Origin of the sequence: Providencia sp. PROV141 (genome assembly GCF_028481645.1) — a bacterium.
Lineage (GTDB): Bacteria > Pseudomonadota > Gammaproteobacteria > Enterobacterales > Enterobacteriaceae > Providencia > Providencia rettgeri.
In genome coordinates this window covers 57,672-112,990 of record NZ_JAMPPR010000019.1, presented here as the reverse complement: position 1 = coordinate 112,990, position 55,319 = coordinate 57,672, and the positions used below count along the sequence as shown (strand labels likewise).

52 protein-coding genes and 1 tRNA gene (1 of these 53 only partly in view) are annotated in these 55,319 nt (G+C 38.6%); 22 read left to right on the top strand and 31 right to left on the bottom strand.

Annotation, left to right across the window (positions count from 1 at the left end; genetic code table 11):
• Positions 1-249: CdiA family toxin C-terminal domain-containing protein (locus PSF09_RS14165; protein ID WP_272684047.1), on the top strand; the 249-nt coding region annotated here is incomplete at its 5' end.
• Positions 250-260: 11 nt separating this feature from the next.
• On the top strand, positions 261-674 hold the full coding sequence (gene cdiI, locus PSF09_RS14160; protein WP_272684046.1) for a ribonuclease toxin immunity protein CdiI: 414 nt from the start codon (positions 261-263) through the stop codon (positions 672-674).
• Between the two features lie 103 nt (positions 675-777).
• Here the strand turns inward: cdiI and PSF09_RS14155 are convergent, their stop codons facing one another.
• From PSF09_RS14155 to PSF09_RS14140, 4 genes are all read right to left on the bottom strand, one after another.
• The gene (locus PSF09_RS14155; RefSeq protein WP_272665529.1) at positions 778-2,784 is read right to left on the bottom strand and encodes a BCCT family transporter; all 2,007 of its coding nucleotides are present in this window, start codon (positions 2,782-2,784) and stop codon (positions 778-780) included.
• A gap of 418 nt (positions 2,785-3,202) precedes the next feature.
• Positions 3,203-3,469 (bottom strand): DksA/TraR family C4-type zinc finger protein, encoded by a 267-nt coding sequence (locus PSF09_RS14150; protein ID WP_272665528.1) that lies wholly within the window; start codon positions 3,467-3,469, stop codon positions 3,203-3,205.
• A gap of 71 nt (positions 3,470-3,540) precedes the next feature.
• Positions 3,541-3,981, bottom strand: coding sequence for a GNAT family N-acetyltransferase (locus tag PSF09_RS14145; protein WP_272665527.1), 441 nt, complete (start codon positions 3,979-3,981; stop codon positions 3,541-3,543).
• Positions 3,982-4,126: 145 nt separating this feature from the next.
• Positions 4,127-4,450 (bottom strand): hypothetical protein, encoded by a 324-nt coding sequence (locus PSF09_RS14140; protein ID WP_272665526.1) that lies wholly within the window; start codon positions 4,448-4,450, stop codon positions 4,127-4,129.
• A gap of 304 nt (positions 4,451-4,754) precedes the next feature.
• Here PSF09_RS14140 and PSF09_RS14135 point away from each other — a divergent pair, with 304 nt between their 5' ends.
• Entirely contained in the window at positions 4,755-5,441 is a 687-nt protein-coding gene (locus PSF09_RS14135) for a DUF421 domain-containing protein (protein WP_210850402.1), read from the top strand.
• Between the two features lie 49 nt (positions 5,442-5,490).
• On the opposite strand, the gene cptA is transcribed toward PSF09_RS14135, so the two are convergent.
• On the bottom strand, positions 5,491-7,200 hold the full coding sequence (cptA, locus tag PSF09_RS14130; protein WP_272665525.1) for a phosphoethanolamine transferase CptA: 1,710 nt from the start codon (positions 7,198-7,200) through the stop codon (positions 5,491-5,493).
• A gap of 452 nt (positions 7,201-7,652) precedes the next feature.
• On the opposite strand from cptA, the gene PSF09_RS14125 reads away from it, so the two are divergent.
• From PSF09_RS14125 to PSF09_RS14110, 4 genes are all read left to right on the top strand, one after another.
• Positions 7,653-8,831, top strand: coding sequence for an ion channel (locus PSF09_RS14125; protein WP_210836916.1), 1,179 nt, complete (start codon positions 7,653-7,655; stop codon positions 8,829-8,831).
• A 32-nt stretch (positions 8,832-8,863) separates the two neighbouring features.
• Entirely contained in the window at positions 8,864-9,496 is a 633-nt protein-coding gene (gene ccmA, locus PSF09_RS14120; RefSeq protein WP_004914240.1) for a cytochrome c biogenesis heme-transporting ATPase CcmA, read from the top strand.
• The gene (gene ccmB, locus PSF09_RS14115; protein WP_004914238.1) at positions 9,481-10,146 is read left to right on the top strand and encodes a heme exporter protein CcmB; all 666 of its coding nucleotides are present in this window, start codon (positions 9,481-9,483) and stop codon (positions 10,144-10,146) included. The genes ccmA and ccmB overlap by 16 nt, the downstream gene beginning before the upstream one ends.
• Positions 10,147-10,714: 568 nt before the next feature.
• Entirely contained in the window at positions 10,715-12,352 is a 1,638-nt protein-coding gene (locus tag PSF09_RS14110; protein WP_272684045.1) for a ShlB/FhaC/HecB family hemolysin secretion/activation protein, read from the top strand.
• Here the strand turns inward: PSF09_RS14110 and PSF09_RS14105 are convergent.
• Positions 12,285-12,524, bottom strand: coding sequence for a SymE family type I addiction module toxin (locus PSF09_RS14105; RefSeq protein WP_272684044.1), 240 nt, complete (start codon positions 12,522-12,524; stop codon positions 12,285-12,287). The genes PSF09_RS14110 and PSF09_RS14105 overlap by 68 nt on opposite strands.
• A gap of 102 nt (positions 12,525-12,626) precedes the next feature.
• Here PSF09_RS14105 and PSF09_RS14100 point away from each other — a divergent pair, with 102 nt between their 5' ends.
• Positions 12,627-13,073, top strand: a complete 447-nt coding sequence (locus PSF09_RS14100; protein ID WP_272684043.1) for a hypothetical protein — start codon at positions 12,627-12,629, stop codon at positions 13,071-13,073.
• Positions 13,074-13,217: 144 nt separating this feature from the next.
• Here PSF09_RS14100 and PSF09_RS14095 read toward each other — a convergent pair whose 3' ends face one another.
• The gene (locus PSF09_RS14095; protein WP_272665520.1) at positions 13,218-14,249 is read right to left on the bottom strand and encodes a phosphatidylinositol-specific phospholipase C; all 1,032 of its coding nucleotides are present in this window, start codon (positions 14,247-14,249) and stop codon (positions 13,218-13,220) included.
• Between the two features lie 329 nt (positions 14,250-14,578).
• Between PSF09_RS14095 and PSF09_RS14090 the strand changes: the two genes are divergently transcribed.
• The 3 genes from PSF09_RS14090 to PSF09_RS14080 all read left to right on the top strand — a co-directional run bounded on the left by PSF09_RS14090 (position 14,579) and on the right by PSF09_RS14080 (position 16,998).
• Positions 14,579-14,926, top strand: a complete 348-nt coding sequence (locus PSF09_RS14090; protein ID WP_272684042.1) for a thioredoxin family protein — start codon at positions 14,579-14,581, stop codon at positions 14,924-14,926.
• A gap of 42 nt (positions 14,927-14,968) precedes the next feature.
• Positions 14,969-15,763 (top strand): sulfite exporter TauE/SafE family protein, encoded by a 795-nt coding sequence (locus tag PSF09_RS14085; RefSeq protein ID WP_210840188.1) that lies wholly within the window; start codon positions 14,969-14,971, stop codon positions 15,761-15,763.
• Positions 15,764-15,990: 227 nt separating this feature from the next.
• Complete coding sequence (locus PSF09_RS14080; RefSeq protein WP_210840189.1) at positions 15,991-16,998, top strand: LacI family DNA-binding transcriptional regulator; 1,008 nt, start codon at positions 15,991-15,993, stop codon at positions 16,996-16,998.
• 160 nt (positions 16,999-17,158) lie between these two features.
• Here the strand turns inward: PSF09_RS14080 and PSF09_RS14075 are convergent, their stop codons facing one another.
• The 6 genes from PSF09_RS14075 to PSF09_RS14050 all read right to left on the bottom strand — a co-directional run bounded on the left by PSF09_RS14075 (position 17,159) and on the right by PSF09_RS14050 (position 24,718).
• Complete coding sequence (locus PSF09_RS14075) at positions 17,159-18,130, bottom strand: ABC transporter permease (RefSeq protein ID WP_004905244.1); 972 nt, start codon at positions 18,128-18,130, stop codon at positions 17,159-17,161.
• A 10-nt stretch (positions 18,131-18,140) separates the two neighbouring features.
• A complete protein-coding gene (locus PSF09_RS14070; RefSeq protein WP_136134811.1) occupies positions 18,141-19,625 on the bottom strand; it encodes a sugar ABC transporter ATP-binding protein in 1,485 nt (494 codons plus the stop codon).
• A 156-nt stretch (positions 19,626-19,781) separates the two neighbouring features.
• Complete coding sequence (locus PSF09_RS14065; RefSeq protein WP_370661211.1) at positions 19,782-20,642, bottom strand: ABC transporter substrate-binding protein; 861 nt, start codon at positions 20,640-20,642, stop codon at positions 19,782-19,784.
• A 152-nt stretch (positions 20,643-20,794) separates the two neighbouring features.
• Positions 20,795-21,868, bottom strand: coding sequence for a zinc-binding dehydrogenase (locus tag PSF09_RS14060; protein WP_210840190.1), 1,074 nt, complete (start codon positions 21,866-21,868; stop codon positions 20,795-20,797).
• Between the two features lie 749 nt (positions 21,869-22,617).
• Positions 22,618-23,919 (bottom strand): anaerobic C4-dicarboxylate transporter, encoded by a 1,302-nt coding sequence (locus tag PSF09_RS14055; RefSeq protein ID WP_272665518.1) that lies wholly within the window; start codon positions 23,917-23,919, stop codon positions 22,618-22,620.
• A gap of 70 nt (positions 23,920-23,989) precedes the next feature.
• Entirely contained in the window at positions 23,990-24,718 is a 729-nt protein-coding gene (locus PSF09_RS14050) for an aspartate/glutamate racemase family protein (RefSeq protein ID WP_272665517.1), read from the bottom strand.
• A 459-nt stretch (positions 24,719-25,177) separates the two neighbouring features.
• Between PSF09_RS14050 and hypT the strand changes: the two genes are divergently transcribed.
• A complete protein-coding gene (gene hypT / locus PSF09_RS14045) occupies positions 25,178-26,086 on the top strand; it encodes a hypochlorite stress DNA-binding transcriptional regulator HypT (RefSeq protein WP_004914205.1) in 909 nt (302 codons plus the stop codon).
• 104 nt (positions 26,087-26,190) lie between these two features.
• On the opposite strand, the gene PSF09_RS14040 is transcribed toward hypT, so the two are convergent.
• Genes PSF09_RS14040 through PSF09_RS14030 form a run of 3 tightly spaced genes read right to left on the bottom strand, consistent with a single transcriptional unit; the run spans position 26,191 to position 29,026 of the window.
• Positions 26,191-26,904, bottom strand: coding sequence for an MgtC/SapB family protein (locus PSF09_RS14040; protein WP_210836947.1), 714 nt, complete (start codon positions 26,902-26,904; stop codon positions 26,191-26,193).
• 38 nt (positions 26,905-26,942) lie between these two features.
• Positions 26,943-28,190 carry an MFS transporter gene (locus tag PSF09_RS14035; RefSeq protein ID WP_210836949.1) on the bottom strand — a complete coding sequence of 416 codons (1,248 nt, stop codon included), beginning with the start codon at positions 28,188-28,190 and terminating at the stop codon, positions 26,943-26,945.
• A 14-nt stretch (positions 28,191-28,204) separates the two neighbouring features.
• Positions 28,205-29,026, bottom strand: a complete 822-nt coding sequence (locus tag PSF09_RS14030; protein WP_272684041.1) for an MBL fold metallo-hydrolase — start codon at positions 29,024-29,026, stop codon at positions 28,205-28,207.
• Between the two features lie 346 nt (positions 29,027-29,372).
• Between PSF09_RS14030 and PSF09_RS14025 the strand changes: the two genes are divergently transcribed.
• From PSF09_RS14025 to PSF09_RS14005, 5 genes are all read left to right on the top strand, one after another.
• On the top strand, positions 29,373-31,580 hold the full coding sequence (locus PSF09_RS14025) for an extracellular solute-binding protein (protein WP_272665514.1): 2,208 nt from the start codon (positions 29,373-29,375) through the stop codon (positions 31,578-31,580).
• A gap of 346 nt (positions 31,581-31,926) precedes the next feature.
• Positions 31,927-32,208, top strand: a complete 282-nt coding sequence (locus tag PSF09_RS14020) for a YtcA family lipoprotein (protein WP_210836952.1) — start codon at positions 31,927-31,929, stop codon at positions 32,206-32,208.
• Positions 32,209-32,211: 3 nt separating this feature from the next.
• Positions 32,212-33,252 (top strand): multidrug transporter subunit MdtN, encoded by a 1,041-nt coding sequence (gene mdtN, locus PSF09_RS14015; protein WP_272684040.1) that lies wholly within the window; start codon positions 32,212-32,214, stop codon positions 33,250-33,252.
• Positions 33,239-35,107: an FUSC family protein gene (locus PSF09_RS14010; protein WP_272684039.1), complete on the top strand. Its 1,869-nt coding sequence runs from the start codon at positions 33,239-33,241 to the stop codon at positions 35,105-35,107. The genes mdtN and PSF09_RS14010 overlap by 14 nt, the downstream gene beginning before the upstream one ends.
• Entirely contained in the window at positions 35,107-36,591 is a 1,485-nt protein-coding gene (locus PSF09_RS14005; RefSeq protein WP_285219573.1) for a TolC family protein, read from the top strand. The genes PSF09_RS14010 and PSF09_RS14005 overlap by 1 nt, the downstream gene beginning before the upstream one ends.
• Positions 36,592-36,642: 51 nt before the next feature.
• On the opposite strand, the gene PSF09_RS14000 is transcribed toward PSF09_RS14005, so the two are convergent.
• The 14 genes from PSF09_RS14000 to mutY form a co-directional block, all read right to left on the bottom strand.
• Positions 36,643-37,659 carry a linear amide C-N hydrolase gene (locus PSF09_RS14000; RefSeq protein WP_272684037.1) on the bottom strand — a complete coding sequence of 339 codons (1,017 nt, stop codon included), beginning with the start codon at positions 37,657-37,659 and terminating at the stop codon, positions 36,643-36,645.
• Between the two features lie 189 nt (positions 37,660-37,848).
• Complete coding sequence (gene citG / locus PSF09_RS13995; protein ID WP_272684036.1) at positions 37,849-38,814, bottom strand: triphosphoribosyl-dephospho-CoA synthase CitG; 966 nt, start codon at positions 38,812-38,814, stop codon at positions 37,849-37,851.
• Entirely contained in the window at positions 38,786-39,334 is a 549-nt protein-coding gene (gene citX / locus PSF09_RS13990; protein WP_272665509.1) for a citrate lyase holo-[acyl-carrier protein] synthase, read from the bottom strand. Before citX ends, citG begins: the two co-directional genes overlap by 29 nt.
• A gap of 27 nt (positions 39,335-39,361) precedes the next feature.
• Positions 39,362-40,378 carry a [citrate (pro-3S)-lyase] ligase gene (citC, locus tag PSF09_RS13985; protein WP_272684035.1) on the bottom strand — a complete coding sequence of 339 codons (1,017 nt, stop codon included), beginning with the start codon at positions 40,376-40,378 and terminating at the stop codon, positions 39,362-39,364.
• Between the two features lie 109 nt (positions 40,379-40,487).
• Complete coding sequence (gene citF, locus PSF09_RS13980) at positions 40,488-42,029, bottom strand: citrate lyase subunit alpha (RefSeq protein WP_272684034.1); 1,542 nt, start codon at positions 42,027-42,029, stop codon at positions 40,488-40,490.
• The gene (locus PSF09_RS13975) at positions 42,026-42,901 is read right to left on the bottom strand and encodes an HpcH/HpaI aldolase/citrate lyase family protein (protein WP_210836964.1); all 876 of its coding nucleotides are present in this window, start codon (positions 42,899-42,901) and stop codon (positions 42,026-42,028) included. The genes citF and PSF09_RS13975 overlap by 4 nt, the downstream gene beginning before the upstream one ends.
• Complete coding sequence (gene citD / locus PSF09_RS13970) at positions 42,901-43,188, bottom strand: citrate lyase acyl carrier protein (protein ID WP_210836965.1); 288 nt, start codon at positions 43,186-43,188, stop codon at positions 42,901-42,903. Before citD ends, PSF09_RS13975 begins: the two co-directional genes overlap by 1 nt.
• A 19-nt stretch (positions 43,189-43,207) precedes the next feature.
• Positions 43,208-44,515 (bottom strand): 2-hydroxycarboxylate transporter family protein, encoded by a 1,308-nt coding sequence (locus PSF09_RS13965; protein WP_272684033.1) that lies wholly within the window; start codon positions 44,513-44,515, stop codon positions 43,208-43,210.
• Positions 44,516-44,756: 241 nt separating this feature from the next.
• Complete coding sequence (locus tag PSF09_RS13960) at positions 44,757-45,425, bottom strand: response regulator (RefSeq protein ID WP_210836967.1); 669 nt, start codon at positions 45,423-45,425, stop codon at positions 44,757-44,759.
• The gene (gene dcuS / locus PSF09_RS13955; protein ID WP_272684032.1) at positions 45,418-47,043 is read right to left on the bottom strand and encodes a DcuS/MalK family sensor histidine kinase; all 1,626 of its coding nucleotides are present in this window, start codon (positions 47,041-47,043) and stop codon (positions 45,418-45,420) included. The genes PSF09_RS13960 and dcuS overlap by 8 nt, the downstream gene beginning before the upstream one ends.
• A 492-nt stretch (positions 47,044-47,535) precedes the next feature.
• Positions 47,536-47,611, bottom strand: a tRNA-Phe gene (locus tag PSF09_RS13950).
• 186 nt (positions 47,612-47,797) lie between these two features.
• The gene (gene mltC, locus PSF09_RS13945; protein ID WP_272684031.1) at positions 47,798-48,871 is read right to left on the bottom strand and encodes a membrane-bound lytic murein transglycosylase MltC; all 1,074 of its coding nucleotides are present in this window, start codon (positions 48,869-48,871) and stop codon (positions 47,798-47,800) included.
• Positions 48,872-48,925: 54 nt separating this feature from the next.
• A complete protein-coding gene (locus PSF09_RS13940) occupies positions 48,926-49,195 on the bottom strand; it encodes an oxidative damage protection protein (RefSeq protein ID WP_198641881.1) in 270 nt (89 codons plus the stop codon).
• 10 nt (positions 49,196-49,205) lie between these two features.
• A complete protein-coding gene (mutY, locus tag PSF09_RS13935; protein ID WP_272684030.1) occupies positions 49,206-50,258 on the bottom strand; it encodes an A/G-specific adenine glycosylase in 1,053 nt (350 codons plus the stop codon).
• Between the two features lie 289 nt (positions 50,259-50,547).
• Here mutY and trmB point away from each other — a divergent pair, with 289 nt between their 5' ends.
• From trmB to PSF09_RS13910, 5 genes are all read left to right on the top strand, one after another.
• Positions 50,548-51,267: a tRNA (guanosine(46)-N7)-methyltransferase TrmB gene (trmB, locus tag PSF09_RS13930; RefSeq protein ID WP_109911959.1), complete on the top strand. Its 720-nt coding sequence runs from the start codon at positions 50,548-50,550 to the stop codon at positions 51,265-51,267.
• Positions 51,267-51,599: a YggL family protein gene (locus tag PSF09_RS13925; protein WP_115166698.1), complete on the top strand. Its 333-nt coding sequence runs from the start codon at positions 51,267-51,269 to the stop codon at positions 51,597-51,599. The genes trmB and PSF09_RS13925 overlap by 1 nt, the downstream gene beginning before the upstream one ends.
• A gap of 110 nt (positions 51,600-51,709) precedes the next feature.
• Positions 51,710-52,636 carry a glutaminase B gene (gene glsB, locus PSF09_RS13920; protein ID WP_210836977.1) on the top strand — a complete coding sequence of 309 codons (927 nt, stop codon included), beginning with the start codon at positions 51,710-51,712 and terminating at the stop codon, positions 52,634-52,636.
• 23 nt (positions 52,637-52,659) lie between these two features.
• The gene (locus tag PSF09_RS13915) at positions 52,660-53,391 is read left to right on the top strand and encodes a DUF2884 domain-containing protein (protein WP_272684029.1); all 732 of its coding nucleotides are present in this window, start codon (positions 52,660-52,662) and stop codon (positions 53,389-53,391) included.
• Between the two features lie 211 nt (positions 53,392-53,602).
• Positions 53,603-54,553 (top strand): siderophore ABC transporter substrate-binding protein, encoded by a 951-nt coding sequence (locus PSF09_RS13910; protein WP_272665468.1) that lies wholly within the window; start codon positions 53,603-53,605, stop codon positions 54,551-54,553.
• A 160-nt stretch (positions 54,554-54,713) separates the two neighbouring features.
• Here the strand turns inward: PSF09_RS13910 and hemW are convergent, their stop codons facing one another.
• Positions 54,714-55,319: the 3' portion of a radical SAM family heme chaperone HemW gene (gene hemW, locus PSF09_RS13905; RefSeq protein WP_210836980.1), read on the bottom strand. Its footprint extends 534 nt past the window's final position; 606 of the gene's 1,140 nt are visible here — the last part of the coding sequence; its start codon lies beyond the right edge, outside the window — the gene reads right to left on this strand; it ends in the stop codon at positions 54,714-54,716.

Sequence of the window (55,319 nt, the reverse complement as noted above, 5' to 3'; positions counted from 1 at the left end):
TTTTTGTACCCATACCCGCTAAGGCAATATAAAGGTAATGGTGCGGAACCATTTAAAAAAACAGTTTATGACCCGAAGGTTTATTCAGACCAAAAAATATTAGATTTAGGGCAACAGGCAGCTGCTAATGGATATAGGGATGCTATAGTAAAAGGATTACAATCTTATAACGCTAAAGCAGGTGGAGTTACCTTTAGAGTTTATTTAGATCCCAAAACTAAAGGTGTTAGCAATTTTCATCCTCAATAGGAATAATTTATATGAATGAGTCTTTTGATGAATTAAATCATTTATTGTTTGGATTACCTTATAATTATGAGGATAAAAACAATTATGACCATCAAGATTGGGTCATCAAAACTTATTTTGACCGGATGTATAATGATCACCGTTTCTTAGATGTTGTAGACCACATAGTTCAAAAGATAGGCTATAGTACTGATGGTGCATATTGTCATTTTGCTTGTGAATATGATGGATTTTTAGATGATATGATTTTTAAAGAGGGTGTTTTTTTTGCAATAGGTTATCCTCCTGAAAAAGATGATGAAATAGTCGTCAGTGAAGAAACTTGCTTCCACTATGTCAGATTAGCTTGTGATAAATATTTAAAAGTTCATCCTGAAGACTTAGCTAGCGTAAGTAATTTATTATCAAAAATGCAAATGTTATAAAATAGGATTCTATTGTATTAATAGACAATTGAATAAAAACAGGCGGCTATAATTTTAGCCGCCTGTTTTTATCGATACATTTTAGGTAATATTTCTTTTAGAGCTACTTACCCAATAAGTGTAAAAAGTGAATATGTTTTTCGTACTGATCAAGAATATCGTGAATGATCTGCTCTTTTGCCCAGCCCATCACATCGTAGTCTTGCCCACCTTCTTTTAAGTGAATTTCAGCGCGGTAGTAGCGTTGTTCTTCACTCTTTTCATCATCACTTTCTGTGCCCATACCCGCTAAAGCAAATGACGGTTGAATATAGTAACGGAGGCGAACTTCGTATAAAAAGTTCATATCTTCGCCTAAGTCCACTTCAAAACCAATCCTATCGTCTCGATCCGTATGGATATGACACACCGTCCCTTGTTTAGCCAGTTCTTCAGAAACCATCTCCATGGAAGGTTTCACGGATTCTTCCATAAAGCGTTTAACATGCGCACGTTTAGGGAAATATACGATGTTACGTAAGCGTCGCTGCCATGGAATAGGGTTACGACTGGCGGTTGGGGCGATGGTCGCCAATTGCTGACTATCGCGTTTGTAAGCATCGACGCGTAAGGCTTTAAATAAGCCATAAATAGAGGCCAATAACACCATGGCAAACGGTAGCGCACTGGCTATTGTCAGTGTTTGCAAGGCTTGCAAGCCACCGGCTAACAACATGGTGATCGCAACGACACCCATTAAGCCAGCCCAGAAAATACGTTGCCAAATTGGGGTATTGGAATCACCGCCAGAAGCTAGGGTATCAACCACCATAGCGCCTGAATCTGCTGAAGTAACAAAGAATACAATTACCATCAACATAGCAAAAAAGGAGAGCACAGAAGAAAATGGGAAGTAATTAAGAAACTCAAATAAAGCGAGAGACACATCAGCTTGTACCGTATCTGCTAATAGTGTTGCGCCTTTATTTTTGATTAAATCTATCGCCGTGTTACCAAAGAACGTCATCCACATCAATGTGAACCCTGCAGGGACGAATAATACGCCCATGACAAATTCACGGATGGTGCGTCCGCGGGAGATACGTGCAATAAACATCCCGACAAATGGTGACCATGATAACCACCAACCCCAATACAGTAAGGTCCAACCCCCTAACCAGCCACTGGACTTAGGTTCATACGCATATAAATTAAAGGTTTTAGTGACGATCTCTGATAGATAACCCCCCGTATTTTCAACGAAAGATTTCAGCAGAAGCACTGTTGGCCCTAAAGCAACAATAAGTACCAGTAATAAGAAAGCAAGGCCAAGGTTGAGTTCAGATAAAATACGGATACCTTTATCAAGGCCTGAAACCACAGAAAGTGTCGCTAAACCCGTAAAGGTGATAATTAAGATCACCTGTACAGTTTCATTCACAGGCCAACCAAACAAATGGTTTAAACCTGCGTTTACTTGTAGCACACCGAACCCGAGAGAAGTGGCAACACCAAATACCGTACCTACCACAGCAAAGACATCAACCGCATGACCAATAGGGCCATAAATTCGCTCACCAATAATTGGGTAAAGGGCGGAGCGTAAGGTGAGAGGGAGGCCATGACGATAGCTAAAAAACGCTAAAATTAATGCAACAATGGCGTAAATCGCCCAAGCATGTAACCCCCAGTGGAAGAACGTTAAGCGCATAGCCTCTTTAGCGGCTTCAACCGTTTGTGCTTCACCGACCGGTGGGTTGAGGTAGTGCATGACAGGCTCAGCAACCCCAAAGAACATTAAGCCGATCCCCATACCCGCGGAGAACAACATCGCAAACCATGACAGATAGCTAAAATTTGGTAGGGCATGGTCTGGTCCCAATTTTATTTGCCCGTAACGGGAGAGTCCCAGATAAGTCACACTCAAAAGAATAATAGCGACAGCAAGAATGTAGAACCAGCTTGCGTTATTAAATAAATTTTGTTGAAGATGACTTAGATGAGATTCTGCGACTTCTGGCATCAAAGCGGCAAAGCCAACGATAACCAAAATAATAATGGCAGAGCTATAAAACACAGGGGGACTAATTTTAGAGCGAACTTTTTTAGAATCAGTAGCAATTTGACTCATAACAACCTTCTTTTGTTTTATTTTATTTTTGGCATACCGAAATTGACAAAGTATGCAACGCGCTGTCCTTCTTAATGAAACAATGGATAATTGCGAAAAGGTTTCCTAAGGAAACGAGGTAGAAAGAACAATAATATGGTGTTGTAGGCAGGTTAAACTGCCAAAAATAGCGATGATATTCGAGCCTTTACCACCTTCATAAGTTAAAAAATAGGCGGTTATACTGCCATGATACTGGAGAATGATCAACAATATCGGAAAATAACATTAACTGGAGGGGAAAAATATCATGTTAATTATCATTAAATTAATAATTAATAATGCAATATTTACATGTTTTACCAATAAGTTAATGCAAATAAGCGAAAGTAAGCATTAGATAAGTAAAAACCATAGGTAAATTGGAATGAAAATATGATTAGCGTAATTGGCTATCCTTACTGCCACGTCGATTATAACCACTAAATGCAGATTGTTTTTTATCTAATTCATTTTGGCAGTTAATACAGAATTTAACGCCGGGTAATGCTAAACGGCGGGCTTCAGGAATGGCTTCACCACACTCCTCACAAAACTCGGCGCTTTCACCGGAGTGTAATTGCCGTCGCGCTTTCGTTACCGCATCATCAAGAGTGGCATCAATTTGTTCTTGAACGGCATCTTCATTTGCCCAACCATTTGCCATTATCCACCTCTATTTGATTAAATATTGACCTTATAGCAATATAAGGGCGAGAAAATTTAATTCAAGGGCAATTATTGCTCTAAAGATAATGTCATGTAAATGTGGTCTATTCCGTCTTCATCATACATTTCGCCTTCAGTTTGATACCCAAGGGTATGGTAAAAGTCAATGGCCGTATGTTGTGCTGAAAGAGCAATCTTAGGGTAATGGTGGGAGCGACCATATTGTTCTACAAATTTCATTAGTTCACGTCCAAGCCCTTTGCCGCGGTGTGGCTTTTGTACTGCGACACGGCCAACTTTGATGAGATTACCTTCAAGTAGTATACAGCGTAATACAGCGGCTGGTTGCTCATTTAAATACAAAACCACATGTAATGCAGATTCATCATATTCATCGACATCGATATCAGCGGGGAACCCCTGCTCTTGAGTAAAAACTTGTTGGCGCAGGCTGAAAGCATCGGTAAGAAGTTCTGGGTTTGTGTACCCAATACTGTGTTTAATTTGCATTAGTGTTCCTAGTAGCTAACGAATAAGAAGCGTAATTATATCGTGGAATGACGAATTAGTTAGGAGGGTTTTGGTGCTTTTATGAGGGGCAAATAAGAATGTAGGCATTTAAAGCCTACATTCTTGAAGAAGGTTGAAAAAGTAGTTATTTTTTATCGTTTTCTGCATCATTTTCTGTTTTGAGCGATTCCGTTTTTTCTTTCATATCGGTTGCCACTTCATCGGCTTTATTAATCGCATCTGTTTTGACTTCTTGGCTCAGCTCTGACGCGTTTTGTTTCAACTCTTCAGCTTTATTTTTTGCATCTTCTGTCAGTTCATTGGCTTTTTTTTCACCATCTTCTTTTAACTGCTGTGCTTTTTCTTCTGCTTGTTTAACAGTATCACTCGGTTTGGGAGAGTCATCACAACCAGCGATAACAGTAACAAGACCCGCGAAAAGAAGTGAAGTGATGAGTTTTATATTCATAAACATATCCTTAGCACGATGTAGGTAAAAATGTTATTGAAGCTTGATATTGGCTTGAGTGCCAATGTGTATATTTAACTATAGTTGAAATTAAGTGGATTATAAAATAAATAGCTAATTGACTGAAATATTAAAGTATTTTGTTGTGTTGGATTCGAGTTGAAGACTATTTTTGGGGAAATAATCGTTTGTTCCATGCTATAGCGCTATAAAAGGTAGATAATCAAGCTAAACTGATCGAAACTTAATATTTAAATAAATAATGAAAACAAATGTATGTTTTAGATAACAAAGGAATAGCAATATGGCGTACTATTATTCGTTGATTATTTTAAAGTTTATTATCGGTTTTGCCATTGTTATCACTCATATGAATCTATCGGGAAAAACGCAGCTTTCCCAAATGACTCCTATTGATTTCATTGGTAATTTCGTCTTAGGGGGCATTATTGGCGGGGTGATTTACAGTGATACTATCCCATTGTACCAGTATGTGACTATTTTAATTATTGGTGTTTTGTTTATTAGCTTTTTAAACTTTTTAACGAAAAGATTTAATTTTTTTCGTAATGTGGCGATTGGTAATCCCATACCCATCATTAAAAAAGGCCAATTTATAATGGAAAACATTTTAGAGAAAGCCAATAAGATAGACCTCATCAATATTTCATCTCGAATTCATGCACAAGGAATTCACTCTTTTCAAGAAATTTATTATGCGCAAATAGAGCCCGATGGGCAGTTAACTATTATTTGCGATGAAAAAAACATGCCATCTGTGATCCTGATAAAAGAAGGGGTTATTAGAAGCTATGGTTTGGAATCCATCGAAAGAGATGAAAGCTGGTTAATGCAGCAAATTGAATTACAAGGAATTGAATCAATAAGTGATATTTTCTTGGCTGAATTTTGGCGCGGTGAAGTCACGTTTATTTTGCGAGATGGTAAAATAAACCGCAAAAATGCACAGCACCTGAAAGTTATTGCTTAAATGAATAGGTCGGTGAAATACAAAAAATATTTCACCGACAGAGGCTTAATTATTTTTTCAAATCATCATAGAGCATTAATGAGGATTTATTATCTGGGTCACCAATATAACGAGGTTGAGGCTTAAATGACTCATTAAATAGGCTTTTTTCAGGTTCAAATCCAGTATAGTTTAAACCTGCTAAATCAGACCATGCATAGATAAAGTCCATATTACTGAACGGTCGAGTTGTTTTATCATTCAAATCAAATTGATGTGTCGATAACCACTCAGGTGATTGCCAAACTAGGAAAGGCACATTATAAATGACTTTACTCGGCTTACCTTCACTACGCCCTAACATTTCATGAGGCGGGGTATCATAAACATCTTCACCGTGATCCGAGAAAAATACCAGAAAACCATTTTCTTTTGAAGAATCAAAGTCTTTGATTAATGACGAAACCACATAGTCATTATAATGTTGTGCATTATCATAAGCATTGTAATCTTTTACTTCGTCATTATTTAAATTAGCAGGAACTACGCTGTCCTTGTCTTTGAAAATAGCTTTATCTTCAGGATAGCGGAATTCATAGCGCATATGAGTCCCTAACAGATGAACAACGATAAATTTCTTTTCAGCAGGGTCTGCAAGTGCTTCTTTGAATGGAGAAAAAACCACGTCATCATAGATACGTGAGCTTTGAGCCATATCATTATTCAAATAATATTGCTTGTCTGTCTGGCGAGAGAACGCAGTTAATAAGGTATTACGCTCAGTCATTGTTTGCTGGTTGGTGATCCAAAACGTTTTAAAGCCCGCTTGCTTCATCATATTCATGATAGAAGGGCGCGAATTGAACAGTTCAGGTTCAGTTTGTGTCGCGAACGTCAGAATTTGCTGTAGTGCTTCAATGGTATAAGGCCGGGATGTCACCACATCATTGAATACTGATAAATTAGCAGGATAATCTTTAGCTAGCTCATCTAATTCAGGTGTGGTTGGGCGCGAATAGCCATATAGGCTCATTCTATCGCGGCTGGTGGACTCACCAATCACTAATACAAATGTACGAGGTGTATCACCGTTAGCATCAATGAAGTTTTCTAATGGTGGAATTTTACTGTTGTCACGGATTAACTCTTCCATGTTTGCCAGCTGGTTTTTATATAAGAAGTAACCACTGACAAACTGCCACGGCGCTGCATAGGCGAGTTTACTATTGACATAAGATGCAATACTCGACATCGGGCGGTCTTGTTTTATGCCTTTATTATAGTAAGGGACACCAAACAAAATCACTAAAATTAACAATGAGATACCGACTCGCCCTGTCTTTGGTAATGTGACTGGTTTTAGGCGTGTCCACAGGAATATCGCGACGACAGTATAGGCGAGTATGACGCCTAAGACTTTGAAGCTAAAATATTGCTTAAGGAATTCACCAGCTTCATTGGTATTGGTTTCAAACATGACGAACATGACACTTTGTGATATTTGATGACCATAAACCACAAAATAGGCGAGTGCGACAACAGAGGATAGCCAAAGAACAATACCTATCACCCCAGCAACTAATTTGATTCTTTTTGGGAACAATAAAGCGGGAATTAGCCAAAGGGAGCTATAAAGTAGTGAGTCTCTAAGGCCAATGGAATTACTTTGCCCTGTTACGAGCACATACAGCTGTAATAACGATGAAAAATACCAAAAGTAGATTAGTAACCAGAACAGAGAGGTCCAGCTAAACTTTTCCGAGTGTGTAGTGTTACTCATAGGTTTTTAAACTCTTGTTTTCTATTATTGTTAAGTCGAATTGAAAAATAATTGAGAAATCGATTTTTAGATATGAAGATGTAATTTAAGTTCCCCATACTCGTCATCTTTCAAGAGGCAGGGGTGTTAACTGCACTCCGCTCGCCAAGTCACATAGTTTACCTATGCTCCTTGTCTATCGTCGCTTGTTGCCTACCTGCCTCTCGAAATATTTAGAGTATGAATCGGCATTTTTCAAGATGCAGGGGGTTAACTGCACTCCTGAACCAAATCACAGCTCGAAACTGTTTCTGTGATATTGCATTATAGACAATGTTTTATACGTTGTTACTAAAACAGTAAAATATTGAACTATTGTTTAATAATATTTCATTCAGTTGATATTATCTTTTAACCTATTTATGGTGTATAAAAATTTGACCAACATTATCAATAAAGGGTGAGAGCAACTTATGTTAGACAACTCATTTGTGGCTTTTTTGAAATCATCCTTATCAATCAGGGTGCTGCTTTCATTATTAATTATTATTGATGGCACCATGATTTTAAAGCCTGTGTTAAGTGCTTATACTGACTATATTGATTGGCGTGAGTCTGGGCTGACACAGTGGTTGAAATCACTCGGTTTTATGAAGCTGCTGGATATTCCCCGTTTTTTATTGGGAATTTCGCTTATCTTCCTGTCGCTATTTATGGTTAATGGAGCCCGTATCGCCTGGGTATTCTCATTATTTTTGCTTGGAATTATTTCATTTGTTGATTTGAGGTTAGCGCAAGAAAATATCCACCAAGGTTATTTCTCACTCTTTTTATTAATTGCATTGTGTGTGTTTTGGAAGCTATATCATCATCATAGCTTGACCAGTGCAGGGTTTGTGGCGATCACGTGTATTATCGCATTGTTGCTTTACTCCATTTTTGGCACTTTATATATTGGTAATGAATTTTCGCCGGTGGTTAAAGATGGTACTACAGCTTTTTATTTCGCTTTAGTATGCATGACGACGGTCGGGTTTGGTGACATTGTACCGGTTACAGTGGATGCGCGTGTATTCACGGTGACAGTGATTATTTTAGGGATCACAATTTTTACCACTTCAGTGGTTTATATTGTTGGGGTGTTAGCAAAAGGCACGAAAGAAATTGTGCGTAAGAGGTTTGCTTATATGAAAAATCATTATGTGGTGATTGGTAGCACACCGATGGCCGTCAATGTCTATCAAGGGCTGAAAAAACGAGAGCTACCTGTAGCTGTGATTTGCCAAGAAAACCATCGTAGCCATTACCCAGAAAAAGATAACATTGTAACGGGCGACCCCACCAGTTCGGAATTGCTAGCAGCAGCAAACGTAAAACATGCGAAGTGCGTATTGGTGATGACGGATAGCGATTCGCTCAGCACTTTTGCCCTATTGGGCGTGAAAGAACAAGCGGGTGTTGAGGGAACGGTGAAAACCGTGGTGTTAATTAACCAAGAAAGTAATATGGATAAAGTTCGCTTACTTAAACCTGATATGTTGTTTTCATTATCGACCTTAGGTTCAGAGGTTTTGATGCAAGTGCTTTGCGGTGAAGCAATATCGAGTGACTCTATTAGTGATATGCTGTTGAACAAAGTTGCAAAAAGCTAACCTCAAAATAAAAACAACAGGAATTGTGCTTCATGCTAAGTGCTCAACAAGTGAGTTGCCATCGGCAAAATAGGGTGTTATTCCATCAACTTGATTTTATTGTACAGCCCAGTGAAATCTTACAAGTTGAAGGGCCTAATGGAGCGGGAAAAACAACCCTGCTACGTATGATGGCTGGGTTATTAAAACCCGATGAAGGTGCGGTCTGTTGGAATAATCAATCGATTGATAAGCTAAAAGAAGAATTCACTCGTCATTTACTTTATTTAGGCCACAAACCTGCAGTGAAATCATTACTGACACCTTATGAAAACCTCAAGTTTTATTATCAAATGCACCATAAAGGGCATGAAGGCGAGCGTATTTGGTCTGCTTTAGAGGAAGTTTCATTAATCGGTTATGAAGATATTCCTGTTAGTCAACTTTCTGCAGGGCAACAACGGCGAGTTAATTTAGCTAGGCTATGGCTAAGCGAAGCCCCTCTGTGGATACTTGATGAGCCTTTCACCGCAATTGATGTGGCGGGGGTCGCTCGTTTAACAGAACGTTTTCATCAGCATGCAGAGCAGGGGGGGATTATCTTGTTTACCTCTCACCAAGCGATGTCAGGGCAATTTGGTTCACTAAAACTGACGGGTGGGGTTGAATCATGTTTTGGTTATTAATTAAACGGGAACTTAAAATTGCTTTCCGAGGTTTTTCTGAGCTCGTTAACCCGTTGTGGTTTTTCTTAATTGTTATCACATTATTTCCGCTTAGTATTGGTCCCGAGCCTCAGTTATTAGCGCGTATTGCCGTTGGGGTATTTTGGGTCGCGGCTATTTTGTCTTCACTATTATCACTAGAGCGTTTATTTAAGGATGACTACCTTGATGGCTCTCTTGAACAACTATTACTCGCGCCACATCCTTTATTTATAACCGTATTTGCTAAAGTGATTGCCCACTGGCTAGTGACTGGGTTGCCATTAATCTTGTTATCTCCGGTTGCGGCATTAATGTTGTCTTTTAGCGCGGACACGCTATTGGTGTTGGCGGGTACCTTACTGCTGGGGACACCGGTATTAAGTTTTATTGGTGCGATTGGTGCGGCATTAACAGTTTCCTTAAAAAAGGGCGGGGTTTTAGTTAGTCTGCTCGTTTTACCGCTTTATATTCCAGTGCTTATTTATGCAACAGGTACGATGGAGGCACATAGTTTTAAAATGCCTCTCGATGGCTATTTTGCCATTCTTGCCGCGTTATTTGCTGCGAGTATTACCTTTTCTCCTCTCGCTATCGCCGCTGCATTGAAACTGAATATAAGTAATAGTTAGATATTTTTCCTTTCACAGAATATAAGGGCAAAGTAAAACTGCCCTTGAGGTTGTTGACAAAGCGGGATAAAGCGTAGTTTTTCCCGCTTTGTGTTATCAGCCGAAAATCAATAAATTGTTTTTCTCCGTTTATTTTCAAAACTTATTCGACTTGCAGCCAAACATTACATGTTTGTCAGTAGTCTAGAAGAATAAAGCAAAATTACCCTTATTTTTATCATCGATAAATTACGGCTTAAAAAGCAAAATTAATAAGAAAAACTTACTCATTTAACGGGTGGTTTATCTTAACATTTCATTTTATTCAATCAGTTAAATGATTTTTCATCATTTTATATGACCTATAGTTAAATTTTTGATGGGGAGGATCAAATAAAATCACCTAAATTTAAATTGTTACGGCTTTATACTTTTTATTACAAAAAACATTTATAAATAAAATCAGTTAAATAGCATGATGATTCAACTTGATTATAAAAAGAATAAAAAAGCACAATTGTAATTTGACTTAAAGTATGTAAAGTTCCGTATATTACTTCATTTCAAACCAATACAATTAATAATTCTAATGATTTTAAAACGTAATTTTAGCTATAGATCGATTTTACTTACCTTTTGTCTCCCTGCGGTAGCCAATGCATCACTTTTGAAACCCGATAACACAGACAACTTGTTTAATCGTCAAATTCAGCATCAACAAGCTCAACAGCAACAGTTTGACGCGAAAGCTCCAGATGTCAGCTTATTGCCTCCTGTGGTTAAAACTCAGCTTAAATTTCCAACGGAAACGCCGTGTTTCACCATTGAACATGTTTCTATAACAGGACAGGAAAGTTTGCCACATTGGGTTCCCATTAAACGATTAGCCAATCAAGCGGTAGGTCATTGTATTGGCGTTGAGGGGATTAATTTATTAGTTACTGATGTACAAAACCGTTTAATTAGCCACGGTTGGATCACCAGCCGTGTATTGGTTCCTGAACAAGATTTATCAACGGGTGTTCTTCAGTTAGTTGTCATGCCAGGTAAAGTACAAAAAGTCATTTTTACCGATGACTCATCACAATACAGTACGCTGTATACCGCAATACCTGCCCATTCAGGTAATTTATTGGATCTGCGAGATATTGAGCAAGGCTTAGAAAACCTACAACGTTTGCCAACCGTGCAAGCGTCGATGGAAATGGTACCCGGAGATGGCCCCGGTGAAACTCAGATTGTGATCAAGCGCGAACAGTCACGTTATTGGCATGCAGGAGCTTGGGTTGACAACACAGGCTCAAAAAGTACGGGAAAAAACCAAGCGGGTGTAATGCTAGCATTGGATAACCCAACGTCGCTTAGCGATCTTTTTTACCTTACCGCGACTCGCGATTTAAGCTTTTCCAGTGATAAAGACACCACCAACTACAGTGCCCATTATTCAGTACCGTTTGGTTATTGGCAGTTTGCCACCACAGCGAGTGATTATGAGTATACGCAAACTATCGCTGGTGCCAATAATGACATTGAATACCGAGGTAAAAGTAAAAGCCTGAATTTGCAACTGAGCAATACGCAAACGGTGGATGGCAAAAATGAAAGTAAAGGTAGCTCAATCGGTGCAGGGCTAAGCACGGGCGGTTGGAATGTCAATGCGAGTGTGAATAAAGGCAGCGGTTTTGAAAAGGGTGACAGCCAGTTCTACACCGATACGGAAGTGACCGCGGGCAAACAATTGACCCTCAACAGCGGCAAAGACACCACGCTGATAGGTGCACACGCGAGTGGGGAAACCGTTAAAGCCAATGTGGGCGGGGATTTAACTTTATCGAGCCAACAAGTTACTGATAAGTACGACTCAAAGCAACAGAGTGGCAGTGTGTCTGGCAGTATTGGAAGCGGGTTGAATACCAGCGCTTCGGTGAATGCCAATAAAACCGAGATGCACAGCGATTATCAATCGGTAGATAAACAAACGGGTATCAATGCAGGTAAAGGCGGATTTGATATTACGGTGGGTAATCATACACAACTTGATGGGGCGGTGATAAGCAGTACCGCAGAGGCGGATAAAAACACACTGGATACGGGCACGCTGGGCTTTGGAGATATCAAAAACAAGGCCGAGTACAAGGTGGACAGCCAAAGTGGCGGCTTTAGTACAGGGGGCTCGCCATTTGCGGATCAGCTCGCCGGTAAATCAACTGTCCGGCTTGGCGAGTGAGGGTAAAGCGACTACCTACCTCAAACCCCATCTCTTTCAGCCACTTACCGCTTAACGTGAGTTGTGGGTTGGGGTTACCGCGGTTCAGGGCGTAACCCACTGTAACCTGTCTGGTTTTGACCACTTCTTCTTTAGTCGTCGGTGTTTTTACACGACAATCGCGCTTAGCCATAGTGATGACTTTCCCTCCCACCAATTCACCTCTAGTCTTCTCTTGGTTGGTCGTCATATCTAAACAATAACCAATTATATCTTGGCCTTAGGGCTTTAAATATTGATGTGCTTATACGGTTTTTTATCTCCCAGTGAGAAAAATTCTCCCGTTCCAATGACTGACAAGTATGACTCGAAGCAAACCAGTAGCTGCGCAGGTAAAGGCGGCTTTAGTACAGGGGGCTCGCCATTTGCGGACCAGCTCACCGGTAATACGGCGGGCTCCTTGCTGACCAATGTGAACAACAAAGGTAAAGACAGCAATACGACCCACTCAGCGGTATCGGAAGGTGAAATTGTTATCCGCGATAAGGATAATCAAAAACAAGATATCAACGACTTAAGCCGTGATACAGACAATGCCCATGAGAAGCTGAATACGATTTTTGATAAAGAGAAAGAGCAAAAACGGATTGAGAAAACGCAGTTAGTGGGTGAATTAAGTAAGCAGATTACTGATATCGCGGTGACGGATGCAAGTCTTAGAAAATACTGGGACTTGCATTAATAAACTTATCTCCCACCAGCCAAATAGTAAATTAGATATTTTGATGTTAAGTGATTTTGTAATAAATTTTCAGCTAAAATAGAATCTATTGGATGCTATTAAAAACAAAGGAAGAAATCTATTTTTTAATTTATTTTAAAATAATTATTTTCGGAGATTTTTATTATTGTCTATCACATGGGTTATTAAAGACTCACCTGGAAAATCAGCCATAATTATTCCAACAGTACGCTTAGTATTTAGGTCATTATAATATTTTAACTTATCTCGAGTTAGGATATTTGTTCCCTCAAACGAAATAGTACAAATGCCAGCACAAGATGTTCTTGGAAAATCTGGATAGCTGTCTTTCCATCCAGGCGTAGTTAAGCCAGTAGAAAGACGGGGGGCTGATGTTCCAGGAGATGAATGCCCGCTTGCAACAAAATAAGGAAATGAACCACCGGAGCCACTTAAATAATTAATATATATTTTATTTTTATTTCCATTGGTTGCTCGTTCTAATTGGTTCTTTATTATTTCCCATTTTGAGTATAGATCCCAATTTGTTGTTAAATGAAACTCATCCTGTGTATCCGTAAGTCCATAGTACAAACCATAATTATGAAAGGCATCACTATTGCTGAGGATCATGTATCTCCCTCTAATATCACCTAATTTTGTACTCATAGATTGCAAGTCAAAATATTTATCTTTATGTAGTTCAATATAATATTCTAATGTTTTACTTATTGCGCGGGTGTTGCTGTCGTCAGATTCTATTTCTTTTTTTAATCTAAATAGAACTGTCTCAGAAGGGTTTTTCGATAAAAAAGTGTCAATAGAATTCATAAAATCACCAAACATAACATCAAGAAAAACGTTACCATGATGTAGAGCAAACGCATTATTTGTATGTCTAATTCGGATATCAAAGACTCTAATGCCATATTCTAATTGCTGATCAAAATTGAGTGTTTGTGTTGATACGCTATCAACAAAATTTTTATATGCGGCACTATCATGAGTCCCTGGTAATGCTATCTCAGAAAGCATGACATCATCTCTGAGAGTATCCATCCATTTGGATTTTGTGGTAAATCCATCAGTTGCATTTCTGTAATAAGCAGAATCTAAATGGGCTAAAATTGAAGGGCTAAATATTAATAAGAGTAAAAGATATAGTCTATTTTTCATTATGAACACCTTTAAGTATATTAAACAACGTCGTTACTATAACGACAAGAATATTCACAAATAAAAAATTAATGCATAATAAAAAATAAAAGTAGCGTATATATATTATATGGTTGTTTTTTTGTTAAATGAATACAGATTTTATTTTAACTACTTATTATTTTTCATACGTGTACTTTTTTATGATTAAGTTTAACTCAACCAATTGATTTTAAGGTAATATTTTAGTTATCAATAATATTGAACAACTAATGGATAAGAGGTGATATATTATCTGAAGAATCACTTCAGTATGTTAGTTCAAAAAATGTATAAAAAGGTAGCGTATAATGCCTCATATCTTGCAGTTAAATAGTGATAATTTCTCAAGCACACTTTACCCTCTAGGGCAGGAGGAGCGTCAAACGGTAGTTGCTTATTTTTCGGCATCTTGGTGTTTGCCTTGTAAAAATATGTATCCTATTTTCACTAAACTTTCTGAGCATTTTCAACAAAATAATATTGTTTTTGGTCTTGTGGATATTGCTCAGTCACCCACTTTAGCGCCTAAATATGGTATAAAATCAGTACCGACAATTGCGATTTTTCAAGATACTCGTTTAATCGATATTATTGCTGGAGAAGTGTCATTTAATTGTGCATTAATGGTATTGAATAAAACACTTGGGAAGCGTTAATGCTCAGCGAATATATTTGAAAATAATGATAAGGCATTCACAATGCTAATACTGATATTGGAAGGGTTATTGATAGGTTGCCTACTTGGTTTAACGGGAGCTGGTGGTGGAATTCTTGCTGTTCCTGCTTTAATGGCAAGCCAAAATTGGAGTGTGGCATTAGCGGCACCAGTTGGTCTTTTAGCTGTTACAATTTCTGCATTTATTGGTGTAATTCAAGGTCTTATAAAAAAGAATATTCGCTATAAAGCGGCTATTTGGATAGCATTATTGAGTATTCCTTCTGCTAAGTATGGTGTTTATCTTGCCCATATTACCCCACCAGTTTGGTTAACACTTACCTTTAGCCTCGTTATGCTTTATGTTGGATGCCGTATATTTTTCAATCGAGCAGATGTGCAGAATGATGCACATTGTCTAATTAATAAAGAAACTGGAAAGTTTATTTGGAATACTAAAACGGCTTTAATCTTGGGATGCATTGGTGTTGTTACTGGGTTACTTACTGGGCTGTTAGGTGTTGGAGGTGGTTTTATTATTGTTCCTGCATTGCGAAAATTCACTAATTTAAATATGAAGAGTATTATCGCAACATCATTAATGGTCATTTTTTGTATTGGTAGTATTAGTATTTTTATTAATGTTTGGAATGGGTTCCAGTACCCTAAAGAAATTAGTCTTGTTTTCATTGCTTCTTGTGTTATTGGTTTATTAATTGGTCGATTAATAACTCATTATATTTCCAATAAGACTACCCAAATATTATTTTCAAGTGTTGTTATCTTTGTTGCTCTATGGTTGATTTCATCAGTATTGATTGAATTAAATATTATTTAAAAATAGATTTTAAATATCAAACAATTAAGTGGTTTTTTATAATTCATGCGGCATGTGTCACTATTTTGAGTTATCAGTCATTTATTCTCCTTAATGAAAGTGAAATTGATTTATCTTCAAGCTCAAAGAGGTATAATGAATAATCGCATTTTTTCTACTCGGATAATAGCAAAATGAATTGCTAATATATTCTTCCGGGTAATCATTAAAGGTTGACTAGTATAATTATGACAAAACAAGATAGCTCAACAACGATAATTGATATAGCCAAACGTGCTAATGTAACTGATATTACAGTCTCTAGAGCATTTAACCATCCTGAGATGGTAAAGAAAGAAACTCGAGATAAAATATTAGCTATTGCACAAGAACTCAATTATGTTCCAAATCTTTTTGCGCGTAATCTGAAAAATAAAAATAGCCGTATAATAGGTGTGGTCACTGACAGTACATTTAACCCATTTTATGTGGTACTTATTCAAACAGTTTCACGCTTAGCGAAAGAAAAAGGCTATCAAGTCATGATTTTTGATTCAGATAGCGATGAAAAAGCAGAAAAAACAGCAATTGAAACGTTAGTCAGTTACAAGGCGAGTGGCATTCTACTATCGCCAGTTCGTGACGATAAAGACTATCAACCAAGTTACTTATCATTAATTGACCAACATAATGTACCTTTGGTTTTTGTTGACCGTTCAATTTATGGTTATCAAAATAAGTATTCGGGTTTATTCTTGAAAAACTTTGAAATAGGCGCCTTAACAGGGAAGTTTCTTAACCAACAAAATAGTGAGAATACACTTATTGTTTCAGGGCCAGAAGGTTCAGAAATTAGTTTATCTCGTTTAGCGGGTATATATGAAAATTTTCCAAATAGAAAAAATATTAACGTTTTATACAGTAGTTATATGTTTAATAAGAATGATGAAGATTATCTAAGGAAAAAAGTCCAAGAGCTGTACACACCTAATATGTATATCGTTGGGTTGAATGGAATTATTACAGCAGGAATGTATAAAATTATTTTAGAATTAGGCCTTTCATGCCGCTATTTTTCTGTTGATTTACCACCCTATGCAGATACTTACCATTTATCTATTTCTGGTGTACATCATGATTCGGTATATCTTGGGGAATTAACTACAGATTTATTGTTTTCTGAGATAGAGCGAGATTCACATAAAGATTATAAGACTAAACAAATATTTGTTGATGGGAAACTTGTTGTTTATTAATAAGAATCAGAAATAAAGTACACTATGATTTTTATGTGTACTTTAAAAAATTCGAGTTGTATTTGAGTGCAGTCAACACCTATACAACTTGAAGTATGATAAATATAAATAGGCAGGTAACAATACCTGCCTATTTTAATGGTTATGAAGAACTATTTATTTAGCGTTTCATTGAACTAATTAAGGTCGCTCCCCAAATAATTAAGCCTTTTACAATATATTGAACATAAGGTGAAATACCTAATAAATTTAAACCATTATTGAGTACACCTAAGATCATTGCGCCAATGAGTGTGCCAATGATCATACCACGGCCCCCTGCGATTGAAGCGCCGCCGAGTACGACCGCAGCAATAGCATCTAACTCAAAGCCTACCCCTGCGTTGGGTTGCCCGCTCATTACTCGAGAGGTAAATATTAACCCAGCGAAAGCCGCAGTAAAACCGCTAATGACGTAAACTAACATTTTATAACGTTCAACGCGGATACCACTGAGACGAGCGGCTTCTTCATTACCGCCTATCGCGTAAATATAGCGGCCAAAAGAGACATGATTTAGTACAACATAGAAAATAAGATAAAGGCCAAGCATTAATAAAATAGGAACTTGGATCCCCATTAATTCTTCACGTCCCCAAAAAGCAAACTCTTGAGGTAATCCTGAAACTGGATAGCCACCGGTATAAATTAAGGCAAGGCCTTTAGCAATAATCATGGCACCTAAGGTGACAATGATGGGCGGCATTTTACCATAAGCCGCTAAAATTCCATTAATAAAGCCAAAAGCAACACCGGATAATAACCCCAGAGCAATGGCAGCATAGGGATCCATTCCATAATATTTCATTAAGCCAGCCATCAAGGTTCCAGAAAGTGCCATAACAGCACCAACGGATAAGTCAATTCCACCGGTTAAGATAGCAAATGTCATACCGATAGCGATAATGGCATTAATAGACACCTGACGAGCAATAGTCGAAAGGTTATTTACAGTTAAAAAATGTTCATTAAAAATGGACATGCAGACAAATAAAAGAATTAAACCAACAAGTGGTAAAAATGCAGGTATTTTAGTTAACTTAGAAAAACTAAATTTATTTTTAGTTAATGGAATTGCACTTTGATTAGACATAGTCGTTATCCTATATAATATTGCCGGCCGCATGTACCATAATCTGAGTTGAGTTTATTTCGTCTCCAGTTAACTCAGCGGCAATTTCGCCATCTCGAAAAACCAAAACCCTATCACTGACACCAATAACTTCTGGTAGCTCCGATGAAATCATAATAATGGAAATTCCTTTTTCAGTTAGAGAGCGCATTAACTGATAAATTTCTGATTTTGCCCCAACATCAATTCCTCGAGTGGGTTCGTCGAAAATAAGAATTTTGGCTTGTTTATTTAGCCAGCGAGCAATAACAACCTTTTGCTGATTTCCACCACTTAAAGTAGAAACTGCAGTGTGAGGCTCTGGTGTTTTAACTTTTACTTGGGAAATTAGATCAATAGATAAAGTGAGTTCTTTTTTATTTTGAATTAAAAATAATTTTTGAGCATGATTGTTTAACCATATATTCTCTTTAACAGAGAAGGGCAATACAAGACCTTGGGTTTTTCGGCTTTCGGGTAATAAACCGATACCTAATTGCAGCGCAGCCGCAGCCGATTTAACTTTAACTTCTTTGCCTTCTAAAATAACTTTTTTCTTGTATGCTTTATCAGCACCAATCATGGCAAGAATAGTCTCTGTACGGCCGGAACCGACCAACCCCGCAAGCCCTAGAATTTCACCTTTTTTTAATTGAAGGTGGTTAGTTGGGCTATATGAAAAACGCTGAACTTCAGCATCTAAGATAACTTCTTGTTCATTAAACTGACGTTTATGAGGATAAATATTTTCAACTTCACGGCCAACCATCATTTCGATAATAACGTCTAAATCTGTTTCATCAACCTTACGTGACCCAATATATTGTCCGTCACGCAGTACACTGATGGTGTCACAGATTTCATAAATTTCTTCTAAATGATGTGAAATAAAAAACATTCCAACCCCTTTAGCTTTTAAATCACGCATTACATCGAATAAATGATTTGCCTCATTGGGTGTTAATGTTGCAGTTGGTTCATCTAATACTAAAATTTTAGCGTCTAAAGACAATGCCTTTGCGATTTCAACAAACTGCTGTTCCGCGATACTTAAATGGCTAATAGGTTCATCAATATTAATGTTGACACCCAGCTCAGCTAAGATTTCCTGTGATTTTTTTCGCATTAATTTTCTATCTAATAAACCAAACTTATTTTTTAACTCTCGATTTAAAAATATATTTTCAAAAGCATTTAAATAAGGAATAAGAGAAAATTCTTGGAAAATAATACCTACGCCAGCTTTGATTGCATCTCTGTAGTTATGAAAGGTGTGCTCTTTGCCTTCAATCAGGATTTGTCCGCTGTCAGGTTTATGTATTCCACATAACACTTTCATTAGCGTTGATTTACCTGCGCCGTTTTCACCTAATAATGCGTGAACCTCTCCTTTTTCGAGGGAAAGATTAATATTATCTAACGCCTTAACCCCAGGGAAAGTTTTGCTGACATCTTTTAATGCTAATAATTGCATCATATTGCTTCCCTATATTTCTCAACTGCCTAAAAATGGGTAACAAAGCCATTGGGAATTTTTATTCCAATATGCATTTAATAATTAATATTTATGAAAATGTATTGCACCGAACATCAGAAATATAGGTGCAATACATCAGTTATTGATAACTAGCGATTACCAGTGGAAATCTTTTGCATTGGTTTTGTCGATCAATTTAACATCAATTGGGACTTCTTTAGGAACATTGGCACCCCAGTATTTTGCTAAGCCCATTGCTAAACCAATACGCACTTGGTCACGAGGGAATTGCGCTGAAGTTGCAATAAATGGAGAGTTGCCTTTGGCAATTTCAGCAACGGCTTCAGGAGAACCGTCAACACTCACTAATTTGACATCACGACCAGAAGATTCAATCGCTGCTAGTGCACCTAAAGAACCGACATCGTTAACACTGAAGATCCCATTGAGAGTTGGGTTCGCTTGCAGCATATTTTCGGTAACGTTCATCGCGGTATCACGTTCTTGTTTACCGTTCAATTTAGTTACAATTTTAATATTTGGGTATTCTTTCATCGCTGCTTCAAAGCCGCGAACTCGCTCAAGAATTGGCACAACAGGGATACCATCTAAAATAGCCACTTCACCTTTGCCGCCTAATGCTTCACCTAAACGTTTACCCGCCATTAAGCCAGCATCATAGTTTTTAGAACCGACGAAAGAGTCAATCGGGCCATTTGCTTGGGCATCAATAGCGATAACCACAACGCCCGCTTTTTTCGCAGCCAGTACAGCCGTTTCTGCACCAACGCTATCGGCCGGGTTAATTAGCAGAATATCGATTTTTTTCTGTAACATGTCTTCGATATCACTGGTTTGTTTTGATACATCATGAGCCGCATCAGAGATGTATAGTTGTGCACCCATATCACCCGTTGCGCTCTCTAAGGCTTCCTTCATGGTAACAAAATATTCATTGTTTAATTCTTGAAATGACATACCCACTGAAACTGGCTTAGCGGTAGCGTTAAAAGCCATACCTAAAGTCAGTACACTTGCAGCTACAGCCAACTTTTTAAATTTACTCAGCATAAGATGTTCTCCTAAAAGAGCGTTTAATTATATGTAGGGTTTTTACTTGTTTAGTGTTTATTTGAATTATCAATTATTACTACCAGTTAAAAATATGTTTATGGCTTGATGACGACTTTAATTGAGTCTGCCGATTTCGCCATGACAAAGGCTTCTTCCCAATCATCGATGGAGTAGAAGTGGGTAACGATATCATCAGCGCTAACTAAGCCACGGCTAAATAGGTCAATAGCGACTTCATAACTATATGGGCCTAAGTGAGCTCCGCGGATATCAAGTTCTTTGCGGTCACCAATGATTGACCAGTCAACGGTTGTTTCTTTACCAAACACGCTAAACTCAACGAAACGACCAAGCTTACGGATCATTTCTAGTCCTTGAGTAACACCAATTGGGGCGCCAGTTGCTTCAATATAAACATCACAGCCATAGCCTTCCGTCATATCTTTGACTAATTTGATGGCATCTTCTTTTAGTGGATTGATAACAACATCAGCACCAAATTTTTTCGCTAATTCAAGACGTTCATCAATCGCATCAATAACCACCAATTTTTTCGGTGTTTTTAATTTGGCGACTTGGATCATGCATAGCCCAAGTGGGCCTGCACCAGCAATGACGACGACGTCATTTAAATCGATATCACCACGGCGTACGGTGTGGATAGCACAAGCCATCGGTTCAATTAATGCGGCATCTTTATCAGACAGTTCATCAGGGATTTTGTGGATAATGGCACGCTCTGAAAAACGCATATATTCAGCCATACCGCCATCGGCAACTTCTTTTTGGAAACCGTAAATATCATGGGTTTCACACATCCAGTATTTGCCTGATTTACAGAAACGGCATTCCCAACATGGAACAATTTGCTCAGCTAAGATGCGGTCGCCTACCTTTAATTTGAATTTTTCAGCAGAACCCTCACCGAGTTCAGCAACGCGTCCGTAAAATTCATGGCCAGGAACAACAGGTGCTTTGATCCATGGGTCATCACCCCAGAACATTTGAGCGCCATCATTGGCTTTACAGTCGCCAGCGCAGATCCCACATCCATCAACTTTGATGACAACTTCTCTAAATCCTGGTGCCGGTCTTTTAATGTTTTCAAAGCGATAATCATGTGGCCCATGACAAACAACAGCTTTCATTTTTTCAGGTAGGTTACTCATGTTCTAAAACCTCTTTCTAGTTGTTAACCCTAATGTTGACGTCAACATTAAGCGTTTTTTTATAACGCATTTGCTTTAGTTTTTTTAACGCTTAACTATCAATAATGATATGTATGTAAGAAAAATGGTTGTTTAATGTTATAGAGAAAATAAATTCTTTTTAATATGACGACGTCGTCATTTTTGAAAGTATGCATTTAAAAAACTAAAATTTGTGATTTAACCCCTAATTTTAGTCACCTGATTGAGTACTTTCATTGGAAAATGAGACTGTCAAAAGTGAATTTGTAACATAATGAAAATTATAATAAAAATCTTATTTCATTCCTTTTTTCGTTTTTCAAGAAATGAATCTGAAGCCGAGTATAATTATTTTAACTATTTTCAGAAGTGGATAATTTATGCAAAAACATTTCAGCTCACATTTTTATATGAAAACAAATTAAAGTTACATTAAATAAAGAGAAGTGAAATGGTTAATAGAACGTTATTTTTAATTTATAAAATATAATTTAAAAAATTAAATAGAGTAATGAGGCATTTTTTATGTGTTGTTTGTTATGTTTTCTTTGCAGATATACCTAATAGACATTGAAAAGGACATTAAAAAAATAGCTTTATACTTTGTTATTGTATTTTGCCAATCTTGCAAAGTATAAAGCCAAACAGAGCCAAGGTTTAACTTCATTTTGTCAAAAAAATCATTTTGTTATCTTGTTGTAAATATGTGGATGCCTCACATCCTTATGTTAGACAATCATTGGTGCAATGATAAAACCGAAGGCGACACCTGCAATAATTCCACCTAGGCCTGGTAACATAAAAGGATGATTTAAAATATATTTTCCAACCCGAGTAGACCCTGTTGAGTCGAATTCAATTGCTGCTAATGATGTTGGGTAAGTGGGTAAGACAAATACCCCGGTGACGGCGACAAAAGAGGCCAAAATTGCCCATGTGGGAACATCTAAGGCAATAGCTAACGGAATAATTAATGGTGTTGTGGCACCTTGTGAATACAACAATGCACAGGTAAAAAATAGAACTAAAGCTAATAAAATAGGATATGCAGATAACACATCTCCAGCTATCGCTTTAATTTGGTCCATGTGTGCATCAACAAATGTCGTCCCTAAGGTGACAATACCCAATATCACCGCGAGTGAACTCATTCCTGAACGGAAAGTGGGTGCGAGAACGATTGAGTTTGGTGATGTTTTACAGAATATTACCATCAAACATGCAGCACTTAACATGCAGATGATAATAATATCGCGAGTACCCATAGGCTTGCCGATATCAAAGCCGGGGCGCAACTGCGGAAAGGCAGCAAGGATGACAATTGCGATAGTGGCAATGATAAACAAGACAACTGAAAGCTTTTCTCTGGTCGTGCTTTCACCTGTTTTTTCTTGGTATTTATGTACTAAGCCTTTTTGTAAGCGCTCAAGATAAACTTCATCGTCTTCTAGTTCACAGCCTTGGCGTGATGCGATAAATGCCGCAACCATGGCTGCAACAAAAGAGGCAGGTAAGCAGACTGACATGACAACGATGAAAGTAACGCCATTGCCTTCCATTATTGTCAACATTGCTGCCATTGCGGCGCTGATTGGTGAACCTGAAATAGCAATTTGTGATGCAACCACTGAGCCTGCTAATGTTCTGGATGGCCGAATACCTGAATCTTTTGCGATTTCGGCTATCACAGGTAGCATAGAGAAAACAATGAAGCCTGTACCAGCCATGATAGTCATCACCCAAGTGATGATTGGCGCTATAATATTCAGGTACTTAGGGTTTTTACGCATGAACTTACTGGCGAGGCGTACGAGATAATCCATTCCACCCGCAGCTTGTAATGCAGATGCTGCTACCACGACGGTCATAATAATCAGAATTACATCAACAGGTGGGGAGCCAATAGGTAGACCAAACCCGATGGTTAAAACGGCTAATCCTAATCCACCGCAGAGTCCTATACCAATTCCCCCCATACGTATACCGAAGAATATTGCGCCTAATACAACAATGATTTCTAGCCAAACCATAATCGTCTCCAATAGACAATATATTGTCATTAGTAATATTAAAAATTAATTTTTGATATTTGATATAAAGTTAAATATTTTTATTTATCATTAAATTTTGTTTTCCGACTCTACTTTCATACCAGTGAATACTTGCTCTGACTAAGGTACTGGTTGAGTCGATATATTTATCTGGATAATTATTTATTTCATTTTCAAGAATGACGGGAACTTCAGTACAGCCAAGAACAATAATTTCTGCACCTCGGGAAAATAATGCCTCAGCTTGTTTTTTCATAATGGACTCAGCCATTTTTTTATTCCCTGATTTTAATAAATAAATGCTTTCCATAACATTGTCTTGGCTTTCTTTATCAGGGGTAATGCAGTTTAAATGCTTACTCTCTATATTTTTTTGATACAACCCCATATACATAGTGGCATTTGTTGCAAGTAATCCGATGTTTTTTTTCTTGGTTGCTAGCACTTCTTTCATTGTCGTCTCAACAATACTTAGCATATCGACGTGGCAAATATCTTTCAGTTCACTAAACCAATAATGTGCGGTGTTACAAGGAATAACAATACATTCTGCACCTGCATTTTCTAATTTTTTTAGATAGTCTGTCATTAAAGGTAGAGGTGATTCACCATGGTTTAATAGCGCCTCTGTTCGATCCGGTATATCAGGAATAGATGATATAATTAAAGGGATATGCTCTTGATCTCTATTTGCTACGGTATAATTAACGAATTTATTAAATAAATCTACAGTAGCGGCAGGTCCCATACCACCTAATACACCAATTAAACCTTTCATTTTAATACCCCTGCATTTCATTAGCCTTTTTATAAAATAAAAATCAATAAATGCTTATCTTTCTTCATTTATTTAACATATCGGTTGGCATTATAATAATTATTAACTTAAATATTACTGCCTAACCTATGGTTAATATTTATCAATGTTTATCTCGGATGAGAAATGCAAGTAAGTATGGGTTGATGCAAGATATGCATTAAGTTTTTTATTCAAAATAAAATTATTTTAATAAATTGCTCTGAGAGCCTGAATAGACTAGGTTTTATGGTGTGCATAAATTTAATAAAATTAATTTTTGATTTTTGTTAATGTTTTAAATAGTAGGGCTATGCATAATACAAATAATGTAACTACAAATTCGGTTTGGTTGTTTAACTAATTATTAACTTAAAATATCAATAAAAATACTTTTAATTTCTTATATTTTAACAGCAAGTCAATTTAAGGCTTAATAAGATGAAGAATATAGAAACAAAATGGCTATATGATTTTTTAACACTAGAGTCGTGCCGACATTTTTCTCATGCAGCAGAACAACGAAATATTTCTCAGCCCGCATTTAGCCGCCGTATTAAAGCTTTAGAGGAAGCTATTGGCGTTGAATTATTTGATAGAACGACTTCCCCTTTACAGTTATCCGAAGAGGGAAAAATTTTTCATTCTCAAGCGCGTAGTTTATTACAACAACTGGAATGTAACTTAAATGAATTATCCGGCCACAATGTATTGAGTCTACCAAATATTAAAATTGCTGCTGCTCATTCGTTGTCATTAACATTACTGCCTAAATTAGTCCATGGGCTGTCCGGTTATGGTGAGGAGTTTGTTTACCATGTTGAAGCCATTGATGTCGTACAGGTTGTCAACGCATTGAGAGAAGGGAAGAGTGACTTTATTATCTCATTTTATGATGAAGACCTCATGCAATCTCCATTTTCCTCATTGAATGTATTTGAATCTGAATTATACCCAATCTGTGCCGCAGATGAGCATGGTAAGCCACTATTTGATATCTATCAGCCTCAAGTGCCGTTGTTGAATTACACAAGTGCTTCATATATGGGAAGGTTAGTTAATCGTCGATTAAGTGAATTTGGTACGATCAATTCGAAAACACTTTTTATGTCATCAATGAGTGAGTTATTAAAAAATATGGCGTTGGATGGCCATGGGATAGCATGGTTGCCCATTTATTCTGTAGTGAATGAATTGAAAGAAAAAAAACTCGTTTGTCTGGATACGCCGGAATTAACGATACCTATCCAAGCTTATATCTACCGTATGGATACACGGCTAAATAAAACTGCAGAGGACTTTTGGCGTATTTTAAAAAAGAATATTCCGGAGGATTTACGGCACTTATAGTGTCGATGGGTAATTTATAGATAAATAACCTGCTAAAATAAACAGGTTATTTAAATAATTTACATTTTACTTAGCGAAAATATATCACTTTGAAAAAGAAAGAATTAGTGATCTAAAGAAACAGAATGGACATACTCCAACTGTTTTAAGGAACAGTAAAATTCAGGCAAAGTGATTTTTTGGCGTACTAATAGCTTTAAATTTACCTCGACGCGCTCTTTCTTGATATCTCTGATGGTGAGATTTTCAATTAAGTCTTTGTGACCTTTTAGGTACTCAATAAGCAAAGGGACACCTTTTTCATGCGTAAATAGCATTCGAACTTTAATTTTTCCTAGTTTTTGGTTTCTCATCTGAAATAAAGCAACTTGAGGACTGAGTTGTATTGCTAAGAAAAAAAGAATTGTAACGATGATAGCATGCCAGTAGAACCCTGAACCACAGGCAATTCCAACACCGGCTGAAGCCCAAACAATGGCTGCAGTTGTTAGACCTGAAATGGCATCATCACGACGATGCAATATAACACCAGCGCCTAGAAATCCCACTCCGCTAATTATTTGTGCAGCTAATCTCATTGGGTCGCTACGTATATTGTCAGAGATATTGGCGTAATACTCCGCTGATTGAATAGAAACGATGGTTAATAAACAGCTGGCAACGGCGATAATGACACAAGTTTTAAACCCAACAGGTTTTCCCTTTGATTCACGTTCTAAGCCAATTAAGCCGCCTAAAATGAAGGCGGCCACTAGTTTAGCAATACTTGATAGTGATAAAGGGCCAATGGTGTCAACAAACTGTATAAATAAATCCATGGCTTGCTCCTGACGTGACCTTACCCTTTCCTTAATTTTTATTGTGCTGCAACGCGATTTGCTGGTTTTTCGCTTTCCCCATTTTTCTTTTTAGACACATCGTCTTTAAAGAAGAAAATAAAGAAAACAGTGACAATCGCGGCGACGATAGCTGGGTAATGCCAGAATGTTCCCCATTGTGGTAATGCTGCGCTACCTGTTTCTGTGACAGTTGAATTAAAGATTTCACCACAAATTGTTGAAGCAAATAATAAGCCAAAGCCATTTGAAACAATAAAGCGTAAACCTTGAGCTTGCGCTCTGATCTCAGGTTTGGCTTTACGGTCAACGTAGATATCACCTGCCGTAAAGAAGAAGTCCCAACATAATCCTTGAAGCATCAATCCGAAAATAATGAAGTAGAAACCGGAATCTACTGCGGCATAGGAGAATAACATTGAGCGAATAATCCAACTTACCGCGCCAAGAAGTAAGGTGATTTTGAAACCGAACTTCATTAAGAAGAATGACAGCACAAACATAAATAGGACTTCACATGCAATACCAATTTGCATGATAGATGCCGCATTATCGAATCCAAGTGTTTTAATAAATACAGGGATATAAGCGGAGTAAGCTGTTTTCGGTATCATTAATACAAAGATACTAAACATTAAGATAGCGAAATAGCGGTCTTTAAATAATGAAAGTGCATCTAAACATAGAATATCTCTAGCGGAGAAAGGTTTACCTTTCGCTTTTGGTGGTGTATTTGGCAAAGTAAAGCAGTAGAAACCTAGTAATACAGCAACGGCGGATGCGATATACCAAGTCATGGTACTACCCGAGAAGCCCATTTCCCCTAATATAAATCCGATAGCCATAAAACCGAATGTGCCAAATACACGAATAATAGGGAAATATTTCACACCATTAATATGAGAGAAGCTGATGCTATTAGAAAGCGCAGTTGTTGGATAAAACAGTAGCCCAATAATAAAAATCATAAACAGGGTCATGCCGCTATTGTGTGCCTCAATAAATTGAGGCACACATAGAATAACGGCCGCATTAATTAAATGCAGTGTTCCCATTACTTTTTGTGAAGCAAAGAAACGGTCAGCAACCATACCAATAAATAAAGGGGAAATAATGGTGGCCACACCTAATAAAGCGTAAGCATTACCAATGATGTTTGCCATCCCATAAGTACTTAACACAAGTCCCATGGTCATATTCCATGCGCCTTGCATGAAATATTGCACAAACATCATGATCAGTAAGCGAGAGGTTATTTTCATATCCATGATTAGTTTTCCTCTTAATATGCTTCTAGCGTTAATCCGTCATAAGCAACACGGATATTATAAGGTGCACAAACCGCTTCTAATTCATCATGAAGTAATTTGCCACTATGGGAAATATGTGAAACAGCAATTTGAGTTTCTGAATGCAGGCAGCTTTGTTGCTGCAGTTTTTCTTTAGCTGCAAAGACGGTTTCTAGGCTCATATGATTATCTGTACGATTTTTCCCATTGAGCCCGTAAGTGCATTCAAATACGACGATATCAAGTTGTTTATTTTCCAACCATTTCCATGTTAATTCAGGGAACCAACCTGAATCATGTCCATAAAAAATAACTTTTCCATTTTTTTCAATATGATAGACATAGCAGAGTTCCCATTTGGCATGGTTTGCAAGTAATGGCGTAATTTTATAACCGTTTCTTTCGACGGTGACAAAAGGGATTAAACAGTGGAAATCGAAACGCTCTTTACTGTATCCGGGTAGAACGTCAAGGCAGCCATTAATTGCTCGGTCATTACCAAAAATATGTAATGGATGGTGAATTTCAAATCCATAACCTTCCATGCGGCTGAATAAATCGCCGACATTAAAATGGTCAGGGTGAGTATGGGTAAATAGTAAGCTTTCAAACTTAGTTGCATCCATTCCGTCACGCATTAACTGATAGCTAAATGTCGGGGAAACATCGATCAACATAAGATCATCCACAATCGCGGAAGAATGGGTTCTAATATCTTTTCCCCCAAGCTCTCTTGCTTTTTGGCAGTGCTCACAACGGCAGAAAGGATTTGGTATGCCTTCAGAAGCCGCGGTGCCTAAAAAGTGAAGTTTCATAATAATTACCTGTATTTTATAGTTTTATTTTGGAATTTTTGATCCCTGGTGTTGGTGTTCAAACAAAAAATAAGTCAATTTGAACGTTCCAATAATAATATCGGAAGTTATCATTGCCAATAAATGTTATTTAGATCAGTGATCTCATTCAAATAATATTTTTTATGGTGTTGATTATATTGATATTTAATATCGCATTGTAAAAGAAGGGTAAGAAAAGTAATCTTTATTTTGTTCGTTTGTTTTATAAACTAATTAAGGGTGGAACGTTCAAATTAATTATCGGTAGTCGCGATGAATAATTCAGGTATGCTATTGGCAGCAATAATCAAGGTGAAAAAGACAAATGGCAACAATCAAGGATATCGCAAAATTAGCAGGTGTTTCTCATGGAACCGTTTCTAATGTTTTGAATAAACGGGGAAATGTGAGCGTTGAGAAAATTGAAGCAGTCTATAAAGCCGCCAAGCAAATGGGGTATCAGTTAAATACACAAGCTCAATTATTGAGAACCAATAAGAGCCAGAAGGTCGCAATACTATTACCGCAATTGGTGTCTGATAAGTATGCAATATTTTTTAATTCATTTAGGCAATCTATGGCTCAGTATCCAGAGATAACTTATGATCTATTTTTAACGGATGATCTGGAAACGACAGAACTCGATGCATTACAAAAAATTGCGGCTGGCGGCTATAAGCAAGTTGTGGCAGTCAGTTGTTTGCAGGATGCCAGCATCTATTTTGACACCTTAAAATTAGCCGCTTCTCAAATTATTTTTATTTATCGTCAGCCTGCAAACGCTTACCACTTTTTCACATTGGATTACTCCCAGGCAGCTGATGCCATTTGCCAACAAATTGCGACAAGTCGAAGCCAGCTAGTGGGTATTTTTAGTGATGATCATGGCGATTTAGAGCACGCCACCTTTGTCAGTGAGTTACAAAATAACCTTAAACAGCAGGCTCCGAATAAAAAATTTATTATTATTCGTGCTTCTAATGATGAATCTTACAAGGCGGCTTTTGATTTTTTCTCTGAGGAGCAAATACCCGATTTATTTGTTGCTGAAGACATTGAAAAAGCTAGTTTTTTAACCCAAGCAAGTTTTTTTGGTAGTGAAGGTGATTGCCCTGCAATTTTTGCTTTAAGTGGTAACATTCCTCCGATACTAAAAGGGTTACATTGTTTCCCAATGAACTATGCACAATTAGGGTTGGAAGTGGTCGATGAACTGATGAGAGAAGATCACGAAAAGAAAACGGTGGGGAAGAATACTGTCTACGTTCGTAATCAAAGTGGTAACCTTTATACGGCAACATCGGCAATAATTACTGGCAATAAATCCGATCCAACCTTAAATTTACTTATTTTACCCAGCCCTTCAACAAACGCACTTAAAAAGCTACTGCCACATTTTTATCGACAAACAGGAATTAAGGTTAATTTAGCAGTTTATCCTTATGATGAAGTTTACCAAATTTTAGGGCAGCTCCACTTACACCCTTATTATGATTTACTACGTATCGATATGGCCTGCTTTCCTTGGTTTGCGGAACGCATCTTGCAACCGTTAGATAAAGTAGGGAATGGGGTGACTGATTTATTAAGTAACTTTTCCTTACCGACACAGCAAAAATTTAGTTTGGTGAGTGATACTGCTTATGCAATGCCATTTGATGCCAGCGCACAAATGTTATTTTATCGTAAAGATCTCTTTGAAGATCCTATTTTAAAAAGAATGTATTACGAGAAAACAGGACAAGAACTAATAGTACCGACTTCTTTTGCTGAATACGATCAGGTAACCCAATTTTTTACAGAGTTACATGAAGAAGGTGAGTTTTTAAGGCCTATCGGTGCATCAACGACGTTAGGCAGCGCAGGGTTAATTGCCACTGAGTATTTATTAAGGTATTACGCGGCAGGTGGAAAGTTAATAAGTAATGGTAATATTCCTAGATTAGAAATGCCATTAGCGGGTCAGGTATTAGATGAATACCTCCATCAGGTTTCTATTACAGAAAATATTCATAATAAATGGTGGAGCGAATCAGTCAATCAATTTGAGCAAGGGAAACTTGCTATGCTGATTGCTTATATGAACCTATTTAACGATGTTGCTCACAGTAATATTTTTCCTAAAATTGGTTTCGCCCCTGTACCAGGGGGAGTTCCTCAACTGGGAGGTGGGGCATTAGGGGTATCTCGCTATAGCCAAAAAACACATTATGCAGAACAATTTTATCGTTGGCTTTATTCACCAATAGTCATGGATCACCTTATTTTATTGGGGGGCAACAGTAATCATCAAGATTTCAGCCATAATCAAGAGGTTTGCTATCGCTACCCATGGATGCCACTGGCTTATCAAGAAATAAATCGAGGTATCCGTGAATCTTCAATTCCAAACGGTAAGTTGTTTAATTTGCGCCAAGCTGAAGTCATTATTGGGCAAGGAATTACTAACGTTGTGAATAAAATCATGACTATAGATGAGACGATTGAGTATATTAACCAGCGCTTATTGGTTGATACGCAAGGTGAGAGGTAAATAGCGGATTAATTGGTATTTTAAATCAGCGGATAAACAAATGCTAAGCTGTCACTACATTTCAGGGTTATCCGCATAAGCCAGTTGCGATACAAGGCGTTTTGTTTAGTCATTTTTACCGGTAGGTATAAAGCAAAAACAGCTTTTTAAGTAATCCTCAATTGCCCTCTCGGGAGGGGGATCGGCATTTGGTGGCTGGTTTATGTATCTTTAATTCATTTTATTATTTCATTTCATTGTATAGGTTTAATAAACTTTCGATTTATCATTCGATTATTATTTAAAAAGAGTTATAGTAGTGATTAATTAATAAGTTAATTAATCATAATATGATAGGTGAGCTATCTTGAGCTTAATTAGAAAATATCGCCATATTATCAGCGTTAGCCTGCTATCCTTATTGTTAATGGGATGCAACCAAGGACATTCCCCATTATTCCCAATGTTAGGCGCTTATTTTCCTTATTGGATGCTATGTGTCTTAATTGGATTGGTTGGCGCTATATTATTGCGTGTTGTTCTCGTTTATTTAGAAATTGATGATAAGTTGCCTTTTCCTCTGATGTTTTACTTTGGTGTCTTGTTGACAATCTCTATTACCGTATCCTTACTTTATTTTTCTCATTAAATTATGAATATAAAAAATAAAAAAAAGATAGCTATCATTCTCTCAATCGGCATATTTGCGGCTTTATTTCTATTACTATGGAAAAGCCTGCAAACATCGATTTTGAACCCACTAAGTGAAGAGGCCGTGATTGAGGCCAATAAGATTAACATTTCTTCTGTCGTTCCGGGACGGATAAGCCAGTTTTATGTTAAAGAAAATCAGGAAGTCAAAAAAGGCGATCGATTATTTACCATTGACCCGACTATGTATGCTCTACGAGTGAACCAAGCTAAAGCCGAGTTACTTGTTGCAGAGGCGGCGTTAAGCAACAAGAAGAGAATCATTGTCGCTGAAACATCAAATTCTGAAGTGGCTGAAGAGCAAATAAAACGTGCACAAGTTAACCTTGCACTGGCAACTCAGTCTTTAAAACGTTTAGAGCCATTGTTGGCGAAAGGTTTTGTCACCGCTCAACAAGTGGATGACGCCCGAACCTTAAAACGCGATGCAGAAGTCAGCTTAAAACAAGCTCAAAAACAAAATGTGGCATCAGAAGCATTAATTAATAACACCCAATCTGAAGAAGCACTTGTTGAGTCATTAAAAATATCCCTCGCCATGGCTGAGTGGGAATTGGGCAACACGGAAATTAAGGCACCAAGTGATGGGTATATTGTTGGACTAACCATATCAGCGGGTGAGTTTGTGCTTTCAGGGCAATCTGTTTTTACCTTAATTGATACAGAGACATGGTTTGTGTCCGCATACTTTAAAGAAACAGAGTTAGACAACATCCAAATGGGTAGCTGCGCGGTTGTTTATTCAATGATTAATAATAAGCAACCTATTAAAGGCCGAGTACAAGGTGCTGGTTGGGGGGTAATGTCTACTGACCTGCTGAATATACCTCGAGACTTACCTTATGTCCCCAAGTCTTTAAATTGGGTGCGTGTTGAACAACGTTTTCCTGTGAGAGTAATTTTAGAAAATCCACCGAAAAATCTGATGCGTGTTGGTGCGACTGCCACTGTTAATATTGTATCCCAAGATGATGACTGCTAAAGCTTTACTGGTTCTTCAACAAATAAAACAAGATTTGTTGCCATTTAATTTTCGTTTCGCAACCACATGGCGGATTGCTTTACTGTGCGCATTAATGGCTGGCATTGCGATGTTATACGAAATCCCAGAATCGGCGATTAGCTGTTATTTAATTATCTACCTTGTTAAAGCCAATGCGATTGAAAATATTCTGTTATGTATTGGTGTCATAGTGCTATGCAGTATAGCAGTCTGTGTGATCTTTATATTGTTTAACTTTACTATTCAAAATGTGATGTTGCGTTTCTTCTTTATGGCCCTTTTCTCAGGGTTATTTATGTATTTGTCTTCAGCGAGCAGCCTTGGTGATGTCGGTAACTTAATTGCCCTTGTAATCGCATTTCTAATGACATTGATTGATGATGTTCCTTTTGGAGATGCTGCAACAAGAGGGCTTTTATACGCACTATTAATGGCAGTATCTCCCATGTTATTGGTGGTTATCTTTAATTACTTTTTTGGGATTAGCCCTAAAAAATTATTAATGGGTAAGCTAGCTGAGCGCTTTCGGGCTGCAAACCAATTTTATTTAGGAAAAATGCCGTATTCAATTCAAATCAGTGACGCGCTAAGTACGCAGGCTGAATGTAAGCGGAACCTAATGCTCATCAAACTCTTTTTTCTAAAAGGAAAAAAGGAAATCCAGTGGCTAGATAGCATGATTGATAATTCGTATGAAATACTGATCATGTCCTTAAATTTACCCGATGATACTTCTGCTGAAATTCGTCTATTACTCGCGGAAAAATGTCAATTTATTGCGCAGTGTTTGGAAAAAAACCAAATTGAACAATTGGAAACGCTAAAAAGCGAGAAAAGTAATCACCTTGAAAACCAGCAAATACTGGCTGATTTTCAGGATATCCTATTTAAAAAGAAAGTGAGTAGTGACCCTAAAGCTAAAAATCCTTTTTTTGTTAAAGACGCTTTTACAAATCCAAACCATAAATATTTCGCCATCAAAACAACCTGTGCTGCACTAATATGCTATGTTTTTTATGACTATTTTGAATGGCAGGGGATCCACACAGCGATGATCACTTGCTACGTTGTTGCATTGACTTCTGTTGGTGAAACAGTACATAAGCTAACGCTGCGTATTATAGGGTGTTTAATTGGCGCATTAATCGGGATTATTTCGCTTGTGTATATTATCCCTCATTTATCCGATATTTTTAGCTTAATGATACTCATCTTTTTCTGTATTTTGCCTGCTGCATGGGTGGCTGCGGGTAATGAACGTATATCCTATGCCGGAGTCCAAGTTGGGCTGGCATTTTTATTAACCGTTCTTCATGGTTTTAAACCGAGCTATGATCTGGATGTTGCCTCCGATAGGATCCTCGGTATCCTATTAGGTAATGTTGTCATGTACATTATGTTCACTAAAGTGTGGCCGGTCTCTATTATGACTACAGTTAACTCTCAAATTAGAAATATTCTAGATAGTTATGCGGCACTTAAATTAAAATCTTATGATAACAATGTCGAGGCTCTCAGTTTGGTTGCTGCAATCAATGAGGGCGTTATTAAAACAAAAGATGATATTAATTTATTAATGTTCGAAACCCACTTTAAAGATAAAGGGGGGGCTTTAACCCATTTTTTAAACCAATTTTTAACCAAGGTTTCAGTAGATAGTTACCAAAATTATTCGTCTGAATTTATTTCTTTTAACCATAAAGATCATTTTGATTCGAATACAAATTTAAAATCCGCCAGTGATTTGAAATATGATGTATTAAATACGATACCTTCAACTTTATCGGCTCAAGAAAAAGAGCAAGTCATTAAAGAACTAGTGAGCGAGAAGTAATGACAATGACCCAATCAATGAGATACGAAAAAAAACGATATTTACTCATCTCGATATTCAGCATTTTTCTTGTCGGTTGTGTCGATACGAGTCGTTCATTTATGGATAAAACGCCGCAGCCTTTACAATATGAAACTGACACATATATCTCTTCCCCTGAAGAGAATTTATATGCTGAACATAACGAAGTATTTAAAGAGCAATATGACCTAGCAAGCCTTATCGATGTCGCACAAAAAAATAATCCTGAAACACGTATTGCTTGGGAGCTTGCTAAAAAAGCTGCAACCAATGTGGGAATGGTTGAAAGTACCTATTTACCCGTTATAACTGCAACAGCATTAAGTGGCTATCAGCGTGGAACGTTGAAGTTACCACATAATGATTTGGTCGATAAAATTGATGTTTCTAATCACGTTTTTATCCCTGCGATAACTTTTCAATGGCTATTGTTTGATTTTGGTCAGCGAGGAGCATTAACTGATGCAGCCAAACATGCATCTTTAGCTTCTGACCTTAACTTTAATTTACTTCACCAAAAAATTATTCATGATGTGACCATTGCTTATTATGCTTATGGTGCAGCACAAAAAAAAACAAAAATAACTTATAAAGCTTTAGAGCGAAGCCAGCGCTTATTGTATGCCGTAGAGCAAAAAAAAGCGCGTGGGCTAGCAACCGTACTGGATGTTGCATTAGCGAAGCAGCAAGTTTCACAATTAGAGTTTCAGAACGTATTAGCTAAAGGGAAAGAAAGAGATCAATACCAATTATTACTCTCTACCATCGGTATATCCCCACTGAAAACAATTAATATTCAATATAATGATAACGATGTTTTGCCTGATAATATCGCACCATTGACTCACGAACGGATCAGAAATGCGTTAGCCCAGCGCCCTGATGTGCTTGCTAACTATGAACTTACACTGGCAGCGATGAAAACGACCCAATCTGTGGAATCTGACTATTTTCCTAAAGTCTATTTAGCAGGGGCAGTCGCCGGGGGAAACAGTCGTTTAGATGTGCAAGGACTACCGGGTATCAACCAAAGTTCTTCATCTTCAAATATTTTGATAGGTATCAGTATCCCGCTTTATGAAGGGGGAATAAGGCAAGCACGTATGAAGAATGCTCAGTCGGATATTCTTATTGCCCAAGAGAATTTACGGAAAAGCCAAGAAATGGCGATTCGAGAGATGAGTTTAACTGAGAATGCACTAAAATCAGCTGTTGAGGCCAATAAAGCGGCGAAAAACTTAGTCGAAACAACTCAATTAAGTTATACCGCCAGTGTTGATTTTTATAAAAATGGTTTAGGAACAGTGACTGAAATTAATGCCGCAGAAATTGCATTATTAACAGCCGAGCTTGCTCATATTGATTCTTATACGGGTTCAGTTATTGCAGCTGTGGATTTAGCCTTTGCATTAGGTGAAATTGAAAAGGCTTTACCAAGGTATGAAGATGCTACGATAAAATAGGTTTATGAGATAGCAGAAGATAACCTAGTATTTATCTTCTGCAATTGTAAATTAATAAATATTCAGTTGTTGAAATACAGGTTTTCCTGCACTACTAAATTGGCTAATTGAATATTGATTATAATTCATTTCACCATAGCCTCTAATATACATTACACCATTAGATAAATCAGACAAGCAGCTCCAAACAGTATATTCAGAAAGTAAACTATTTTGAGTGCCTTCTCCTTCCCCCATATTATCAACTGTAATATTTTTAGTACGGTCAAAATTATTCATAATGTGGGCGAGTGTAATCATAGCGTCTTTTGCATTGCCAACTTTTGGTGCATAAGTGCTATAAAAAACCGCTCGAATGAAACGTCCAACAGACGTATCCGACGAAGGTAGATTTGATGTTGCAATACCACTATCAGGTTGAGTAACTCGAATATTACCCAGTAAATTTGTTGATATATCTAGGTTTGATAACTGAGTATAATTATTCAGGTTTTTTAAATGCCATTGAAAATCAGGTCCATTAGTCATGACACGAGTAGGGTTATCAAAAACCTGCAATTTGCCATTTACGGCTTCAACAATAATGCTACCACCGTGTTTATCATAAAAAGCATAGTGGAATGGTGATGTTAAATTCCTAAAATTAACAAGAATAGGGGACCAAAAATAACCATTTTCAACCGCTTTTTTAACTTCATCAACATGACTAAAAAGGGATAAAGCCCATTCACCTAATGCAGTAACAGGTAATGATAGACAATAATTTTCCGGATTAATTGGCGTAAGCTCTGCTTCAGAAATCATATTTGCACTAAACGTTAATCCTGCACTATTTAACCCCTGGAATATATTATGGTTATCTCCATCAAAATAAACTTCGGTCGTTATCGCAAGAATATCGAATTTAGATGTATAATTAATACCATTTTCCCCGTTAGGGGCTTTTTTCTGAAAAAAAGTATTCGCAGGATAATATGTTATCCAAGAGGGTAGGTCTTCCGTTAATTCTAATGTTCGCCCTTGGTAAATATTATTTTGGCTATCTGTTATTGATAAACTCGTACACATTCCATTTAACCTCGTTTTATGAAGTATTCGCGAATTTGTAGGCTACACTTCATTTCAATCAATGTGGGTCGTAAGGTAGCTAAATAAATATTACCTGATAATGAAGATTATTTATATTGAAATTATTTTTCAATAATAGGTGACGCATTAAAATAATAACCGAATCCCAATTTAGTGGGATTCAACGTATTAATAATACTGACAACTATTTGAAGAACTATTTGGTAAGTTATTCTTAACAGGTTTTGGTAGATGAGCTAAAAACCAAGTGATAGCAAGTAAGTCTGCACTACCACCAGGGCTTAGGTTTTTAGTTATAAAAGTATTATCTAACAAGATTAATTGCATTTTGAGTTGCGCATAGTCCATGTTATCAGAGTTCAAAAGTGCCATGGCGGCATTTTGGGCAAAGTGTAAACCATCTAAACCACCACGTGAAACAAGGTTAGTGTCATCATTATAGGCCATGAGTGTTAGTAACGTTTGATGCAATGCTCGTTCATTATCCCATCCCATTGCATGAAATTTTTGATAGGTAGGAAGCCCATATTTTAAGACGGTAGCAAAGCCGGATTCAGCTTCTCCACGAGCTCCTGTTAGTCCATAGAGCTGGTAAAATTGTTCCCCGGCTGTTGTGGCTTCTTTAATGGGTTCGAGTTCACGTACGACCATGTTTTGGCAAATGTTTGCGACTTCTTGGCAAATTGAATTGGCGGTGATATTGGTGTTACGTGCTAATAATCGACCCATTGCCGCGAACACCAGGCCGAAGGAAAATATTGCGCCCTTATGTGTATTGACGTTGTTAGTTACCTGATACATGGCTTTTTCACATGCTAAACCGTGCTCTCTTAAAGCATAAAGTGTTTGTACCGCAGGTTGCTTTCCTTGAAAGTAGCCAAGGTAAACAAATTCAGGCAAGTGGTTAGCAACGGTGCGAGCGCTGCGGGCAAACATATAGCTGTCCATATCTTGATGTGAGCCATTGTTGCGCATATCAACTAACCCTGGTTTTGGTGTTAGTAGTACCTCTTCCATCATGGCTTGATACGCAAGTTGACTCAAATTTTTAGCCCAAAATACGTGTGTTTCATCGCTTGGATGGGAGACGCTATGGTCAATAACATCAATTCCCTGCACGTTGTTTAAACTCATCTATCCTCCGGTGAATGGTATTAATCAATGTGTGTACATCATGAGCGTGTGAACGTGCACAAAGATGAGCAGTTTTTTCACATAGTAGGCAACGACGTGGTGGTAACCCCACCTCAGAACGAGATATTGGACGTTTATGGGTATTAATGACGTCGATGTCCCATAAACGACCAAGTGGATGTGCCCTTTCAAGGCGAACACAAAGTTTTTTTAGATCTAAGATACTCAGCCCGATATTGTCTATAGGTAAACAATAAAAAGCTTCAGGCCCAGTAATAAGGTGTTCACATTGGTAATGAGACGCATGCAAGTGTAGATGTTCTACCGCGTTATTCATTGTTTTAACTGCTAGTTCCATCACATAGCGTGATGCACTAGAATCTTTAACCTCACCCGGCCATACCAATGAAATAAAAACGACAGGTTGATGGTATTTTGCAAGAAGATATTGCTGTTTTTCAGCGCGTTTTTCACGGCAGTTCAACATATTTTCTAGTGTGACTTTTTGTTCTATTATCATGCTGACCTTACGGAATAATATTGTTGATTACTTTTGTGAATTGAATAAAAAATCAAAGGTAGTTTTTGGCACGAGGCGTGCGATAGCCGAGGCATCACCTTCATCTAGTAGTTTTCTGACCCTTGATGCAGAGACAGGACTGCCATCAATTTCGATGCGTAGAAGTTCTTCTACCTTGATAGCGGGGAAGGAACAAGTTGATTCCGAGAGCCAAAATGCCATATCTCGATTATATTTTGCGGTGACAGGGTCAAAAGGTTCAGTCCCCACAAATCTCACATTAATTCCCAGTGTTGGTGCAATTTTCTGCCTAAATAACAATAAATCTAACGCAGTGCTGCATTCATCGATTAACCCTTTGTCTTTGATAAAATAGGATGGGAAGGTGGCTTTGGATATCATGTAGTCCGAGCCGGGATGGAGCGTGACCCGTTCAAGCCCTTTAATGCCGTCACGGATTAGTGCTAACCTGTCGCGATAAGCAAAACGTGAGGAATCGTGTTTTACAACAAACAGATGTAGCCAATTACAATGTTCCAAGGCTTGAGTGATAAGGTAACGATGGCCTAATGTAAAAGGGTTGGCGTTCATCACGATACTACCAATGGTTTTTCCTGAAACGTGTAATTTCGCCAATTCATCGCAATAGTTTTTCAAGCCATACGGCGAGTTTTCCATCAAAGTGACTTGTGTTGGAACACTGACGAGTGGCGTAAAACCAGCACTTGTAAACAGTGGAACATTACATGGTTTGGTATAGAGAAATAGCCGTTCAATGCCTTGCCGATAAGCTAGATTTGTGACCTCGCTTAGAAGCTGTAAACTCAGAGCTTCGCCTCGATGATTGTTATCAATAGCCACACATTTGATAATATTGCCATCTAACCCCGCACAGCCAACGAGTTGCCCTTGATATCGAGCTTCAATGAATTGTGTCAGCCCTATTTCAAGTTGAAGTTCATTCGCATTCAGTAGTGATTCGAGTTCACGATGAATCAAGGTTGAAGGTTGAAAGAGGGAATTAAATTGGTATCGGTCGCTCATGAGGCCTCCAAGAGAAAGTTCGTTTATTCGCTGCTTTATCAACAGCTAACCGATTTTTTTAATAAGGTTCACTTAGGGCGTTGGTTGTTACCCTAAGTGAAATCATGGGTTAGCTAACGGTTTGGTAAACGACGTCAATCACCGTGCCATCTCGATATTCAACTAATGCGACAATATTATCAGTGAGCTTAATCGGATCGGGTACGCCTGCAATGTCTTCTGCTAACTGTTTCATTTCTTCAATGGTAATTAGTGGCAGTCCAGCTTGAGAAAGGCGGTCGAGTAAGTCTTGCCTGCGCGGGTTTACCGCAATTCCATATTCGGTAACCAGCACATCCACGGTTTCTCCGGGGGTGGTAATCGTGACGATTTCATCACGTAATATAGGCAAGCGTCCACGAATTAAATTTGCGGTAACAATCGTCAATTTAGCACCTGCAGCGGCATCACTGTGACCACCTGAACCACCCATGATATAACCGTTTGAGCCAGTAACGACGTTGACATTAAACTGGGTATCCATTTCCGTCGCTCCCAGAACAACGCAATCTAATTGATTGACCATACAGCCTGAATTAAATGGGCTTGCGTACATGCCTGCACTAACCTCGAGATGATTTGGGTTCTCTTTCAAAGAACGGACGGCATCAAGGTCAAAGCCTTGTACATCGACGAGTCGTTCAAATAATCCTTCTTCAAGCATGGAAACGAGATAACCAGTAATTCCACCTAAAGCAAAACTACCGACTATCGATTTTTCTCGCATGATCTGACGTAAATAGTGTGCCACGGCTAGTGATGCACCACCTGCACCCGTTTGGAATGAAAAACCGTCTTTTAGTAGGCCTGATGCTTTAATTGTTTTTGCTGCTAGTGAAGCAATTTTCAGTTGAACAGGGTCTTTAGTGACTTGCGTTGTTCCAGAAACAATTCCCTTAGGATCACCCACAGATGGTAGTGTAACCACATAATCGACCCGAGTCTGAGAAATTGAAATGGTTTTTAGTGGGTAAGGGAGTAATGTATCGGTTACAGCAACCACGCAGTCAGCATATTCAGCATCGGGAAATGCATAGCCCAGTGACCCACACGCAGTTGGTCCTTCGGTACCATTGAGGTTTCCATATTCATCAGCGGCAGGTGCGGCAATAAAAGCGACGTCAATATGTAAGTCGCCACACTCGATGGCTCGTGCTCGACCACCATGGCTTCTTAACATTACAGGGTGAGCAAGTACTCCTTGTGAGATAGCGGTAGCCACAGGCCCTGACATATAATCGGTATCAAGGTAAGCGACGGTACCACTTTTAAAGTGTTCGATCATAGGTGCATGCACCGGAAATACAGAACTGAGTGCGATTTTAAGACCTTTAAGCCCACGTTGAGCAGCGATATCTAATACTTGATTAACTAAGCTGTCACCATTGCGAAAATGGTGATGGAATGAGAGTGTCATGCCATTACTGATCGACAGCTCATCAAATATTTCTTCTAAACAATTTCTTAGCTTTTGGTTCCCTGGGCGTTGGCATTTCACTTTGGGTGCACTACGTTGCATGTTAGGAACTCGTGCGAATGCACCAGCGTAAGGCATCAATGCATCAGTAACAAATATCTTTTCGGGTAGCTCGCGATTGACATGATTCTTCATACCGTTTCCCCTTGTGATAGATTGAGATAGGCAGCTAACGCGAGAGTACGTTCAGCTCGTAGTACGATAGGGGCGTCGATCATTTTTCCATCAAGAGCAATAACGCCAGTACCTTGTTTTTTCGCTTGTTCAAGCGCATCAACGACTCGATGAGCCCATTGAATATCTGCATTTGTCGGGCTAAAAGCCTGATGAATAATATCTATTTGGCGCGGGTTGATAGCTAGCTTTCCTTTGAAACCTAGCTGACGAGCGAAAAGTGAATCTCGCTCAAGGCCTACCTCATTTTGGGCATCAGTAAATGGGGTATCGATGGAGTCAATCCCCGCGGCAGCGGCTGCATTGATGATAGTGGTTCTTGCCGATAAAATTTCTTCACCGGAGGAGGAGCGTATCGCCCCCAGTGAAGCGGTGTAGTCCTCTGCACCAAAGCTAATAGCCCAAACACGAGAATCCGCAACTGCTATATCATAGGCATGAATAATACTCTGCGGTGTCTCTAACAAAGGAATAATTCTAACGGTTTTTTGTCCCGGTTTTTCTGCGCGTTTAATCAGGGTGACAATATCGTGTATCATTTTAGGATTGTCGATTTTAGGCAGCATTAGTGCATCAGGTTCACAAGGAACGATGGTTGCAATATCTTGTTCTCCTCCTGCGTCAAGCGGATTAATACGTACGGTTTTATGGCTATTGCCATAACTTACTTTACGCAATGCATGGCTGACGAGAGTGCGAGCCGCATCTTTTTCTGGTGGCGATACCGCATCTTCTAAATCGAGGATCACCGCATCAGCTCCGAAAACGCCCCCATTTTGTAGCATTCCTGCATTATTACCCGGTAAAAATAGTAGTGTTCTAAGTAGGTCCATTATTCGTTTTCCTCCGCTGTCATGCTATTCGCTCGTTGAATAGCCGTTTGCATTCGCGCGCGGATAGTGCAGTCTAGGGCGCCTTTGTCTATGGCTTTGATATAAATGTCAGGAAAACCTGCTTTGTTGGCTTCTTCTTGTAATGTATAGCGGATGGCCTGGCCAAATTGCGCCTCTACGATACTGGTTAATTCAATTTGAATACCGGAATTGGCTGGTTTCTCTTCGACAAAAATCATGATGTCGTTAGATTCTAAGGTTCCGGCATGGCCTTTTTTGATAGTCATTATGTCGCCTCCTAAGTACTCAGCTAATTACACGCATTAAAATTGCAGCCAACACCACAACACAAGCTCCACCTAAACGCGTGGCGATTTGAGCAAATGGCATTAATTCCATACGGTTACCCGCAGATAAAATAGCGACATCACCAGTTCCACCTAAGCCACTATGGCAGCCAGTGACCATGGCAGATTCAATTGGATACATATTGAGATAACGGCCAATGAAGAAACCACTTGAAATCATCGCGAGTACTGTTGCGGCAACGGTAGCAATATAAGCAGGGGTAATAGCAGCAATGACTTCATTCCAAGGGGTATATAGAACACCGACACCGACTAAAAGCGCCCAAGTCAGGTTCTGTGCAACAAAGCGATACAGTTGATAAGCACCCAGTTCCATCTCACGTGGCATAATACCAAGCGTTTTTACCAGTGCAGCGGACAGGATCATAATAATAGGTGCAGGGATTGGAATAAAGTAATTGGCTAACATACCAAACAGATAGAAACAGCATGCGATTATCAGGCCCGCTCCCATTAAACCAAAGTCAATCGGTTGGTTTTCATTCTTAGCACTTAAATCAATATCACCTGATCGCACTAAGGTTCCGTTACCTGTTAGATGTGGTTTTTTCACACCTAAATGACGCAGGTAGCCAGCGGACATGATGGCAAATAAGTTACCTAACATGGCTGCAGGTACTAACATTCCAATAAATTTGTCTGGTGATTGATTCAAAATCTCTGAGTAAGCAACGGATAGCGGTAAGATACCTTCACCAATTCCACCTGATAAAATAGGAATAACAACGAAGAAGAAGGAGTGGTATGCACCGAGTCCTGTCAATGAACCAACGGCAACCCCCGCGATACAGCTAGCAATGGTACCGATTGCTAGTGGAACAAACATCCTTAAGAAGCCTTGGATTAGTACAGCACGTACCATGCCGAGAATACTTCCAGATACTAAACAAGCAATGTAGAAATAAAGGAAATTTGAAGTTTTAGTGAATGATGAAATCGCGGCAACTGCCGTTGGGTTGATCAGGTTGTAGAAAACTAAGACGGATGGAACGAAAATGGACAAAATAGCAGGTCCACCAATGTCTTTGAGGATCGGTACGCGCATCCCGATATCACCAAGTAACATACCGATTATCATCATTACGGCAATACCACCTAACATATCTGAAGGCAATTTCCCGAATACTGACGCCAAGATAATAATAGTTGCAAGGATAAGATAAAGCGGAAGGGGTAGCGGCCCAATTTTTGTTTGCCAAAATTTCGGCTTAACTGCTTCTGTGGTAATTTGAACGTCTTTTTCCATTATGGGACTCCTTTTATAGTCGGAGCCATTTTGGTGTAAACATGACGTCATCGTCTCGCATCTGAAACTTAGTTAAGCATTATGAAACTTATGTAAGTGGTTAATTTTAAAAGTTTAATTTGGGAGTTAAATCACGGTTTAGCTGTTGGTTAGTTAGGAATATCGCGACCATTATCACGTAATTAGCATAAGTTCTGCATAACAATGTTATGCAGATCACGATTGATTTTAGGTGAAAATACTAACGGATTAATCGATAAAGTGTCACTGGCCTACCTTGACCACGATAGGCAAGTTCACTATATAGCTCACCTATCTCGACCAGATAGTCGAGATATTTTTTTAATGATATGCGCGATAGTTTGACGATAGGCACAAGTTCTTGAACATCAAACGGTTTAGTTTGCTCTCGAACGATAGACTGAATTCTTGTCAGTGTCTCATGCTCTATGCCTTTTGGCGTTTTATGGCTTTGTGTTTCTTTAGCAAAGATGCGGCTATCGATAGCCGCTTGGCTTAGGTTACTTTCATCTGTTAACAATTTGACTCGTTCATGATAGCTAACGAGCGCAGATTGAAATCGTTCAAAAACAAAAGGTTTAACAATATAGTCAATGGCTCCTAGGCGTAATGCTCTCTGGATATCAGCACCACCTCGGGCGGCAGTGACCATAATAACATCAACATTTGAATAGTTTTTTCTGATCTCTTTAAGCAGGCTAAGACCATCTAATCCTGGCATAAAAATATCGAGCAACAACAGCGAAACATCATGGTTCTTCATGAACTCAAGGACTTCAGTACCACTATTAATTACTCCAACTAATGAAAACCCATCAATCATATTTAGATAGCCTTTATTTAATTCAGCTACCATTGGGTCATCTTCGACAACTAAGACATTAATCATCACTACCTCCATTAATTACTTCTGCAGGAATATAGATGGCGAATGTCATGCCACTGCCAACATGGCTAAATACGTCCATTGTGCCATTTAGCTTATCCAACGTTGCACTAACCAAAAATAAGCCAATTCCCCGATGCTCACCTTTTGTGGAAAACCCGCGTTGAAATATTTGTGGAATATTTTCTGCTGGCATTCCTGAGCCACTATCACTGACTTCGATGTACCATTTATTATTTTTTAGCGCTAAATGAAGAATGACCTCTTTCGTTTCAGAAAGTTGTACAGCATCAAAGGCATTGTCTAACAAATTTCCTAATAGCGTCACTAGCGCATGGCTCACTCTGGGTTGTTGAATTTCAGGAACGACATCATTGATATCAATAACCAGATCGACACCCATTTCTTTAGCGCGGCTGAATTTGCCCGATAAGAATGCTGATAAAATAGGATCCCGAATGGCATCATTGATGAAAGCTTGCTCACTTTTATTTTCATTAATAATGTCAGACAAATACTCAAGTAACACTTGTCGATTTCCACCGAGTGCTAATCCATTAATAACGTGGAGTTTATTGAGGTGTTCATGTGCAGATGCGCGTAATGCCTCTACATAACGGTTCACACCAGTAAGCTCTTCAGCTAGCTTGCTCACTTCCGACATATCACGAAATGTTGCGATTGCACCGATGATTTGACCGTTGGCATACAAAGGAACTCGATTGGTTAATATCGATATTCCATGAAGATTTTGTTCACGATCGAACTCTGATTCTCCTGAGAGGAGTACGTCGAGTAGACGAGTATGTGGAATACATTTTTCTACTTTTTTACCGATTAAATCAGGAGAGATCCCCGCAAGGCTTAAAATACGCTTGGCTTCGCTATTGACCATTGTCAATCTGGCATCACGATCAACAGCGATAATCCCTTCTCGGACAGAGGCGAGCACAGCATTACGTTCTCCCAATTGACGAGCAATTTCCAATGGTTCAAGGCCAAACAGAATTTTTTTGATACTGTTAGATAACCCGATAGCCAGTACAATACCAATCAACAGAGCTAGTGTAAGGGCAGAGCGGATTGGTTGATTAACCTGTTCGATGGCTTGGTCGATGCTATTGGACATAATACCAACGACGACAGCACCGACTTGCTGACTTTGTGCATCAAAAATAGGTTTGAATGCCCGCAAGGAAAATCCCAGTGAACCTTTTGCGGAAGAATTATAACTTTCACCTCTAAGTACACGCTTTTCATCGCCGCCTTCCATCGGTTTGCCGATTTTAGCGACATCAGGGTGGGATATTCGGATAGCATTCATATCAATCACCACAATAAATTCAACACCAGAAACACTTTGAACGGATTGTGAGTAATCTTGTATTTCTTGTAATGCCTCTTGAGTTGGGTTTACCAATCCTTTGGCGACTATGGGGGATAATGCGATAACATCTGCTACGACTTCGGCTTTATCAGCCGCTTCATAATGCAAACGGTCATCGATATCTTTTGAAATCTGGATGTTAGCTACGATAAGTGGTAGTGCTAGCACAGTCACGACTAAAACGATAATTTGTACCCTTAGTGGTAGGCGCGTAAAAAAAATAAATAGTTTCATTAATTTCTTCTTATTATGTAAAAAATATTATTTCTTATAATTTGTAGGAACCTAATTTGTTCCTACTCTGGTATAAAAAGCATACCATGCGCTTATATATGGTAGGGGAATGTCTTACCCTGAATGTGAGCCTGTGCAAAATGAATTTAATCGAGGAATCTTCTCTTCCATCAAGGTCAATTCATTGTTTTGACTTCGATGGTAATTGCAGAGCTATATTTGACCTTATTGTTGCCAATGAAAGGGGCTTGAAACTCCATATACTGCTCGTATTTCAAAATGCAATTGAAGGTATGTAATAGCTAAAGGTGAACCTTTAATGTTGTGTGTTAAATAATATAGAGCTGCGATACCTGCAATTGTATCCGCACAGTAGGGGGGATGTGGGTAGAGTCGAATAGAATTCAGTTGAATTGAAACTTTGGCGGAGTGTTAATTTTAGTGGGCGTTACAAACAAAAACAGACGTCGATTGACGTCTGTTGAAAATTAGTGGTGCCCGGACTCGGAATCGAACCAAGGACACGGGGATTTTCAATCCCCTGCTCTACCGACTGAGCTATCCGGGCAACGGAGCGTATTAAACCTGATTTCATTGGTTGAGTCAAGGCGCTTTCAATAAACTTTTGACTGTATGCGCTTTTTTTCAACATGTTAGCCAGTTTTTAATCGAATATACATAAAATTATTAAGGTTAATAACAAATGCCAGCCTTAAAATCGATTTTGGCTGGCATATGCAATATTGGAAAAATTTTAGCGGAGATAATTTTTCTGTGCTTTGTTCACTTTAATCAGATAATTACGTGACTCAGCCGCTGGGTGTTTAGTGGATAAAGTTTCATACACTTCTCCAGGCTCTAAATTATTAATACGTTGTGCGGCTTGTTTTTTATCACTGTGGAAGACACGTAATACGCTACCAGCTCCGCCATTATAGGCAGTGATGACCGCGTAGCGGCGTGAGGTCTGGTTACTAATATCGCCTAAGTAGCTGTTTTGCAATATAGCTAAGTAAGCAGTACCTGTATCAATATTTTTCTCTGGGTCAAATAAATAGCTACGGCTAGGTACACCGGATTTCCCTTGTGAGCGGAAAACATCTTTCCCTGCTGTATTTGGCATTATCTGCATTAAACCAAGTGCATCAGAACGGCTAACCGCATAAGGGTTGAAACTTGATTCAATTTGCATGATAGCGAGGATTAATGATTCATCAACACCATATTTGGCTGAAGATTTTTTAATATAAGGTAAATATTTATGAGCCCGTTTATCCAAATGGTTTGGTACTAGTTGCATAGTTACTGACCAAACAATATTCATACCAGACTGCCGGCGTTGCATTTTATTTTCTATCAGATAATCAGCAAACTTTGTGGCTCGCCATTCCCAACGAATAGCTTCTCCTGTGTTATCTAGCACTTGGCCAAATAAAAAGGGTTCTTTGCTATGAGGAATATCATTAATGTCAGAATAGAGGTCAATGGAATTAGGATCATCGCCCATTAATAAGGTGGTGACAATGGCTTTCTTTAGGTGCTGTGAAGGTTCTATTGCTGAAATTGTCTCAACCGTGATGGTTCCCGCATCAAAATTAATATGGCTACGAGTTCGGTATTCATCGGTATATTTAACGTAGTCTTTTGGGCCTGCAATTAACACTTCTTTAATGCCCCAGATATTCTCAATATTGTGGGCAAATTGGCCCATTAATATATCGAACCCATTGGTATCTTTGACATAATTAGGGTTAAAGTCAGATTTTTGCTTGCTAGAACAAGAAACAATTAAGGGAATTAACAAACTCAGCGCAAATAGTTTTTTCATACGATTCACAGTCTTGGGGCAAAAGTCTACCTACTCAGTAGGTAGACAAACAGATTATTTTTCAGGTGTATAGCCATCAATATGGATATCATGGCCTTCAAACAAGAAATTAATCATTTCTTGTTCTAACATTTTACGGTCGTCAGGGTTCATGGTATTGAGTTTCTTTTCATTAATAAGCATGGTTTGCTTTGTCATCCATTGACTCCACGCTTCTTTTGAAATCTCGTTAAAAATACGTTTTCCTAACTCACCTGGGTAAAGCTGAAAATCTTGCCCATCAGCATCACGTTGTAAAAATGTACAAAAAATGGTTCTACTCATTAATTTTTCCTCAAATATCAGGTAGTAAGGCGAGCTGTTTTAGTAAACTTTCAACTGGGGCTGCAAGGCCGATAGTTGCGCCTAAGTGTAAGTTATACCAGAGTCCTTTGCCTTCATCCATGGCAGAATTAAATGCCTGAATGTTAACTTTTACAGGGATAATATCTAAATGAAAATGGCTAAATGTGTGACGGAAGGAAATTAATTGCTCTAATTGAGTATGTTCAAGGCCTGATTCATTCAGCCAGTCATTGAGTTGCTCTAAAGAATTAAATTGTGGGAAGGCAAATAACCCGCCCCAAATACCGGATGGTGGGCGTTGTTCTAACCACACACTATCACCGTGCTGCATAATTAGAAACCAAGCACTTTTTTCAGGAATTTTCTGTTTAGGCTTTTTGCCTGGGTAGTTTTGCCATGAATGATTGGCATAGGCCATGCAGCCAAAATTAAGTGGGCACAGCTCACATTTTGGTTTACTGCGAGTACAGACCATCGCACCTAAGTCCATCATCGCTTGGTTAAAAAATTCAACTCCCTCTTTTGGCGTGACATCAGTACTGATTTCCCACAAGCGATTTTCGACTTCTTTTTTACCCGGCCAACCATCAACCGCATAAGCTCGAGCTAATACACGTTTAACATTACCATCTAAGATAGGATAATGCTGTTTTTGTGATAATGACAAAATTGCCCCGGCTGTGGACCGGCCAACGCCTGGTAGCGCTAATACTTCATCAAATGTAGTGGGAAATGAGCCACCATATTGAGTCGCAATCACTTGTGCGGCTTTATGGAGATTCCGAGCCCGAGCGTAATAACCGAGCCCTGTCCATAGGTGTAAAACTTCATCAAGAGGTGCGTTGGCAAGGGCGGTAACATCCTCAAAACGAGAGATAAACTTCTCAAAATAGGGGATTACAGTACTCACTTGGGTTTGTTGCAGCATGACTTCTGATAACCAAACATGGTAGGACGATTTTTCCTGTTGCCATGGCAACGTTTTACGACCGTATTTGTGATACCAGTTAAGCACTGCAGATGAAAATTGTTGAGCTTCCATTGATAATTTTATTTTTTATTGATATTTCCAGTGATGGCAGGAATTGCAACATAGACGAAGAGGGCTGTAAACCGCTATTGTGTTGTTTAGTGTAAAGTTAGCTAATTATCAACTGCATCCTTGTGGAAGTTTTGCTAAACTCCGATATCCATCATGCTTCAAGGGTAAGGTTATTCACTGCAACTTGGGGCATTAGGGCTGTAAACTGATAGGTTTGGTAACCAATCACCTTATAAACTTGATTGTTGGCACATTAACTTAATTGGGCATTCATTTTAGAACCTTTATTATGATCAATAATGTTATCTCCCCCGAATATAATGAAGATGGGCGGGTTATGCGCCGAGTCCGTAGTTTTGTCCGCCGTCAAGGGCGTCTGACAAAACGTCAGGAAGACGCATTAGAAAAAGAATGGGCAGAAAAAGGCATCGATTTTATCAATGAGCCTTTTGATTTTGCCAAAGTATTTAATAACTCAAATCCAGTTACCTTGGAAATTGGGTTTGGGATGGGCGCCTCATTGGTGACCATGGCATCTCAAAATGCAGATAAAAACTTTTTAGGTATCGAAGTTCATGCTCCCGGTGTTGGCGCATGTTTAGCATCAGCAAAAGAAGAAAATGTCACCAATTTACGGGTGATGTGCCATGATGCAATAGAAGTTTTAGACTGCATGATCCCAAATGGAAGCCTTGAAATGGTTCAGTTATTTTTCCCTGACCCATGGCATAAAGCGAAACACAATAAGCGCCGTATTGTGCAAGTTCCGTTTGCAGAAAAAATTCGTAGTAAACTAGCTATCGGTGGTGTTTTCCATATGGCAACAGATTGGCAGCCTTATGCAGAGCACATGCTTGAAGTGATGACGAGTGTCGAAGGGTATAAAAACTTATCGCCATCAGGTGATTACGTTCCTCGTCCAGAAACAAGACCAGAAACAAAATTTGAAAAGCGGGGCCAGCGGTTAGGGCACGGTGTATGGGATTTAATGTTTGAGAGGATCAAATAATGGCTAAACAACCACGTAGTCGTCGTTTACGTAAAAAATTACGCTTGGATGAGTTCCAAGAGTTAGGCTTTACTGTTAAGTGGAGCTTTAAAGAAGGTACGCCGATTGAGGAAGTTGACAGCACCGTTGACCAACTGATTGCAGAAGCGATTGAACCGAATGGTTTAGCGTTTGAAGCAAGTGGCTATATGAGCTGGGAAGGGATCGTTTGCCTACAAAAAATTGGCAAATGTACCGAAGAGCACCGTCAAATTGTTGAAAACTGGCTAAAATCAAAAGGGATGAATGACGTCGTCGTTTCTGAGCTTTTTGATGTTTGGTGGGAAGAATAATTTTATTGAGTTAACCTCAATAAATAAACTGAACTTTCAGTCGCTTGAAGAGGCATCCAAAAATTGGGTGCCTTTATTTTCTGTTGCAAATACTATCTGGAGTCAACGTTTTGAGCGCCATGTTTTCTAACCAGCTACTCAACGATATCCTAGACCAAGTTCGCCCACTGATTGGGCAAGGTTGTGTTGCAAATTATATTCCTGCTTTAGGTTGTGTGTCTTCCCATCATTTAGGTATTGCGGTATCCACCCTCGATGGTGAGATTTTTACAGCGGGTGATGCCTACCAACGCTTTTCAATTCAATCTATTTCAAAAGTATTGAGCCTTACGCTTGCAATGACGCGTTATGAAGAAGAGGAAATCTGGAGCCGCGTAGGTAAAGAACCCTCCGGGCTACCCTTTAATTCGCTAATTCAAATCGAAATGGAAAAGGGGATACCTCGAAACCCGTTTATCAATGCGGGGGCCATTGTTATCGCTGATATGCTGCAATCACGCTTAAGCGCACCAAAACAGCGTATGTTGGAGTTTGTCCGGAAATTATCCTGTGAACCGGACATTAGCTATGACACAGTTGTCGCTCGCTCAGAACTCGAACATGCCAGCCGTAATGCGGCCATTGCTTATCTTATGAAATCCTTTGGGAATTTTGAAAATGATGTTTTAACGGTTCTCGAAACTTATTTTCATTATTGCTCTCTAAGTATGAACTGTGTTGAATTAGCGAGATGTTTTTCCTATTTAACATCGCAAGGAATGTCATCTTGCTCTATTGACCCCATCATCACGCCACTACAATCAAGGCAAATCAATGCATTAATGATGACTTGTGGTATGTATGACGGCTCTGGTGAGTTTGCATTTCGGATAGGAATGCCTGGCAAGTCTGGCGTTGGCGGGGGTATTGTCTGCGTAGTACCAAACCAATTTACGGTCGCGGTTTGGTCACCTGAGCTAGACTCGGCAGGGAACTCTTTAGTCGGCTGTGCGGCTTTAGAGCTATTATCGAAACGAATTGGGCGTTCTGTTTTTTAATTAATGCTCTACTAGGAGATTTTATGTTACGCCGTACATTAATTGCTTTTTCACTCCTTGCTTGTGCGACGAGCCAAGCTGCAGATTATAACTGTTCTGTAACGCCAAAGGATGACATCTTTATGACGCCCGAAAGTGTGCAAATTATTGGTGCGAGTGGTGATTTAAAAATTACGCCAAACGGTGAGATTACACTTAACGGTAAAAATGTGGCTGCAACAGAGGCGCAAAAACAGCAAGCTATTCGTTACCAAGCCGATATTCGTCAGGATTTACCTTGGATAAAACAAGAATCAGAAAAAAAATTATCAACTTCAAGGGAAACGATAGACAAAGTTGTCGTTAAAGTGGTTGGCAGCGATAGCAATATTCGTAACCGGTTAACAAAATTAGAAAAAGATCTTAATGGGCAAATCAACCAAATTATTGAGACTCGTCCCAATGGTTATGTGTTTCACCATGAAGCCATGAAAACGGTTGAAACGAAAGGGCGGGAGTTAGTCAATGAAAGCTTAGGTGGTATTTTACAAGACAGCATTAACGAGATGGGACGTAAGCAATTATTATCGGGTGGCGATGCCAATAAAGCGTTACAAGGTATGCTAGGTAACTTAGGCGGGTTACAACAAGAACTCGAATCTGAATGGAAAAAACAAGAGAAAAGCTTCCAGCAATTCGGCCAACAAGTTTGTTCTAAAGTGACTTCAATAGAGCAACAACGCGTCTCATTACTTAATTCAATCAAAAGTCACTAATAGATTTAAAATCAATAATAACCTTATGAACAGTAATGTATTTTCGTACATTACTGTTTTTTTATTTATCCATATTATCGCTATCATCAATTTGTGTGATATTAACTCCATTAATGGGAATGAAAATGAAATTGATTCTTATTTGATTGACATCTAAGCCACTCACTTTACAATGCGGGTTTGGCTTAATGACTAAATTGGGATCATTTAAATGAAAAAATTCATTCCTGCTCTGCTTGTTTCTGTGTTGTCATTCTCTGCGCCTTTTGCTCTTAGCGCTGAATCTACCACTTTCACTCCAAATGCGGTTACAGCACAAGGCGTTGAAAAAGTGACGATCAAACACCTATCAGGTGAAACTGAAGTCATGAAAAAGCCACAAAAAGTGGTTCTGTTTGATTTCGGTGTTTATGACTCAATGCAAAAACTCGGCTTAGGTGACAAGGTTGTTGCACTACCAACTGGCAATGCTCCTGCTTATATAAAAGGCAGTATTCCTGCATCAATGGAAAATGCAGGTGGAATGAAACAACCTGATTTAGCCAAAATCGCGCAATTAAAACCTGATCTGATTGTGATCACAGGTCGTCAAGGTAAGTCTTATGATGAGTTATCAAAAATTGCACCCACCATCAATTTAGGCTCTGATAGCAAACACTATATTGATTCTGTAAAAGCCAACATTGGTGTAATTGGTGAGCTCTATGGTAACCAAAAAGCGGTTGATGAGCAGTTAGTCCAATTAGATAAAGTCATCGCAGATGCCCAGAAGAAAGCGGCTGATTCCAATAAAAAAGTTTTAGTATTAATGCATAATGACGGCAAATTAATTCCAAATAGCCAGGCTGTTGTTTACAACGTTGTGAAAGCACAACGCGCTGACTTACCGGTTGATGAAAGTGCAGATAAAGCCAAACGCCGTGTTGTAGATACCAAAACGATTGCTCAAGCTAACCCAGATGTGATCCTGATTGTTGACCGTAGCGAAGCGATTGGTGCAGGTAAATTGGATAAAACCGTATTTGAAGATAGCAACATTCAAGAAACCAAAGCTTATAAAGATGGCAAAATTACTTACCTGCAATCTGACTTATGGTATTTGTCAGGTGGTGGTTTAGTTAGCTTAACAGAGCAAGTTAATGCGGTGGAGAATGCTCTATAACAGATATCTGCCACTGTCTTATTGATGGTGGCAATATGTATTACCTCAATTGTTATTCTTGTCTATTTCATTTTTATCTCTAAACAAAAGCCCACTTCGTTTGAAGTGGGCTTTCATCTAATTTATCAGTGAAGTAATTTCTAAATGAACCGAACAGCGGTTACTCTTCACCTAAAAATAGCTCTAATAGAGAATTGAGAAACAGTTTTCCATGCTCTGTAATCTGCCATTCATTCACGGTTTCTGTGATATAGCCTTTAGCTAAAGCTTCATCAATAGCCGCTCTAACGATTGATTCTGGCAACCCTGTATATTGGGTAAATTCAGCGCGTGGCATAGCTTCAAGTAGGCGAAAGCGGTTCATGAAATATTCAAATGGTCTATCGGAAGCGTCAACGTCATGGGATTGGTGTATATAACGGCCCTCCATATAACCTCGAGGATGTTTTGTTTTTACGGTTCGTAAAATTTGACCATCTTCAAAAGAAATTTTTCCATGAGCGCCGCAACCGATGCCTAAATAGTCACCAAAGCGCCAGTAATTGAGGTTGTGTTGGCATTGGTAACCGGGTTTAGCATAGGCGGATGTTTCATATTGCTGGTAACCTGCCGCACTCAATAATTTATGGCCTTCAGTATAAATATCCCACAGCGTATCGTCATCGGGTAATACCGGAGGGCGTGAGCCAAATTGAGTGTTAGGTTCAATAGTGAGTTGGTACCAAGACAGGTGCGGAGGGGCAAGTTCAATAGCTTGGCGCAGATC

Coding starts and splice junctions, on each gene's coding strand:
- trmB (WP_109911959.1), top strand. CDS start 50,548: ATGATCAATAATGTTATCTCCCCCGAATATAATGAAGATGGGCGGGTT.
- PSF09_RS13965 (WP_272684033.1), bottom strand. CDS start 44,515: ATGGAAAAAGACGTTCAAATTACCACAGAAGCAGTTAAGCCGAAATTT.
- PSF09_RS14105 (WP_272684044.1), bottom strand. CDS start 12,524: ATGGCTAAGCGCGATTGTCGTGTAAAAACACCGACGACTAAAGAAGAA.
- mdtN (WP_272684040.1), top strand. CDS start 32,212: ATGAATATAAAAAATAAAAAAAAGATAGCTATCATTCTCTCAATCGGC.
- dcuS (WP_272684032.1), bottom strand. CDS start 47,043: ATGAAACTATTTATTTTTTTTACGCGCCTACCACTAAGGGTACAAATT.
- PSF09_RS14000 (WP_272684037.1), bottom strand. CDS start 37,659: ATGTGTACGAGTTTATCAATAACAGATAGCCAAAATAATATTTACCAA.
- PSF09_RS14080 (WP_210840189.1), top strand. CDS start 15,991: ATGACAAAACAAGATAGCTCAACAACGATAATTGATATAGCCAAACGT.
- PSF09_RS14155 (WP_272665529.1), bottom strand. CDS start 2,784: ATGAGTCAAATTGCTACTGATTCTAAAAAAGTTCGCTCTAAAATTAGT.
- PSF09_RS14070 (WP_136134811.1), bottom strand. CDS start 19,625: ATGATGCAATTATTAGCATTAAAAGATGTCAGCAAAACTTTCCCTGGG.
- mltC (WP_272684031.1), bottom strand. CDS start 48,871: ATGAAAAAACTATTTGCGCTGAGTTTGTTAATTCCCTTAATTGTTTCT.
- PSF09_RS14035 (WP_210836949.1), bottom strand. CDS start 28,190: ATGGATATGAAAATAACCTCTCGCTTACTGATCATGATGTTTGTGCAA.
- PSF09_RS13975 (WP_210836964.1), bottom strand. CDS start 42,901: ATGGACCTACTTAGAACACTACTATTTTTACCGGGTAATAATGCAGGA.
- PSF09_RS14055 (WP_272665518.1), bottom strand. CDS start 23,919: ATGGTTTGGCTAGAAATCATTGTTGTATTAGGCGCAATATTCTTCGGT.
- hypT (WP_004914205.1), top strand. CDS start 25,178: ATGAAGAATATAGAAACAAAATGGCTATATGATTTTTTAACACTAGAG.
- citF (WP_272684034.1), bottom strand. CDS start 42,029: ATGAAGAATCATGTCAATCGCGAGCTACCCGAAAAGATATTTGTTACT.
- PSF09_RS14005 (WP_285219573.1), top strand. CDS start 35,107: ATGACAATGACCCAATCAATGAGATACGAAAAAAAACGATATTTACTC.
- PSF09_RS14040 (WP_210836947.1), bottom strand. CDS start 26,904: ATGGATTTATTTATACAGTTTGTTGACACCATTGGCCCTTTATCACTA.
- ccmA (WP_004914240.1), top strand. CDS start 8,864: ATGCTAAGTGCTCAACAAGTGAGTTGCCATCGGCAAAATAGGGTGTTA.
- PSF09_RS14030 (WP_272684041.1), bottom strand. CDS start 29,026: ATGAAACTTCACTTTTTAGGCACCGCGGCTTCTGAAGGCATACCAAAT.
- PSF09_RS14050 (WP_272665517.1), bottom strand. CDS start 24,718: ATGAAAGGTTTAATTGGTGTATTAGGTGGTATGGGACCTGCCGCTACT.
- PSF09_RS14125 (WP_210836916.1), top strand. CDS start 7,653: ATGTTAGACAACTCATTTGTGGCTTTTTTGAAATCATCCTTATCAATC.
- ccmB (WP_004914238.1), top strand. CDS start 9,481: ATGTTTTGGTTATTAATTAAACGGGAACTTAAAATTGCTTTCCGAGGT.
- PSF09_RS14025 (WP_272665514.1), top strand. CDS start 29,373: ATGGCAACAATCAAGGATATCGCAAAATTAGCAGGTGTTTCTCATGGA.
- cptA (WP_272665525.1), bottom strand. CDS start 7,200: ATGAGTAACACTACACACTCGGAAAAGTTTAGCTGGACCTCTCTGTTC.
- PSF09_RS14090 (WP_272684042.1), top strand. CDS start 14,579: ATGCCTCATATCTTGCAGTTAAATAGTGATAATTTCTCAAGCACACTT.
- PSF09_RS14085 (WP_210840188.1), top strand. CDS start 14,969: ATGCTAATACTGATATTGGAAGGGTTATTGATAGGTTGCCTACTTGGT.
- PSF09_RS13960 (WP_210836967.1), bottom strand. CDS start 45,425: ATGATTAATGTCTTAGTTGTCGAAGATGACCCAATGGTAGCTGAATTA.
- PSF09_RS14140 (WP_272665526.1), bottom strand. CDS start 4,450: ATGAATATAAAACTCATCACTTCACTTCTTTTCGCGGGTCTTGTTACT.
- citC (WP_272684035.1), bottom strand. CDS start 40,378: ATGAGCGACCGATACCAATTTAATTCCCTCTTTCAACCTTCAACCTTG.
- PSF09_RS13915 (WP_272684029.1), top strand. CDS start 52,660: ATGTTACGCCGTACATTAATTGCTTTTTCACTCCTTGCTTGTGCGACG.
- PSF09_RS14145 (WP_272665527.1), bottom strand. CDS start 3,981: ATGCAAATTAAACACAGTATTGGGTACACAAACCCAGAACTTCTTACC.
- PSF09_RS14150 (WP_272665528.1), bottom strand. CDS start 3,469: ATGGCAAATGGTTGGGCAAATGAAGATGCCGTTCAAGAACAAATTGAT.
- PSF09_RS14135 (WP_210850402.1), top strand. CDS start 4,755: ATGGCGTACTATTATTCGTTGATTATTTTAAAGTTTATTATCGGTTTT.
- PSF09_RS14010 (WP_272684039.1), top strand. CDS start 33,239: ATGATGACTGCTAAAGCTTTACTGGTTCTTCAACAAATAAAACAAGAT.
- PSF09_RS14110 (WP_272684045.1), top strand. CDS start 10,715: ATGATTTTAAAACGTAATTTTAGCTATAGATCGATTTTACTTACCTTT.
- mutY (WP_272684030.1), bottom strand. CDS start 50,258: ATGGAAGCTCAACAATTTTCATCTGCAGTGCTTAACTGGTATCACAAA.
- PSF09_RS14060 (WP_210840190.1), bottom strand. CDS start 21,868: ATGAGTAACCTACCTGAAAAAATGAAAGCTGTTGTTTGTCATGGGCCA.
- PSF09_RS13910 (WP_272665468.1), top strand. CDS start 53,603: ATGAAAAAATTCATTCCTGCTCTGCTTGTTTCTGTGTTGTCATTCTCT.
- PSF09_RS14075 (WP_004905244.1), bottom strand. CDS start 18,130: ATGTCTAATCAAAGTGCAATTCCATTAACTAAAAATAAATTTAGTTTT.
- citD (WP_210836965.1), bottom strand. CDS start 43,188: ATGACTATCAAAAAAGGCCATGCCGGAACCTTAGAATCTAACGACATC.
- citG (WP_272684036.1), bottom strand. CDS start 38,814: ATGAGTTTAAACAACGTGCAGGGAATTGATGTTATTGACCATAGCGTC.
- PSF09_RS13940 (WP_198641881.1), bottom strand. CDS start 49,195: ATGAGTAGAACCATTTTTTGTACATTTTTACAACGTGATGCTGATGGG.
- PSF09_RS14065 (WP_370661211.1), bottom strand. CDS start 20,642: ATGGCTTTTAACGCTACCGCTAAGCCAGTTTCAGTGGGTATGTCATTT.
- citX (WP_272665509.1), bottom strand. CDS start 39,334: ATGATAATAGAACAAAAAGTCACACTAGAAAATATGTTGAACTGCCGT.
- PSF09_RS14095 (WP_272665520.1), bottom strand. CDS start 14,249: ATGAAAAATAGACTATATCTTTTACTCTTATTAATATTTAGCCCTTCA.
- cdiI (WP_272684046.1), top strand. CDS start 261: ATGAATGAGTCTTTTGATGAATTAAATCATTTATTGTTTGGATTACCT.
- PSF09_RS13925 (WP_115166698.1), top strand. CDS start 51,267: ATGGCTAAACAACCACGTAGTCGTCGTTTACGTAAAAAATTACGCTTG.